The organism is Streptomyces himastatinicus ATCC 53653 (assembly GCF_000158915.1).
Taxonomy (GTDB): domain Bacteria; phylum Actinomycetota; class Actinomycetes; order Streptomycetales; family Streptomycetaceae; genus Streptomyces; species Streptomyces himastatinicus.
The window spans coordinates 3,083,110-3,131,198 of sequence record NZ_GG657754.1; the positions used below are offsets into that span (position 1 = coordinate 3,083,110).

General features: G+C 71.5%; 40 protein-coding genes. 16 read left to right on the forward strand and 24 right to left on the reverse strand.

What is annotated here, in order from left to right:
- Window positions 1-610 (reverse strand): histidine phosphatase family protein (locus SSOG_RS53500; RefSeq protein ID WP_208867350.1); only part of this gene is annotated, 610 nt, incomplete at its 3' end.
- 10 nt (window positions 611-620) lie between these two features.
- The gene (locus SSOG_RS12485) at window positions 621-2,285 is read right to left on the reverse strand and encodes an ABC-F family ATP-binding cassette domain-containing protein (protein ID WP_009714580.1); all 1,665 of its coding nucleotides are present in this window, start codon (window positions 2,283-2,285) and stop codon (window positions 621-623) included.
- 91 nt (window positions 2,286-2,376) lie between these two features.
- Between SSOG_RS12485 and SSOG_RS12490 the strand changes: the two genes are divergently transcribed.
- Window positions 2,377-3,003 (forward strand): TetR/AcrR family transcriptional regulator, encoded by a 627-nt coding sequence (locus SSOG_RS12490; RefSeq protein WP_009714581.1) that lies wholly within the window; start codon window positions 2,377-2,379, stop codon window positions 3,001-3,003.
- Between the two features lie 47 nt (window positions 3,004-3,050).
- On the opposite strand, the gene SSOG_RS12495 is transcribed toward SSOG_RS12490, so the two are convergent.
- From SSOG_RS12495 to nrdR, 4 genes are all read right to left on the reverse strand, one after another.
- Window positions 3,051-3,656: a YdbC family protein gene (locus SSOG_RS12495; RefSeq protein WP_009714582.1), complete on the reverse strand. Its 606-nt coding sequence runs from the start codon at window positions 3,654-3,656 to the stop codon at window positions 3,051-3,053.
- A gap of 124 nt (window positions 3,657-3,780) precedes the next feature.
- Window positions 3,781-5,187, reverse strand: coding sequence for a pyridoxal phosphate-dependent aminotransferase (locus SSOG_RS12500; RefSeq protein ID WP_425385414.1), 1,407 nt, complete (start codon window positions 5,185-5,187; stop codon window positions 3,781-3,783).
- Window positions 5,188-5,360: 173 nt separating this feature from the next.
- Window positions 5,361-8,225, reverse strand: a complete 2,865-nt coding sequence (locus SSOG_RS12505; RefSeq protein ID WP_009714584.1) for a vitamin B12-dependent ribonucleotide reductase — start codon at window positions 8,223-8,225, stop codon at window positions 5,361-5,363.
- Between the two features lie 115 nt (window positions 8,226-8,340).
- A complete protein-coding gene (gene nrdR / locus SSOG_RS12510; RefSeq protein WP_009714585.1) occupies window positions 8,341-8,859 on the reverse strand; it encodes a transcriptional regulator NrdR in 519 nt (172 codons plus the stop codon).
- Between the two features lie 523 nt (window positions 8,860-9,382).
- Here nrdR and lexA point away from each other — a divergent pair.
- Window positions 9,383-10,186: a transcriptional repressor LexA gene (gene lexA / locus SSOG_RS12515; RefSeq protein ID WP_009714586.1), complete on the forward strand. Its 804-nt coding sequence runs from the start codon at window positions 9,383-9,385 to the stop codon at window positions 10,184-10,186.
- Between the two features lie 96 nt (window positions 10,187-10,282).
- On the opposite strand, the gene SSOG_RS12520 is transcribed toward lexA, so the two are convergent.
- The 4 genes from SSOG_RS12520 to SSOG_RS12535 all read right to left on the reverse strand — a co-directional run bounded on the left by SSOG_RS12520 (window position 10,283) and on the right by SSOG_RS12535 (window position 17,270).
- Window positions 10,283-12,283 carry an ATP-dependent DNA helicase gene (locus SSOG_RS12520; RefSeq protein WP_009714587.1) on the reverse strand — a complete coding sequence of 667 codons (2,001 nt, stop codon included), beginning with the start codon at window positions 12,281-12,283 and terminating at the stop codon, window positions 10,283-10,285.
- A 167-nt stretch (window positions 12,284-12,450) separates the two neighbouring features.
- Window positions 12,451-13,137 carry a GNAT family N-acetyltransferase gene (locus SSOG_RS12525; protein WP_009714588.1) on the reverse strand — a complete coding sequence of 229 codons (687 nt, stop codon included), beginning with the start codon at window positions 13,135-13,137 and terminating at the stop codon, window positions 12,451-12,453.
- Between the two features lie 67 nt (window positions 13,138-13,204).
- Window positions 13,205-15,142 carry an IucA/IucC family protein gene (locus tag SSOG_RS12530; protein WP_009714589.1) on the reverse strand — a complete coding sequence of 646 codons (1,938 nt, stop codon included), beginning with the start codon at window positions 15,140-15,142 and terminating at the stop codon, window positions 13,205-13,207.
- Between the two features lie 589 nt (window positions 15,143-15,731).
- Window positions 15,732-17,270 (reverse strand): diaminobutyrate--2-oxoglutarate transaminase family protein, encoded by a 1,539-nt coding sequence (locus SSOG_RS12535; protein WP_009714590.1) that lies wholly within the window; start codon window positions 17,268-17,270, stop codon window positions 15,732-15,734.
- 260 nt (window positions 17,271-17,530) lie between these two features.
- On the opposite strand from SSOG_RS12535, the gene SSOG_RS12540 reads away from it, so the two are divergent.
- Window positions 17,531-18,706 (forward strand): trypsin-like serine peptidase, encoded by a 1,176-nt coding sequence (locus tag SSOG_RS12540; protein ID WP_039937358.1) that lies wholly within the window; start codon window positions 17,531-17,533, stop codon window positions 18,704-18,706.
- Window positions 18,707-18,784: 78 nt separating this feature from the next.
- On the opposite strand, the gene hflX is transcribed toward SSOG_RS12540, so the two are convergent.
- From hflX to miaA, 6 genes are all read right to left on the reverse strand, one after another.
- Entirely contained in the window at window positions 18,785-20,287 is a 1,503-nt protein-coding gene (gene hflX / locus SSOG_RS12545; RefSeq protein WP_009714592.1) for a GTPase HflX, read from the reverse strand.
- 119 nt (window positions 20,288-20,406) lie between these two features.
- Window positions 20,407-21,966 carry a M1 family metallopeptidase gene (locus SSOG_RS12550; protein ID WP_342634294.1) on the reverse strand — a complete coding sequence of 520 codons (1,560 nt, stop codon included), beginning with the start codon at window positions 21,964-21,966 and terminating at the stop codon, window positions 20,407-20,409.
- A gap of 150 nt (window positions 21,967-22,116) precedes the next feature.
- Entirely contained in the window at window positions 22,117-24,363 is a 2,247-nt protein-coding gene (locus tag SSOG_RS12555) for a RelA/SpoT family protein (protein WP_009714594.1), read from the reverse strand.
- Between the two features lie 136 nt (window positions 24,364-24,499).
- The gene (gene dapF / locus SSOG_RS12560; RefSeq protein ID WP_009714595.1) at window positions 24,500-25,411 is read right to left on the reverse strand and encodes a diaminopimelate epimerase; all 912 of its coding nucleotides are present in this window, start codon (window positions 25,409-25,411) and stop codon (window positions 24,500-24,502) included.
- Window positions 25,412-25,478: 67 nt separating this feature from the next.
- Window positions 25,479-25,988 carry a hypothetical protein gene (locus SSOG_RS12565; protein ID WP_039937360.1) on the reverse strand — a complete coding sequence of 170 codons (510 nt, stop codon included), beginning with the start codon at window positions 25,986-25,988 and terminating at the stop codon, window positions 25,479-25,481.
- Between the two features lie 108 nt (window positions 25,989-26,096).
- Window positions 26,097-27,035: a tRNA (adenosine(37)-N6)-dimethylallyltransferase MiaA gene (gene miaA, locus SSOG_RS12570; RefSeq protein ID WP_009714597.1), complete on the reverse strand. Its 939-nt coding sequence runs from the start codon at window positions 27,033-27,035 to the stop codon at window positions 26,097-26,099.
- Between the two features lie 210 nt (window positions 27,036-27,245).
- On the opposite strand from miaA, the gene SSOG_RS12575 reads away from it, so the two are divergent.
- Both SSOG_RS12575 and SSOG_RS12580 read left to right on the forward strand, forming a co-directional pair.
- Window positions 27,246-27,461: a gliding motility protein gene (locus tag SSOG_RS12575; protein WP_234365425.1), complete on the forward strand. Its 216-nt coding sequence runs from the start codon at window positions 27,246-27,248 to the stop codon at window positions 27,459-27,461.
- A 25-nt stretch (window positions 27,462-27,486) separates the two neighbouring features.
- The gene (locus SSOG_RS12580) at window positions 27,487-27,759 is read left to right on the forward strand and encodes an antitoxin (protein ID WP_009714598.1); all 273 of its coding nucleotides are present in this window, start codon (window positions 27,487-27,489) and stop codon (window positions 27,757-27,759) included.
- A gap of 144 nt (window positions 27,760-27,903) precedes the next feature.
- On the opposite strand, the gene SSOG_RS12585 is transcribed toward SSOG_RS12580, so the two are convergent.
- Entirely contained in the window at window positions 27,904-28,638 is a 735-nt protein-coding gene (locus SSOG_RS12585; RefSeq protein ID WP_039937364.1) for a class III extradiol dioxygenase subunit B-like domain-containing protein, read from the reverse strand.
- 45 nt (window positions 28,639-28,683) lie between these two features.
- Window positions 28,684-30,174, reverse strand: coding sequence for a tRNA (N6-isopentenyl adenosine(37)-C2)-methylthiotransferase MiaB (miaB, locus tag SSOG_RS12590; RefSeq protein WP_009714600.1), 1,491 nt, complete (start codon window positions 30,172-30,174; stop codon window positions 28,684-28,686).
- Between the two features lie 78 nt (window positions 30,175-30,252).
- On the opposite strand from miaB, the gene SSOG_RS12595 reads away from it, so the two are divergent.
- Entirely contained in the window at window positions 30,253-31,242 is a 990-nt protein-coding gene (locus tag SSOG_RS12595; protein WP_009714601.1) for a TAXI family TRAP transporter solute-binding subunit, read from the forward strand.
- A gap of 30 nt (window positions 31,243-31,272) precedes the next feature.
- On the opposite strand, the gene SSOG_RS12600 is transcribed toward SSOG_RS12595, so the two are convergent.
- Window positions 31,273-32,685 carry an ATP-binding protein gene (locus SSOG_RS12600; RefSeq protein WP_009714602.1) on the reverse strand — a complete coding sequence of 471 codons (1,413 nt, stop codon included), beginning with the start codon at window positions 32,683-32,685 and terminating at the stop codon, window positions 31,273-31,275.
- Window positions 32,686-32,703: 18 nt separating this feature from the next.
- Complete coding sequence (locus SSOG_RS12605; RefSeq protein ID WP_009714603.1) at window positions 32,704-33,420, reverse strand: response regulator transcription factor; 717 nt, start codon at window positions 33,418-33,420, stop codon at window positions 32,704-32,706.
- A gap of 297 nt (window positions 33,421-33,717) precedes the next feature.
- Here SSOG_RS12605 and SSOG_RS12610 point away from each other — a divergent pair, with 297 nt between their 5' ends.
- The 8 genes from SSOG_RS12610 to SSOG_RS12640 all read left to right on the forward strand — a co-directional run bounded on the left by SSOG_RS12610 (window position 33,718) and on the right by SSOG_RS12640 (window position 40,293).
- Entirely contained in the window at window positions 33,718-34,494 is a 777-nt protein-coding gene (locus SSOG_RS12610; protein WP_009714604.1) for an amino acid ABC transporter ATP-binding protein, read from the forward strand.
- A 76-nt stretch (window positions 34,495-34,570) separates the two neighbouring features.
- On the forward strand, window positions 34,571-35,479 hold the full coding sequence (locus tag SSOG_RS12615; RefSeq protein ID WP_009714605.1) for a glutamate ABC transporter substrate-binding protein: 909 nt from the start codon (window positions 34,571-34,573) through the stop codon (window positions 35,477-35,479).
- A 78-nt stretch (window positions 35,480-35,557) separates the two neighbouring features.
- Window positions 35,558-36,205 carry an amino acid ABC transporter permease gene (locus tag SSOG_RS12620; RefSeq protein WP_009714606.1) on the forward strand — a complete coding sequence of 216 codons (648 nt, stop codon included), beginning with the start codon at window positions 35,558-35,560 and terminating at the stop codon, window positions 36,203-36,205.
- Window positions 36,202-37,137, forward strand: coding sequence for an amino acid ABC transporter permease (locus SSOG_RS12625; protein ID WP_009714607.1), 936 nt, complete (start codon window positions 36,202-36,204; stop codon window positions 37,135-37,137). The genes SSOG_RS12620 and SSOG_RS12625 overlap by 4 nt, the downstream gene beginning before the upstream one ends.
- Window positions 37,138-37,298: 161 nt before the next feature.
- Complete coding sequence (locus SSOG_RS12630) at window positions 37,299-39,071, forward strand: FAD-dependent monooxygenase (RefSeq protein WP_039937368.1); 1,773 nt, start codon at window positions 37,299-37,301, stop codon at window positions 39,069-39,071.
- A gap of 125 nt (window positions 39,072-39,196) precedes the next feature.
- The gene (locus SSOG_RS57890) at window positions 39,197-39,286 is read left to right on the forward strand and encodes a putative leader peptide (protein ID WP_324618140.1); all 90 of its coding nucleotides are present in this window, start codon (window positions 39,197-39,199) and stop codon (window positions 39,284-39,286) included.
- Between the two features lie 61 nt (window positions 39,287-39,347).
- Window positions 39,348-39,893: a cupin domain-containing protein gene (locus tag SSOG_RS12635; RefSeq protein ID WP_009714609.1), complete on the forward strand. Its 546-nt coding sequence runs from the start codon at window positions 39,348-39,350 to the stop codon at window positions 39,891-39,893.
- 4 nt (window positions 39,894-39,897) lie between these two features.
- On the forward strand, window positions 39,898-40,293 hold the full coding sequence (locus SSOG_RS12640) for a rhodanese-like domain-containing protein (protein WP_009714610.1): 396 nt from the start codon (window positions 39,898-39,900) through the stop codon (window positions 40,291-40,293).
- Window positions 40,294-40,421: 128 nt separating this feature from the next.
- On the opposite strand, the gene recX is transcribed toward SSOG_RS12640, so the two are convergent.
- From recX to SSOG_RS12660, 4 genes are all read right to left on the reverse strand, one after another.
- Entirely contained in the window at window positions 40,422-41,033 is a 612-nt protein-coding gene (gene recX / locus SSOG_RS12645) for a recombination regulator RecX (RefSeq protein WP_009714611.1), read from the reverse strand.
- A 3-nt stretch (window positions 41,034-41,036) separates the two neighbouring features.
- Entirely contained in the window at window positions 41,037-42,167 is a 1,131-nt protein-coding gene (recA, locus tag SSOG_RS12650) for a recombinase RecA (RefSeq protein WP_009714612.1), read from the reverse strand.
- A 137-nt stretch (window positions 42,168-42,304) separates the two neighbouring features.
- On the reverse strand, window positions 42,305-43,528 hold the full coding sequence (locus tag SSOG_RS12655; RefSeq protein ID WP_009714613.1) for an AI-2E family transporter: 1,224 nt from the start codon (window positions 43,526-43,528) through the stop codon (window positions 42,305-42,307).
- Between the two features lie 89 nt (window positions 43,529-43,617).
- Window positions 43,618-43,812, reverse strand: a complete 195-nt coding sequence (locus tag SSOG_RS12660) for a DUF3046 domain-containing protein (protein ID WP_009714614.1) — start codon at window positions 43,810-43,812, stop codon at window positions 43,618-43,620.
- A 79-nt stretch (window positions 43,813-43,891) separates the two neighbouring features.
- On the opposite strand from SSOG_RS12660, the gene SSOG_RS12665 reads away from it, so the two are divergent.
- Both SSOG_RS12665 and SSOG_RS12670 read left to right on the forward strand, forming a co-directional pair.
- Window positions 43,892-44,848 (forward strand): hypothetical protein, encoded by a 957-nt coding sequence (locus tag SSOG_RS12665; RefSeq protein WP_009714615.1) that lies wholly within the window; start codon window positions 43,892-43,894, stop codon window positions 44,846-44,848.
- A 64-nt stretch (window positions 44,849-44,912) separates the two neighbouring features.
- Window positions 44,913-48,089: DEAD/DEAH box helicase (locus SSOG_RS12670; protein ID WP_086015788.1), on the forward strand; the 3,177-nt coding region annotated here is incomplete at its 3' end.

The following is a 48,089-nucleotide window of genomic DNA, read 5'->3' on the forward strand; positions in this document are numbered from 1 at the left end:
TCGAGGTGGTAGCGGCCGTCGGAGCCCAGCAAGCAAGCATCCGCGTCTCGGCATTGTCCGGGTTGGACAGGGACTCGAATTCGGCCACGCTCCAGTGCAGCCAGCGCATGCAGAACAGCCTCATGGTCAGCCCATGGGTGACCAGCAGGACGTTCGGCGGGTGCGCCGGATCCTCGAAACTGCGCCACAGGCTCTCCAGGAACGCGTCCACCCGGTCGTAGACATCGGCCCCGGACTCGCCCTGCGCGAAGCGGTAGAAGAAGTGCCCGTAGGCGTCGCGGTATGCCTTCTGCTTCCGCACATCCTCGCGGTCCTGCCAGTTTCCCCAGTCCTGCTCCCGCAGCCGCGGCTCCTCCCTGACCCGGGTGCGGGAGGGATCCAGGCCGAGCAGTTCCAGGGTCTGGTGGGTACGCCGGTACGGCGACACATAGACCGAAACGCGCTCGTCGGCGAAGGTGGCACGCAGCCCGACACCCGCCTCTTGCGCCTGCTGCCGCCCGGTCTCGGTCAGTCTCAGGGCATGGTCGGGCACACGTTCGTACACCGAGTCATCGGCATTCCCCTCCGATTCTCCGTGCCGTATGAGGATGATGCGCCGGGGTCGTGCCATGCCGCCCACCCTAGATCGGGCGTCCGGCAGGCGCCTCGCTCCCCTCCTCCGTCACCAGGCGGCCGTCGCGGATCTCGCAGAGACGGCCGGTGAACCGGCGGCGCAGCAGCCGGTCGTGCGAGACCACCACCAGCGCGCCTTCCCACCGGTCCAGTGCCTGCTCCAGCTGCTCCACGAGGCCGAGGGCGAGATGGTTGGCGGGCTCGTCGAGCAGCAGGAGATCGGCGGGGCGGGCCAGCAGCCGGGCGAGGGCCAGGCGGCGGCGCTGGCCCGCGGAGAGCGCCCCCACCGGCACATGGAGATCACGCTCATGGAACAGGCCGTACGACAGCAGCAAGGCGGCGTGCTCCTCCGCCGCCCCCGGCAGCCCGAGTCCGAAGGCCGATAACAACCGCTCCCTCGGGCGGGCGACCGGGATCTCCTGCGCGAGGTAGCCGATGCGGCCCCGACGCACCACATGGCCCTCGTCCGGCCGCTCCACACCGGCCATCACGCGCAGCAGCGTGGACTTGCCCGCGCCGTTCGCACCGTGGACGAGCAGCCTCTCGCCCGCGGCCACCGTGAGCGCGTCCACCGCCAGCCGGTCACCCACCCGGACCCCGTCCAGGCCGACGAGCGCCCCTTGCTCGTCGCCCGCCGCGGGGCGCCCGGCGAACCGCAGCGGCTCCGGCGGGCGCGGCACCGGGTCCTCCTGGAGCCTGCGCAGCCGCTCCCGGGCGTTGCGCACACGGCTGGAGACCGAGGACTGCACCCGCCCCCTGTCGCGGTCGTAGGCCAGCTTGTTGCCGTCTTTCATGCCCCGGCCCGGCGCGACCCGCCGCGCCACCGTCGTGGCGGACTCGGCCAGCGCGGCCGTCTCCGCGCACCACTCCTCGTAGGCCTGCTCCCAGCGGCGGCGCGCGGCGGCCTGTTCGGCGAGGAATCCGCGATAGCCCCCGCCGTACCGCACCAAGGTGTGCCGGTCGGCGTCCACCTCGACGATCGCGGTCGCCACCCGCTCCAAGAACATGCGGTCGTGGGAGACCGCCACCAGCGTGCCCGGATGGGCCCGCAGCGCGTCCTCGAGCCAGGTGAGCGCCGCGCCGTCGAGATGGTTCGTGGGCTCGTCGAGAAGCATCACCTCGGGAGCCGCGGCGATCAGACAGGCCAGCCCGAGCCGCGCCTGCTCGCCCCCGGAGAGGCTGCCGAGCCGTCGCCCCCTCCCAATAGACCCCAGCCCCAGACCGTGCAGGGCCTTGTCGACCCGGCTGTCCGCGGCATAGCCCCCGCGCGCCTCGAAGGCCGTGAGCACCTCGCCGTACTCGGCGAGCGCCTCCGGAGCGGAGCCGGTGAGGTCGGCCTCCAGTTCGCGCAGTCTGCGCTCCATGGCGCGGACCTCGGCCAAAGCCGCGTCGATGGCGTCGCGGACCGTGTGGTCAGGGGGCAGCTCGGGCGTCTGGCCGAGGTGCCCCAGACCGCCCTCGGCCAGGGTGACCACGACGCCGTCGTCCGGCGGTTCGGTACCGGCCAGGGCGCGCAGAAGCGTGGACTTGCCCGCGCCGTTCTCCCCGACGACGCCCACGCGCTCACCGGGCCGCACCGCGAACGACACGTCGTCGAGCAGGGTCCGGTCACCTCGGGACAGCGTCACACCGCGCAGTGAGATCTGAGTCGGCAAGGGCACACCTCCGCGCATCCGAGCGGTCCGTCATCGACGGAGCCTGTAAACACAACCATAGTTGCATTACCCTCAGGGTGGCACAGGAAAACCACTAACACAACCGGAGTTGCAATTGTCGGAGAGTGCGTCCCACACGCCCGGCACCGTCCGCCCCGGCGGGCGCACCGCGCGCACCCGTGCCGCAGTGCGCGACGCCGTACTCACCGGCCTCGCCGAGCACGGCTATCCGGGCCTGACGGTCGAGTACGTCGCCGAGCACTCGGGCGTCCACAAGACGACGGTCTACCGGCGCTGGGGCAGCGTCGAGGGGCTGGTGGCCGACGCGCTCCAGCTCGCCGGGGAGGACTCCTGGACACCCCCCGACACCGGCAGCCTCGAAGGCGATCTGCGGACCCTGGCCCGCGAGGTGACCGAGACGTTCGGCGACGCACCGGCCGCGGCCGCACCGACCGCCTTCGTCGCCGCCGCGTTCCAGTCCCGGCGCGCGGCAGAGGCGCTCCATGACTTCTACGCCGAGCGGTTCGCCCGGTGCGAACCCGTGGTGACGCGGGCTGTCGAGCGCGGTGAGGCGCCCGTCGGCACCGACGCCGCGGCGGTCGTCCGGGCCGTATCCGCCCCACTGTTCTTCCGTGTGCTGATCACCCGCGAACCCATCGGCACACCGCTCGCCGACCAGTCTGCGGCAGCGGTCGCCGCCGCCGTCCGGGCCGGGGCGTACCTCCCGGCCGGGTGACGGTCAGAAGCGCGCCCTCAAAGCCGAGGCCGGGCGCGGTCGCGTCCTCAGACCGTCCAGGCGGACTCCACACCCACCACGTCGCCGGCTATCGCGGCCACATCCGCCTCCGTCTGCGCGCGCAACCCCAGCCGCTCCACGCGCTCCACCCGGTACTTCCCGTGTTCGGCGGCCGAGTCCCACATCGACAGCACGAGGAACTCGTTTCCCGGCGCCTCGCCGAAGACCCCGCGCAGCATGCCGGGCGACCCGGCCATCGCCGGATTCCACACCTTCTCCTGCACCAGCGTGAAGTGGTCCACCCGGTCGGCGTGCACCCGGCAGTGCGCGACCCGCAGCACGTCCGCGTCGTTGAACCGGGGCTGGAAGCCGACCTTCACATCGAAGCGATGCTCGAAGAGCCGGACCTGCATGTTCCGGTACGTGCCCGACTGCGCGGCCGCCAACCGATTGTGCGACCGCGCCATGAAGGAGTCGTAGAACGCCCGGCTCTCCCAGAACGCGAAGATGTGCGCCACGTTCGGCCGCCCCCGGCTCCAGCCACCGCCCTGCCCCCGGAATCCCGGCTCGCCGGGCATCCCCGCCCACTTCCGCTGCCCCCGCTCGAACCCCGGGCGGTCCACCACGGTGCAGCGAATCCACTTGACCAGCACCGCGCCATCCTACGGCCCCGACGGTGGCCCGCATCACACAGCGAACCGTCCACCCCGGGCATCGGTGGGTGGACGGGCGGTGCTGCGACGGAGGCCGTATCCGGTCGCCCCCATGGGCCTCCGGTCAGCGCCGCCTGCGTCCCGACCCCGGTCCCGGCCCCGGAAGCCCCGCACCGGCACCCGGCATTCCGGCGCCGGGGGCCGTCAGCCGCATGCCCGGACTCGGCGCGTACGCGGCCGCCTGCAACTGCTGCCCGCCGGGCAGAGGCGCGTACCAGGCGCTTCCGTACAGGACGCTGCTGAGCCCGGACAACAGCCGTTGCACATCGGGTTCCGATCGCACCACCAGCCGCATGAACTGGCTGCTGCTGCCGAGCTTGTTGCCGCACTCGCGCACCAGCACGCCGTGTTCGGACAGCAGCCGGTCCCGCACCTGCACGCCGTCCGCCCCCTCCGGCAGTTTGACGAACACGAAGTTGCCCTGTGAGGGGTAGACGGTCATTCCCGGCAGACATCCCAGCTGCGAAATCATTTCCTGCCGGTCGCGGGCGAGCATCCGCAGGCTCATCTCGTAATCCTGCTGATGGTCCTTGAGCATGAAGACGATGATCTCGGCGAAGGAATTGAGGTTCCACTTCGGCAGCCTGGAGCGGACCTTCCGGGCGAGCGAGGGATTCGCCACCAGGTAGCCGAAGCGCACGCCGTGAAGGCCGAAGTTCTTTCCCAGACTGCGCAGGACGACGACGTTCGGGCGCACCACGGCCTCGTCGACGACGCTCGGCCACGGACCGGAATCAGGGTCGACGAACTCCAGGAAGGACTCGTCGATGACGACCAGATCGAGGTCCGCGAGGGAGTCCATGAACGATATGACGGCGTCACGGGAGAGGAGACCGCCGTCGGGATTGTTCGGATTGCAGATGACGGCGGTGCGTGATCCCCGCTGCCGAATGAACGACACGAAGGCATCGGGATCGAGGGCGAAGCCATGCCGTTCCGGCAGCCGGAACATGTCCACGCGCTTGCCGGTTTCGTCCGGCTGATCCGTCCACCGGCCGAAGGTGGGGATCGGCACGGCCAGGCTGTCCTTGACCAGCAAATGGTCGATCCAGGTGATGAGTTCCGTCGAACCGTTGCCCATCGCCATGGTCTGGGGCTGGAGATCGAGCAGATGCGCCAGTTCGGCTGTGATCGTATCGGCGGAGCTGGGGTAATAGGTGAGAATGTCGCGCAGCATGGCCGACAGCTCGTCGAACATGCCGGGGGTGGGGAAGTAGGGATTACAGGGGATACAGAAATCCACGATGTCCTGTCCGCCGCCCGCTACCCCCGCGCGGTTCAGCATGAAGTACGACGGACTGTGGTTGGTGCCCCGGAAAAGCTGTGCGGCATTACCCGTGTTGCCGATGGCGGCGACAGTCACAGCAAGACCTCCTCGGTCACATGGGCCGTGCTGGGCACGACGTTCGGCTCCGCTTGCACAGAGCGTCGCGCACGAGCCACCGCCAGTCGGGGCGTTGCCGAATTTCATGGTGCGTGTGAGAAGTCGAGTGACAGGAGATACCGGAACCGCTACAGTCCCCCCGGCTTCTGCCTGCCTCCCGGGCGACCACGGCACCGGCGCCACACACACGAGACCTACGCGAGCGGGGCGCGGCCCGAAGGCCACGCCCCGCGTCGAAGGTCACCCGTCAGGGCGGACGATCAGCTGCAACCGCTGGTCGAGCCGCAGCCCTCGCACAGGTAGCAGCTGCCCGCGCGGCGCATCTTGGTGCCGCAGGAGAAGCACAGCGGTGCGTCGGCGTTCAGGCCCAGTTGGATCTCGACCAGTTCGGTCGAGCTGTGGGCCTCCTTCGGGGCGGACGTCTCGGACTGGGCCGCGGTCGTGGTGGCCTTCGGGGCCTCCAGCCGCCGCGGCGCCGACTGGGCCAGGCCCTCGACGTCGACATCGTCCTCGGACGCCTCGTACGAACCGGTCTCCAGGTGACGCTGGCGCTCCTCGGCGGAGTGGATGCCGAGCGCCGACCGGGTCTCGAACGGCAGGAAGTCCAGCGCCAGCCGGCGGAAGATGTAGTCGACGATCGACTGGGCCATCCGCACGTCCGGGTCGTCCGTCATACCGGCTGGCTCGAAGCGCATGTTGGTGAACTTCGAGACGTACGTCTCCAGCGGCACCCCGTACTGGAGACCGACCGAGACGGCGATGGAGAAGGCGTCCATCATGCCCGCGAGGGTCGAGCCCTGCTTGGACATCTTCAGGAAGACCTCACCGAGGCCGTCGTCGGGGTAGGAGTTCGCCGTCATGTAGCCCTCGGCGCCACCGACCGTGAAGGAGGTGGTGATGCCGGGACGGCCCTTGGGCAGGCGCTTGCGGACCGGGCGGTACTCGACGACCTTCTCGACCTCCGGCTCGGCCTGCTCAGCCGCCTTCTCCTCCTTCTTCTTGGCGGAGAGCGGCTGGCCGACCTTGCAGTTGTCGCGGTAGATCGCCAGCGCCTTGAGGCCCAGCTTCCAGCCCTCGAAGTAGATCTCCTCGATCTCCTCGACGGTGGCCGACTCCGACATGTTGACCGTCTTGGAGATCGCGCCGGACAGGAACGGCTGGGCGGCGGCCATCATCCGCACATGGCCCATCGGCGAGATGGAGCGCTCGCCCATCGCGCAGTCGAAGACCTCGTAGTGCTCGAGCTTCAGCCCCGGCGCGTCGATCACATTGCCGTGCTCGGCGATGTGGGCGACGATCGCCTCGACCTGCTCCGGCTGGTAGCCGAGCCGCTTGAGCGCCTTGGGGACCGTGTTGTTCACGATCTGCATCGAGCCGCCGCCGACCAGCTTCTTGAACTTCACCAGGGCCAGGTCCGGCTCGACGCCCGTGGTGTCGCAGTCCATCATCAGGCCGATGGTGCCGGTGGGGGCGAGCACCGACGCCTGGGCGTTGCGGAAGCCGCTCTTCTCACCGAGGCGCAGCACGTCCTGCCATGCCTCGGTGGCCGCCGCCCAGACCGGGGAGTCCAGGTCGTCCACGCGCTTGGCGATGGCGTTGGCGTCCGAGTGCTGCTTCATGACGCGGTTGTGGGCGTCCGCGTTGCGGGCGTAGCCGTCGTACGGGCCGACGACGCCCGCCAGCTCGGCGGAGCGCTTGTACGAGGTGCCGGTCATCAGGGAGGTGATGGCTCCGGCCAGGGCCCGGCCGCCGTCGCTGTCGTAGGCGTGGCCGGTGGCCATCAGCAGGGCGCCGAGGTTGGCGTAGCCGATGCCCAGCTGGCGGAAGGCGCGGGTCGTCTCGCCGATCTTCTGGGTCGGGAAGTCCGCGAAGCAGATGGAGATGTCCATCGCGGTGATGACCAGCTCGACGACCTTGGCGAAGCGCTCGGCGTCGAAGCGCTGGTTGCCGGCGTCGTCGTCCTCGAGGAACTTCATGAGGTTGAGCGAGGCCAGGTTGCACGAGGAGTTGTCCAGGTGCATGTACTCGCTGCACGGGTTGGAGGCGGTGATCCGGCCCGTCTCCGGCGAGGTGTGCCAGTGGTTGATCGTGTCGTCGTACTGGATGCCCGGGTCGGCGCAGGCCCAGGCCGCCTCGGCCATCTTGCGGAAGAGGGACTTGGCGTCGATCTCCTCGATGGGCTCACCGGTCATGCGGCTGCGCAGGCCGAACTGCGAGCCGGACTCCACGGCCTTCATGAACGTGTCGTTCACACGGACCGAGTTGTTGGCGTTCTGGTACTGGACGGACGTGATGTCGTCGCCGCCCAGGTCCATGTCGAAGCCCGCGTCGCGCAGGGCGCGGACCTTCTCCTCTTCCTTGACCTTGGTCTCGATGAACGCCTCGACGTCCGGGTGGTCGACGTCGAGCACGACCATCTTGGCGGCCCGGCGGGTCGCACCGCCCGACTTGATCGTTCCGGCGGAGGCGTCGGCGCCGCGCATGAAGGAGACGGGCCCGGAGGCGTTGCCGCCGGAGGAGAGCAGCTCCTTGGAGGAGCGGATGCGGGAGAGGTTCAGGCCGGCGCCGGAGCCGCCCTTGAAGATCATCCCCTCTTCCTTGTACCAGTCCAGGATCGACTCCATGGAGTCGTCCACGGAGAGGATGAAGCAGGCGCTGACCTGCTGCGGCTGCTTGGTGCCGACGTTGAACCACACGGGCGAGTTGAAGCTGAAGACCTGGTGCAGCAACGCGTACGTGAGCTCGTGATCGAAGATCTCGGCGTCTGCGGGGGAGGCGAAGTAGCCGTTGGCCTCGCCGGACTTGCGGTACGTGCCCACCACCCGGTCGATGAGCTGCTTCAGGCTCGCCTCACGGGTCGGGGAGCCGACCGCGCCGCGGAAGTACTTGCTCGTGACGATGTTGACCGCGTTCACCGACCAGAAGTCGGGGAACTCCACGCCGCGCTGCTCGAAATTGACCGACCCGTCACGCCAGTTGGTCATGACGACGTCACGACGCTCCCAGACCACCTCGTCGTACGGATGCACGCCAGGGGTGGTGTGGACGCGCTCGATACGCAGACCCTTGTTCTTGCTTCCCTTGGAGCGGGAGCCTCGTGCGGGGCCGCTCGTCGTCTCTGTCATTCCGCCTCCCTGTACGGGCGAAAACGCCCTGATGTGCCCATTTCTTCCCGGGCACGGTGTCTCTTGTCTTTCACCCGGAGGCGCGATGCGCCCCGGGCAGGTCTTTGGCCGCCGGTCAGTCGGCGGCAGTGGGCGCGGGGGCCTCCGCGGCCCCGTCGGCGCCGGGCCCGCGGTCGTGCGCGGGAGGCCGTTGCTGGTCACGCAGCTCCGCGACCGCGGCCTCGAAATCCTCGAGCGAGTCGAAGGCGCGGTAGACGGAGGCGAAGCGGAGGTAGGCGACGAGGTCGAGCTCCTGGAGCGGACCGAGTATGGCGAGCCCCACGTCATGGGTGGACAGCTCGGCGCTCCCGGTGGCCCGTACGGCCTCCTCCACGCGCTGACCGAGCTTGGCGAGGGCGTCCTCGGTGACGGGACGGCCCTGGCATGCCTTGCGGACCCCGGAGATGACCTTGTCGCGACTGAAGGGCTCGGTGACCCCGCTCCGCTTGATCACCATCAGTGACGCGGTCTCCACGGTCGTGAAGCGGCGCGCACAGTCGGGGCACTGGCGGCGCCTGCGGATCGAGCAGCCGTCGTCCGTGGTCCGGCTGTCGACGACGCGGCTGTCGGGGTGCCTGCAGAAGGGGCAGTGCATGACTCCGTACCCTCCCTCACCCTCAAGAACGGCGCATGACTGACAAGCTCCGACCGGCAGCGCAGGCCCGTCGAAGCGACCACAAGCATAGGCGAAGATCTCGGCAACGAATCACCGGGGACCACAAGCTGTGGGTGGCTGACATCCATCAAACCACTAGATCTGGGGTCTGGCACCCAATCGCACCGCGCGGCGTGTCATGACTCGGGAGCAGGCACGAGACTACGCGAACCCCACGGGTCCCGGATCCACAGGGGCCGGGGTGCAAGACTGAGGCCCAGCGCCGGGCACGGCCGAAACCCGCCACCGGAAACGACCGAAGCCTGCCGCAGGACACGACCGAGACCCGCGACCGGGCACGGTCGGAGCCCGCTTCTCAGCCCGTACCGGAACCGCCTTATACACCCAAGCCTGTGATCACGTCAGCTCATCTGGGATATTTCACTCGAACGTGTGTTTGGCGCAACCTTTCGAAAGCAACTACCGTTGTCCAACTAGGGAGAACATCTCGAGAGGGGCCGTCGTGACCACCACCGCAGAGAGCGCCACTGTTACCGCCCAGGAGCGCTCCCAGAGCCGACTCGAACAGACACACGCGATGAATCAGACTCACGCGATCAACGACGCGAGCACGAACCCGGAGGGGCAGAAGGCGACCCGATCACTACCAGGGCGACCTCCAGGCATCCGGGCGGACAGTTCAGGGCTGACCGACCGGCAGCGTCGCGTCATCGAAGTCATCCGCGACTCTGTGCAGCGGCGCGGCTACCCGCCGTCCATGCGGGAGATCGGTCAGGCGGTGGGCCTCTCCAGCACCTCGTCCGTCGCCCATCAGCTCATGGCCCTGGAGCGCAAGGGCTTCCTGCGGCGTGACCCCCACCGGCCCCGGGCGTACGAGGTCCGTGGCTCGGACCAGCCCAGCGCGCAGCCGACGGACACCACCGGCAAGCCCGCCGCTTCCTACGTGCCGCTGGTCGGCCGGATCGCGGCCGGCGGGCCGATCCTCGCCGAGGAGTCGGTCGAGGATGTCTTCCCCCTCCCCCGCCAGCTGGTCGGCGACGGTGAGCTGTTCGTCCTGAAGGTGGTCGGCGACTCCATGATCGAGGCCGCCATCTGCGACGGGGACTGGGTCACGGTGCGCCGCCAGCCCGTCGCCGAGAACGGTGACATCGTCGCCGCGATGCTCGACGGGGAGGCGACGGTGAAGCGGTTCAAGCGCGAGGACGGCCATGTCTGGCTGCTCCCGCACAACGCCGCGTACCAGCCGATCCCCGGTGACGAGGCGACCATTCTGGGCAAGGTCGTCGCGGTGCTGCGGCGCGTCTGAGCCGACGGACCGAGGTGCGCCTCCAGCAGGCGTGCCCAGCGACCGGGCCCCGGGACCACTGCGCCGGTTCCGGGGCCCTGCTGTATGCCCGCGCCCCTACGCGCCCTCGGCCTTGGCCGCCGCGTCGATCGCGGCCAGGGAACGGCGTACCTGGTTGCGGTCGGTCGTGTACCAGAAGTCCGGCATGGTCTTGCGCAGGAACGAGCCGTAGCGGGCGCGCTCGACCCGCGGGTCCAGAACGGCGACGATGCCGCGGTCCCCGGAGGCCCGCACCAGCCGGCCCGCGCCCTGCGCCATCAGAAGGGCGGCGTGCGTGGCCGCGACCGCCATGAAGCCATTGCCACCGGCCTCCTCCACCGCCTTCTGGCGAGCGCTCATCAGCGGGTCGTCGGGGCGCGGGAAGGGCACCCGGTCCATGACCACCAGCTGACAGCTCGGGCCCGGCACATCCACGCCCTGCCACAGCGACAGCGTCCCGAACAGGCAGGTCCTGGCATCGGCGGCGAAGGTCCGGATCAGCTCGCCGAGGGTCTCCTCGCCCTGGAGGAGGATGGGCATGTCGAGCCGTCCGCGCAGCTCCTCCGCGGCGGCCTGCGCGCCGCGCATGGACGAGAACAGCCCGAGCGTGCGCCCGCCCGCGGCTTCCACCAACTCGGCCAGCTCATCGAGCATGTCGCTGCGGCTGCCCTCGCGGCCGGGCTGGGCGAGATGCTTGGCGACGTAGAGGATCCCCTGCTTCGCGTAGTCGAAGGGCGAGCCGACATCGAGGCCCTGCCAGCGCGGAGCGGACTCCTCGCCGCCCTCGGGGTCCTGCGGGCTCTCGGGAGCGAGACCGAGCGACGCGGCCACCCCGTTGAAGTCCCCGCCGATCTTGAGGGTGGCGGAGGTGAGGATCACCGAGCGGTCCTCGAACAGCTTCTCGCGCAGCAGACCGGACACGGACAGCGGGGCGACGCGCAGCGAGGCACCGAAACGGTCGTGCCGCTCGTACCAGACCACGTCGAACTCGGAGCCCTCCACGATCCGCTCCGCCACCTGGTGGATGTTCTCCACCGCGCCCAGGGCCTGCTTACGGACAGCGTCCTCGTCCTGAACCGAGGCATCACGGGTGGCGCCGAGCGCGGAGATCACCGTGCGGGCCGCGTCGCGCAACGCCATCAGGGCATAGCTCAGGTCCTCGGGGATGGTCTCGAGGCGGCCGGGCAGAGCCAGCTCCATGATCCGCTCGAAGGTCTCCGAGGCGGTCTGGAGATCGTCGGCCGCCTTCTCGTTGACCAGCTTGGCGGCGCGCCGCACGGCCCGGTTGACCTGGCCGGGGGTGAGCTCGCCGCTGGCGACGCCAGTGACGCGGGAGACCAGCTCATGAGCCTCGTCGACGATCAGCACCTCGTGGCCGGGCAGGACCGGGGCACCCTCGATGGCGTCGATGGCGAGCAGCGCGTGGTTGGTGACGATCACCTCGGCGAGCTTGGCGCGCTCGCGGGCGGCCTCGGCGAAGCACTCCGCGCCATAGGCGCACTTGGACGCGCCGAGGCACTCCCGGGAGGTGACCGACACCTGGGACCAGGCACGGTCGGAGACGCCGGGCGTCAGGTCGTCGCGGTCGCCCGTCTCGGTCTCGTCGGACCAGTCACGCAGCCGCATCAGGTCCTTGCCCAGCTTGCTGGTGGGCGCGGCCGCCTCGAAGGGGTCGAACAGCCCGGCCTCGTCGGCGTCGTCCTGCGGCACGCCTTCGTGGAGGCGGTGCAGGCACAGGTAGTTGGACCGCCCCTTGAGCATGGCGAACTCGGGGCGGCGGCGCAGCAGCGGATGCAGAGCGTCGACGGTACGCGGCAGGTCGCGCTCGACGAGCTGTCGCTGAAGGGCGAGGGTCGCCGTGGCGACGACGACGGGCTCGCCGTGGGCGAGGGCGGGCACCAGATAGCCGAGCGACTTTCCGGTGCCGGTGCCGGCCTGGACCAGCAGATGGGAGTTGTCGTCGATCGCCTCGGCCACGGCTTCGGCCATGGCTGTCTGACCAGGGCGTTCGGTGCCGCCGACGGCGGTGACGGCGGCGTGCAGCAGATCTGCGAGTGGAGGCGAGGACGTGTCAGTCATAGGGCTGCCAGCCTACGCGGCGGCACCGACATCACTCTCGCTGGCGGTCGCATCACCCTCCGTGGAGGGAACGCGTGGCAGAGGCGGAACCCGGACGGGCCGAGCGGTGTATCACAGGCAAAGGCGGCGATCGGATGCCGTCGAAGATCGCAGGGGGTCACGATGGCTCACAGCAGATGGCGCAGGGCGCGGTCGCGCAGCATCAGTGCCGCGCGTTTGCCGGGGAGGTCCACCTCGGCGGAGAAGCGGAAACCGGCGCCGAGGAAGGCCGCGACGCAGGGGGTGTTGCGCAGGTCGGGTTCGGCCACGACGCGCGCGCAGGACGGGCGGTGTTCGAGTACGAGATCGGCCGCGGCGCGGAGCAGGGTTGTGCCCAGACCCTGGCCACGGTCGCCGATGCGGCCGATGAGCAGGTGGATGCCGGTGTCGTGCGGCCGGGCGGGGTAGTGCCGGGCGAGTGGGTCGAGGTCGGCCCGGTACACCTCCCAGTAGCTCATCGGGACTCCGTCCAGCACTCCCAGACAGGGCACGCTCCGCCCATCGCCGTCGAGCTGGCCGCCCAGGTGGCTCGCCGTGACGTCGTCCGGGCCGCCGAGTTCCCAGAAGGCGGCCACGGCGGGGTCGTTCATCCATCGGGCGATGAGCCGCAGATCGCGCCCGATGCGGACCGGGACCAGTTGGAAGGCCCCCGCCGGGGTGCTGGTGGGCCCCCATTCGGCGATGCGGTCGAGGAGGTCGGGGCGGCTGTCGAACTCCGGGCCGGTCAGCTGGCTCTCGGGGATTCGCGCGGTGTGTTCTTCCTGGCGCATCCGCATGTCGATGGTGTCGTCGGTGCTGGAGTCGGAGTGCGACACGGCGACGCTCTCCTCTCATGGATGTCAGACGCGCCGTGAGGGGCGTGATCGGCGGGGTGGACGGACGTCAGGCCGTGGAAGCGGCGGAAGTGACAAGGGGGTTGGCGATGGTGACGTAGACGGACTGGGTGTCGACCGGCCCGACGAGTTCGTCCAGGCCGCGCAGGCGGGTGAGCAGATTGGCCTTGCAGCGCAGGGTGGGCGTCTCGAGGAGGCGGGCGGGCAACCGCGAGCGGAGCTTGCCGGGGCCGGACGCGGCGTCGGCGAGGAAGCGGCGGAACGCGGCCAGCAGCACCCGCTCGTCGGCGAGCCGCTGCGCCCCGAACGCCCCGATCACGCCGAGGACGTTGTTGACCCCGAGGTAGTAGGCGAAGCGCTCATCGGTGACCTCGTCGGACACGAAGGTGTCGCTGGGCCCGCCGATCCCGGGCAGCCGCCGCTGGAGATCGTCATAGCGGGACTCACGGAAGTAGTAGCCCTGGTTGTCCCGGTAGCGGCCCCCGACCGGCCAGCCGTCCGGGTCCAGCAGCACCAGGGTGTTCTGCTGGTGCGCCTCCAAGGCGATGCCTGCCTCCCCGTCCAGCCAGAGCACGGGGCGTACGACCGTGTGCAGATAGCGCAGGAACCACTCGGCGCTGACGGCCGCGGAGGAGCGGCCGGTGCGGGCGGCGAGCCGGGCGACGAGGTGGGCCAGGCGTGAGCGCATCGCGGGCTGCCCCGGCCAGGTCCGGAGGGAGAGGAGCCCGGCGACGCAGACGGCGTCGTCGCCCGGGCCGAACGGGTTGTGCCGGATGACGACGTCGAGGCCGGTCAGGGGGTCGCCATCCGGCCCGTCCACCGCGAGCCAGGCCGGGTCACGGACGATGTCGAAGCCGGATCCGGGGAAGGCGGACCGCCACTGCTCCGCCAGCCCGCTGCGCAGCAGCCGGTGCACCTCGACGCCGCGGCGAAGCTCCTTGCGGAGGTTCTCGCGGCGGGAGTTGGTGATCCGCAGGCCGAGGGAGAGTTTGAGCATCGCGGGCGCACCGGGCCGGTAGACGGTGCGGACCGAGGAAGTGGGGTGCCAGTGTCCGCCGGCCGGGCCGAGGTCGTGCAGCAGGCCCGCGTCGAACAGCGCGGCGGCGGCCGGGCGGTGCCGGACCTCGTGGGCCTGCCAGGGGTGGAGAGGCAAGGGCACGGATCCGGGCGGCAGTTGCAGACCACTGCCCGCGAGCGAGAGGGCCAGCCTCTCGGCGGGCACCGTTCTGCCACGTTCGGTCCAGGCCGACTCGCAGGCGAGCACGGAACGGTCAACGGCGAACCAGTGCAGGGGGAAGGAGCCACGCGATTCGGGTGAGCACACAGGCGAGGCAGCGTCGGAGAGACCTTCGCGGCTCTTCGGTGTGGGATGAAGGGGGTGACCGAGGAGGAGGGACTGTTCCGCGCTGAGAAAGGGGGTTCCGGCGTCGGGGTCGGCGGGCACGGCCCGGCGGTGGGCCAGGAATTGGGCGGTACGTCGTACGGAGTCCGCAACGCGGCCGATGAGTTCGGAGGCCTCCGCGTCGGTCTCGTCCTGCCGGGCTGCGTACGCCGCCTCCCGGGTGAGCAGCGCCGCGAGGGCCACCGCGCCGACGGCGGGGGCGTCCCAGGGGCCGTGTTCCAGCACCGGCGCCCCGAAGCGGTGCCAGCCGGTGGCCGACCAGTAGCGCACGGGCACCTGGAGAGACGTGCCGCTCGCGGCAAGGGGGATGCGCAGGGTGTCCCCGTCCGGGGGCCCTGCGGCGGTCTCCCGTACCCAGCAGCGCAGCAGGTTCTCGACCCCCGCGGCTTCGGCGGCGAGCTGCGGATCGGGATGGTCGAGCGGGTCCTGCCCGGCGGTGGGAGCGGGCCCCTCGGGTGCGTCATGACCGCTGTGGTCCTGCCGCGGTACCGGGGCCGTCCCGACGAGGGGCGGCTCGGCAGAGGCTGCCGGCGGTGCGAGTGCCGTGGCCCGCGTCGGCGCGCTCTGCGCGGGCCCAGCCGACACGGGCTCAGCCGACGCAGGTGGGGACGGTGCGGGCTGGGGCACCGTGACCTGGGTCGACGCGAGCCGGGTCGGCGCGGCCTTGGGCGGTGCTGGGTGGGGCGGCACGGCCTTGGGTGGCGTGGGCGGGAGTCCGGTTGGCTCCGCGGCGGTCATGGCTGCGGGCGGCTGGGGCGCGAACGGCTCGGGACTGGTGGGCTCGACGGTGGAGGGCTCCGTAGTCGGCGGCCCGGCTGGGGGCGTTGCCGACTTGGGCGGCGGGGCGGTGGGCTGAGGCTGTGCCGTCGCGGAGTGCAGCACCCGACGCTGTGGTGCCGTCGGCGCGACCGCGGGCGGGAACCCCGTCGTCGTCTCCGCGGAGGGCGAGGGAGGGGGTGCCTCGCCTCCGGGTTGGGGGTGCCCGGGAGCGGTGCGGGCCGTCCGGTCGCTCATGGCGCCGTCCTCCGGGTCCGGCTGGGGATACAAGGGGGCTCGCCCAGGGGAGTGCGGCATGGTCGGTGCGGCGCTCGCGTCACGGCCTTCACGCCGGGAGCCTGGCGCCTGCCTCCTTCGATGGTGCGGTGGTGGTGCGGTCCTACGGCCGCGGGGCGCGTCACCGGTGGCCTCCGGTGAAGGGCGGGCCGGGTGGCGGGAGTTCATGGGCGGCGCGGTCGCCGAGAGCGCGGATCGCGGCGTCCAGGGCGTCGGCGAGCCGGTCCAGAACGGCTTCGGCCTGCTCGTCGGTGATGGTCAGCGGAGGAAGGAGACGGATCACGGCGGAGTGGCGGCCGCCGAGTTCGACGATCAGGCCGCGATGCAGGCACTCCCGCTGTACGGCAGCCGCCAGCATCGGGGCGGCGCGACGGGCGGTGGCACCGGTGTCCGTACCACCGTCTGCACGGCGGGCTGCGCGGCCGTCCGCGCGTCCCTCCACACCGGCGAAGGTGCCGGTCGTCGGGGTGGTCCCGGTCGTGGCCTCTGGGCATTCCGGGCCGGGGTCCGGCCGCGCCGGGTCGACCAGTTCCAGGCCGATCATGAGGCCGCGGCCGCGGACGTCCCCGATGTGGGGGCACTGCGCGGCGAGGGCGCGCAGCCGGGTCAGCATCCGCTCACCGACGACCGCGGCCCGCTGCGCGAGGCCGTTCTCGCGGACGTACGCGAGGGTGGCCGCGCCCGCCGCCATCGCCAGCTGGTTGCCCCGGAAGGTGCCCGCGTGGGCGCCGGGCCGCCAGGTGTCCAGCTCCTCCCGGTAGACCACGACGGCCAGCGGCAGGCTGCCACCGATGGCTTTCGACAGCACCATCACATCGGGCACCACGCCGCTGTGTCCGACCGCCCAGAAGGAACCGGTGCGCCCCACGCCGGTCTGCACCTCGTCCGCGATGAGGGGGATGCCGCGGGCCGCGGTGATCTCCCGCGTCCGGCGCAGCCAGCCGTCCGGTGCGGGGATCACCCCGCCCTCGCCCTGTACCGGTTCGAGGATCATCCCGGCGGGTGCGGCCGTCCCGCCCTTCGGGTCGTCCAGCAGCCGCTCGGTCCAGCGCGCCGCGAGGTCCGCGCCGCGTTCACCGCCCACCCCGAACGGGCAGCGGTAGTCGTAGGGGAAGGGCAACCGGGTCACGCTCACCGCGGGGGCGCCGCCGGAGGCGGCGAGCGCCCCGGCCGTCATCCCGTGGTAGGCCCCGGAGAAGGCCAGCAGGCCGTCCCGCCCCGTGGCGGTCCGTACCAGCTTGAGTGCGGCCTCGACCGCGTCCGTGCCCGCGGGGCCGCAGAACTGGACCCGTGCGTGGGCGGCGAGTTCGGGCGGCAGCGTGGCGAACAGTTCGTCCGTGAAGGCGTCCTTGACCGGCGTGGCCAGGTCCAGGACCTGGAGCGGGGCGCCCGAGTCCAGGACGGCGCGGATCGCTTCCAGCACCACCGGGTGGTTGTGCCCGAGCGCCAGCGCCCCGGCTCCGGAGAGGCAGTCGAGGTAGCGGCGGCCGTCGGCGCCCTCGATCGTCAGCCCGCGGGCGCGCACCGGGACGATGGGCAGCGCCCGGGCGTAGGTGCGGGCGGCCGACTCCCGCAGCGACTGGCGCCGCAGGATGGCCGGAGCGTCCTCGCCGGACCCTTCGCCGTCCGGCACGACGGGCGGCGAAGGGTCCGGCGTCATCGGCGGGAGCTGGGGTCATGGCCACGGCTCACGGTCCTCTCGCTGCTGAACGCCCTCCGACTGTCCCCCGTACGTACCAACGACGTGTCAGGCCCGGGATCACGGGCTGACCGAAGATCCTTGCCGCCGGGAACCGAGGACCCGCCTGTAGCCGTCGTAGGCGGCACCGGCATAGTGGGGGATCACCCCACTGTCGGGGGGAGCATGACAATTCCAGACAGGCCGTGAAGCAGTTCAGAACATCAGGGGGAGTTCCGCCCATGCCTTTCAAACGCCGACCCGCGCTCGCCTCGGCGGCCATCGCCGCGGTGCTGGCGCTCACCGCCACCGCGTGCGGATCGTCGGACGACTCGGCCGATGCCAAGGCGTCCGCATCGTCGGCGCAGCAGGGCGCGGACGACATCAAGCTGCCCGACAACATCAACGACAAGCTGAAGAACCTCGGCGTCGATCTGGACGAGTGGAAGAACGGCGCCTGGAACAAGTGGGACCGGGACGACTGGCTCCGCGAGGCGGGCGACTTCATCAACCCGATCATCAAGGGGCTGTGGAAGCCGGACCGGATGCGGGATGCCCAGGAGCCGGAGGAGCAGGTCGACGACAGCGACATCGCTGACGACCAGGGTGTGACCGACCCTGATCCGCAGCCGGTGAAGGCGCAGGAGGTCGACAGCCCGTACAGCTCCCGCGTTCCCTACGCGGGCAAGGTCTTCTTCGACGGCCCCGAGGGGTCGATGGTCTGCTCCGCGACCGTGGTCGAGGACCCCGCCCACCCCGGCAAGTCCAACATGGTCTGGACCGCGGGCCACTGCGTCCATGCGGGCAAGGGCGGCGGCTGGTACAAGAACCTGATGTTCGTGCCCTCGTACAACGACTCCGGCAAGTCGGCGGCCGAGCTGGAGAACGCCACCCGGGAAGAGCTCGCCCCCAAGGGCGTCTGGTGGGCCGACTGGGCGCAGACCTCCTCCCAGTGGATCGACAGCGGCGCGGCCACCGGTGGCAAGGGCGCACCGTACGACTTCGCGGTCATGCACGTGAAGCCTGAGGTCAGCGGCGGCAAGTCGCTGGAGGAGACGGTCGGCGGCGCGCTGCCGGTCGACTTCAACGCACCGGCCGTGAAGTCCATCGACGAGATCACGGCCACCGGCTACCCTGCGGCCCCGCCGTTCGACGGCCAGAAGATGAACCAGTGCGCCGACAAGTCGGGCAGGCTGTCGCTGGATGCCAAGCAGCCGACCATGTACCGCATCGGCTGCACGATGACCGCCGGTTCGTCCGGTGGCGGCTGGGTCGCGAACGGTGCGAACGGCAAGCCCTCACTGGTGTCCAACACCTCGATAGGCCCGTCCAACGCCACCTGGCTGGCGGGCCCCCATCTGGGTCCCGAGGCCAAGGGCGTCTACAACGCGGTCAGCAAGAAGTTCGCGGGTCAGTAGTCACCCGCGGTCAGCAGCGGCGAAGGCCCGCCCCCCGGAATGGAGGGGGCGGGCCTTCGCCGTGAGCCGTTCGGTGCTCTACTGCCGCGCACCTGCCGCGGCCGGTACGAACCGGCGCAGCTCGGCGGCCAGCTCCTCGTGCACCCGTGCCTTGAGCAGCGTGCCCTCCGGGGTGTGCTCCTCGGAGATCACCTCGCCGTCGGCGTGCGTACGCGAGACCAGCTTGCCCTCGGTGTACGGCACCAGTGCCTCGATCTCGACCTGCGGCCTGGGCAGCTCGTGATCGATCACCTCGAGCAGTTCGTCGATGCCCTGCCCGGAGCGGGCCGAGACGGCCATCGCGCTCCGCTCCATGCGCAGCAGCCGCTGTAGCACGAGCGGATCGGCCTTGTCCGCCTTGTTGATGACCACGATCTCGGGCACGTCGACGGCGCCCACGTCACGGATCACCTCGCGCACCGCGGCCAGCTGCTCCTCCGGCGCCGGATGCGAGCCGTCCACCACATGGAGGATCAGATCGGCGTCGCCGACCTCCTCCATGGTGGAACGGAACGCCTCGACCAGGTGGTGCGGCAGATGGCGGACGAAGCCGACGGTGTCCGCCAGCGTGTACAGCCGCCCGCTGGGCGTCTCGGCCCGGCGCACGGTCGGGTCCAGGGTGGCGAACAGCGCGTTCTCCACCAGCACGCCCGCGCCGGTGAGCCGGTTGAGCAGCGAGGACTTGCCCGCGTTGGTGTATCCCGCGATGGCGACCGAGGGGACCTTGTGACGCCTGCGCTCCTGCCGCTTGATGTCACGGCCGGTCTTCATCTCGGCGATCTCGCGGCGCATCTTCGCCATCTTCTCGCGGATGCGGCGCCGGTCCGTCTCGATCTTGGTCTCACCGGGACCACGGGTGGCCATACCGCCGCCCGACGATCCGGAGCCACCGCCACCCATCTGCCGGGACAGCGACTGACCCCAGCCGCGCAGCCGCGGCAGCATGTACTGCATCTGCGCGAGCGAGACCTGGGCCTTGCCCTCGCGGGACTTGGCGTGCTGGGCGAAGATGTCGAGGATCAGGGCGGTGCGGTCGACCACCTTGACCTTGACGACGTCCTCGAGATGGATCAGCTGGCCGGGGCTCAGCTCACCGTCGCACACGACGGTGTCGGCACCGGATTCGATCACGATCTCGCGCAGTTCCTCGGCCTTGCCGGAGCCGATGTACGTCGCGGGGTCCGGCTTGTTGCGGCGCTGGATGACGCCGTCGAGCACCACGGCGCCCGCGGTCTCCGCGAGCGCGGCCAGCTCGGCGAGGGAGTTGTCCGCGTCCTGCGCCGTGCCGGACGTCCAGACGCCGACCAGCACCACGCGCTCCAGGCGCAGCTGCCGGTACTCGACCTCGGTGACGTCCTCGAGCTCGGTGGAGAGTCCCGCCACGCGCCGCAGAGCGGCACGGTCCGAGCGGTCGTACTGGTCGCCGTCACGCTCCCCGTCGATCTCGTGACTCCAGGCGACGTCCTCTTCCATCAGGGCGTCGGCCCGAAGGCTCTCGGCGAGGCTCTGCCGGTCCTGCGGAAGGGAAGAGGAGTGGGTCAAAGGAATCCTTACGTCGAGGGACATCGTCATTGTGGACAACGCACGACCGGCCCGTGGGATTCCCCACCGCTCCGGCCGCGACGCCGACCCCTCGATGGTCGCACGCGGCGGCGGGGCAGTCACTCGGGTTTCACGGTATGGCGCGCCGCCGAGCCGTGCGGGGCGGAGGAGGCCGCGGGCTTGGCCCCCGGCTTCGCGCCCGGCTTGGCCCCCGGCTTCGCGTCCGGCTTCGGGGTGGGCCTCCAGTCGGGGTGCCCGGGCATCTTCGGCGTCTTCTTGCCGTACAGCCAGGGGCGCAGGAAGCCGTTCAGATCCTTGCCCGCCACCTCCGAGGCGAGCCGGACGAAGTCGGCGGTCGAGGCCACCCCGTCCCGGTGGCGGACCACCCACTGCCGCTCCAGCCGCTCGAAGTCCGCCCGGCCGATCCGCTCCCGCAGCGCGTACAGGACCAGGGCGCTGCCGTCGTAGACGATCGGGCGGAAGAGCCCGATCTGCTTGCCGGGTTCGGCGGGCCGGGGCGCGGCGGGCGGCCCTCCGGCGGCGCGCCAGGCGTCGGACTGCTCGTAGGCCAGCCGCATCCGGCGCTCCAGGCTCTCCTTGCCGTACTGCTCCGCGTACAGCGCCTCGTACCAGGTGGCATGGCCTTCGTTGAGCCACAGATCGGACCAGCGACGCGGGCTGACGCTGTCACCGAACCACTGGTGCGCCAGTTCGTGCAGCATGATCGACTCCACGTACCAGCGCGGGAACTCGTCGCCGGTGAAGAGGCCCCGTTCGAAGAGCGAGAGCGTCTGGGTCTCCAGCTCGAAGCCCGTGGTGGCGTGGGAGATCAGCACTCCGTAGTCCTCGAACGGGTACGGACCGACCTTCTTCTCCATCCAGCTCAGCTGCCCCGGAGTGCGCGCGAGCCACTTCGCGAGCTTCTTGCGGTCCGCGGCGGGCACCACGTCACGCACCGGCAGCCCGTGCGGGCCGGTGCGGTGGAGCACGGCGGACCGGCCGATGGAGACCTGGGCCAGCTCGGTGGCCATGGGGTGGGCGAGGCGGTACGACCAGGTGGTGCGCGCCCCCTCGCGGACGCGCCCGGCCGGAAGACCGCCAGCGACGACCGTGAGGTTCTTCGGCGCGGTGACCCGGAAGGTGAAGCGCGCCTTGTCGGACGGATGGTCGTTGCACGGGAAGACCCGGTGGGCGGCGTCGGCCTGATTGGCCATGGCCAGTCCGTCCCGGGTGCGGACCCAGCCGCCGCTCGCGCCGTCCCCAGGGTCGCTGGTGTGCCGGACGGTGATCCGGAAGTCCGCGCCCCGCTCGATCCTGGTGCGCGGGGTGATGACCAGGTCCTCGCCCGCGGTGGCGAACGCGGTGGGCGCGCCGTCGACCCGTACGGAGCGCACGGTGCCCTGGGTGAAGTCCAGGTTGAGGGTGCGTAATCCGGCGGTGGCACGGGCGTCGATGGTGGTGACGGCGTCCAGCGGCCGGTCCGCGCGGCGGTAGTCCAGGGCGATGTCGTACGCCGTGACGTCGTAGCCGGGGTTGCCGAGCCGCGGATAGAGCGGGTCACCGATGCCGAGCGGGCGCGGGCCCGCGGGGCTCACCGGCCCGGCGGCGGAGGACGGGCCGACCGAGGCGAGAACGGCGGCCAGGGCGACGGCCACGAGGGCGGTCCTGCGGCGCCCCATCCGAGGAAGGGGACCGGCCATCCGCGGAAGGGGACCGTCCGACCGCGGAAGGGGGCCGGGGCGGGGGCCCGGAGTTTGCGTCATGCCTTACGGCTATCAGCGCCCGGACGGGGGCGCATTCCCACCCGGGCCCGATCCACCCGAAGGAGTTCAGGAACGGGCGGTCGCCACCCGTCGGCCCTCCCTGGTCACGTCGTAGACGCCGGGGACGTCGCGCATGGCCCGCATCAGCGTCGGCAGTCGGCCCGCGTCGGACAGCTGGAGCGTGTACGTATGACGAACCCGCTGCTCACGCGGCGGTTCGACGGCGGCGGCGACCACCTCGGCGCCCTCCGCGGCGATGGCCTCGGTGAGGTCCGCGAGCAGATGGGGCCTGCTGAACGCCTCCGCGAAGAGGGTGACCCGGTAGTCGCCCCCGTCCCCGTCGTCCTCCTCCGACCAGCGCACCCCCACTCGGGTCCGCCCGGCGGCGGTCATCCGCGCCACGGCGGGGCACCGCTCGCGGTGGACGGTGACGGCGCCGCCGCGCACCGCGAAGCCGGTGATGGCGTCGGGCGGTACGGGGGTGCAGCACCGGGCCAGCCGTACGATCACACCGGGCAGGTCGACGACGATGCCCGCCTCGGGGCGGCCCGCGGGGGCCACGGGGAGCACGTCCCCGGCGTCTTCCCCGGCGTCCTCCTCGGCCTCTTCCAGGTCGGCCCCATCCGGATCGATACCGTCCGGATCGATCCCTTCCAGCTCGGCCTCTTCCGGCTCCACGGGGGCGTGCAGATGCTCGGCGCCGGGCGCCTCGCCCTGCGGCGGCTCGTGCGCCGGGTCGGCCGGGTGGGCGGCCAGCCAGCGGTTGATGGCGATGCGCGCGGCCGGGGTACGGGCGTGGTCGAGCCATTCCGGCGAGGGCCCGGACGAGGCCGCGTCCCCCGTCATCAGCAGCTGGAGCGTGTCCCCGTCGCACAGCACGGTGCTGAGCGTCGCGATCCGCCCGTTGACCCTGGCCCCGATGCAGGAGTGGGCGTCCTCGCCGTACTGGGCGTACGCGGCGTCCACACAGCTCGCGCCCGCGGGCAGGCCCAGGGTGCCGCCGTCGGACCGGAAGACCGTGATCTCCCGGTCCTGGGCGAGGTCGTCGCGCAGCGCGGTCCAGAAGATGTCGGGGTCGGGGGTGGCGCTCTGCCATTCGAGCAGCCGGGACAGCCAGCCGGGACGGGTCGGGTCGGCCCGCTCGCCCTCGGGCGCGGCGGCCGCCTCGGTCGGGGCGTACGGATTGCCGAGGGCGATCACCCCGGCCTCGGCGACCCGGTGCATCTGGTGCGTGCGGATGAGGACTTCGGCGACCTCGCCGCTGCGCCCGGCCACGGCCGTGTGCAGCGACTGGTAGAGGTTGAACTTGGGGACGGCGATGAAGTCCTTGAACTCCGAGATCACCGGGGTGAAACAGGTGTGCAGCTCGCCTAGGACCGCGTAACAGTCAGCGTCGTCGGCGACGAGGACCAGAAGCCGCCCGAGGTCGGATCCGGTCAGCTCGCCGCGCTTGATCCCGACACGGTGGACGGAGACGAAGTGCCGCGGGCGGACCAGGACTTCGGCGGTGATGCCCGCCTCCTGGAGCACGGCCCGTACGTCCCCGGCGGCGCGGGCGAGCGGGTCGGGCCGGTCCGCATGGGACTGGAGCAGCTCCCGGGTGCGGGCGTACTCCTCGGGGTGGAGGATCGCGAAGACCAGGTCCTCCAGCTCGGTCTTGAGCGCCTGCACGCCGAGCCGTTCGGCCAGCGGGATCAGTACGTCGCGGGTGACCTTGGCGATGCGGGCCTGTTTCTCGGGGCGCATCACGCCGAGGGTGCGCATGTTGTGCAGCCGGTCGGCGAGCTTGATCGACATCACCCGGACGTCGTTGCCGGTGGCGACGAGCATCTTGCGGAACGTCTCGGGCTCGGCCGCCGCCCCGTAGTCGACCTTCTCCAACTTGGTGACGCCGTCGACGAGATAGCGCACCTCCTCGCCGAACTCCTCCCCCACCTGGTCGAGCGTCACCTCGGTGTCCTCGACCGTGTCGTGGAGCAGGGACGCCGTCAACGTGGTGGTCTCGGCGCCCAGTTCGGCGAGGATGAGCGTGACGGCCAGCGGATGGGTGATGTACGGCTCACCGCTCTTGCGCATCTGACCGCGGTGGGATGACTCGGCGAGGACGTACGCCTTGCGCAGCACGTCCAGATCCGCGCCCGGGTGGTACGCGCGGTGCACCTTCGCGACGTGTTCGATCGCGTCCGGCAGCCGGTCCCGGGATGCCGGTCCCTGCAGCGCGGCCCGGCCGAATCTGCGGATATTGCGCAGATCGATACGGGGGAGGCCGCGCCTGCGGCCGAGAGCGGCTTGATCTGGGGCCTCTGCGCTCATGGGCACCTCCGGCGGCGTCGAGCGTCAACCGGCGTGGGCACTCCCCCGGGGCCGGTGCTTGATGCTATCGAGCCCACCACGCACGGCCGACCGGCTCTCGCCCAGAGTGAAACGGATCACCCATGAGAGGGACGAGTCAGTCGAGCACCGCGTCCAGCCATACGGGATCCAGCTCCCCCTCGGCGACGATCACGGCAGGGCCCGTCATCTCCACCGTACCGTCAGGCTGCTCGCTGATCACAAGTCGCCCACCCGGTACGTCCACCGTGTATGTGACGGGGCGCCCGGTGACCGCCGGATCGGCGCCGTCGCGGCGCGCGGCGGCCACCATGACGGCGCAGGCGCCGGTGCCGCAGGAACGGGTTTCGCCGGAGCCGCGCTCGTGCACGCGCATCGCGACGTGCTGCGGGCCGCGGTCGACGACGAACTCGACGTTGGTGCCGTCCGGGTACGCGGAGGCGGGGTGGACGGCGGGAGCCGTGAACAGGTTCCCGGCCTGGTCGAGGTCGTCGACGAAGGCGACCGCGTGCGGGTTGCCCATGTTGATGTTGCGAGCGGACCAGGTCCGGTCGCCGACCTCGACGGTGACATCGCCGTCGGGGCCGGGCTCGGGCAGTACGGCCTTGCCCATGCCGACGGTGACCGCGCCGCTGTCCGGGGCGCCCTCCGGGGCGGCCTTGGCGATGTGGATGTGCCGCAGCCCGGCCCGGGTCGCGATCGTCAGATCGCCCTCCTCGGCGAGCCCCGCCCGCTGGAGGTACCGGGCGAATACCCGAACGCCGTTCCCGCACATCTCGGCGATGCTGCCGTCGCTGTTGCGGTAGTCCATGAACCACTCGGCCTCGGCGGCCATGCCCCGCGCCTCGGGGTGCGCCGACGACCGTACGACGCGGATCAGCCCGTCGCCGCCGACACCGGCGCGGCGGTCGCAGATCCGGGCGACGGCGGCCGCGGACAGCTCCAGCCGACCGTCCAGGTCCGGGACGATGACGAAGTCGTTCTCAGTGCCGTGGCCCTTCAGGAACCGCAGCCGGGGCGCGTTGCTCATCCCTCGATCCTACGGGGCGCCTCGCGGGCCGTCGCCCTGGCCGGACAGGCCCCGGAGCGCGCCAGCCCTAGCGCAGGCGGGCCACGCGCCAGAAGGTGAGGGTCGCGAGCAGCACCACGATCACCACGTAGAGCACCACGAAGCGCCAGTCGGGGCGGCGGCCGGACCCACGGGGCGGCAGGCCGGGCCAGGTGTAGCCCACCCGGCGGGCGGCCATCAGGCCCCAGCCCGCCGCGCAGCAGCTGAGCAGCAGGCCCAGCATCGCCACGACCGCGCCGCCGTCGCCGAACTCGAAGGCGAGCGGGAAGGCGAACATCAGCGAGCCGAGGATGGCGAGGCCGACGATCGGCGCGATCTGCCAGATCCGCAGGCGACGCGGCGGGCGCAGCTCGCGGAAGGACTCCCCGGAGCCCGATCCGCCCGGCTCACCCGGCTCGCCCGCCTCGTCGAGATCCGGGCCGCCCAGCTCGGGCAGCGCGGGGACCTCGTCGGGGCCGTCCGGGGTCAGCGGCCCGTGGTCGCCCTGCGGCGAGTCCCGCGCTGCTTGCTGCGATGCGTTGCGAGGGCCGGCCTCCATCGCCACACGCCCTCCCCACTCCAGACACCACGGCACGATCGGAGCTTGATGATGGCATGCTCGCGGGGGCCTCCATGACGAGCGGAGCGTCCCGATGCCATCACGTGATCAGGCTGTGACCGCCCGTTCAGCCAACGAGAGCGCGTTCGCCAGGAGTTCTTCCCGGTCCGCCGCCGCTCCGCTGAGCCAGTGGACCCTCGGATCCCGGCGGAACCAGGAGTCCTGGCGGCGCGCGAACCGCTTGGTGGCGCGCACGGTCTCGGCCCGTGCCTCGTCCTCCGTGCACGCTCCGGCGAGGGCGGCGAGCACCTGCTGATAGCCGAGGGCCCGGGAGGCGGTACGCCCCTCCCGCAGCCCGGCCGCTTCAAGCCTGCTGACCTCGTCCACCAGCCCGGCCTCCCACATCCGGTCCACGCGCACGGTGATCCGCTCGTCCAGCTCGGGCCGCTCGACGTCCACGCCGATCTGGAGGGTGTCGTAGACGGCCTCGTGACCGGGGAGGTTGGCGGTGAAGGGACGGCCGGTGATCTCGATGACCTCCAGCGCCCGCACCACCCGCCGGCCGTTGCTGGGCAGGATCGCCCGGCCCGCCTCGGGGTCGGCGGCCGCCAGCCGGGCGTGCAGGGCCCCCGGGCCCAGCTCCTCCAGCTCGGCCTCGAGCCTGGCCCGCACGGCGGGGTCGGTGCCCGGGAAGTCGAGCGCGTCGATGGCCCCGCGGATGTACAGGCCCGAGCCGCCGACCAGGACCGGCGTACGCCCCTCGGCGAGCAGCCGGTCCATCTCGGCGCGGGCCAGTCGCTGGTACTCGGCGACGCTGGCCGTCTGCGTGACGTCCCAGATGTCGAGCAGACGGTGCGGCACGCCCTGCCGCTCGTCCTCCGTCAGTTTGGCGGTGCCGATGTCCATGCCCCGGTAGAGCTGCATGGAGTCGGCGTTGACGACCTCGCCGTCGAGGTGCCGGGCGAGGGCGACGCCCAGATCGGACTTACCGGCCGCAGTGGGGCCGACGACGGCGATGACTCGCGGCGGATGGCCTGCTGTATTCACCCGCCCAGTCTCGCAAACCCCGGGGGGCCTCCTCGAACGAGCGACGTGACGGGGGACGGCCGTGGTCGTTGCCTGTTGCGAGGTTCCGAGGACCGGTTCGGGAAGCCGGCCCCCGCGAGCGGCGCAATGGGACGCTCCGAGCGGCACGGGATTTCGCCCACACGAGTAGGCTATGGAGTAGATATGGGCGTGTTTTCCAGGTTTCGTCGAGTGTCGAAGGAGGAGAGCCGTTCGTCCGCAGAGGCGCCCTCCGAGCAGTCCGCGGCCGACGCCGTGACGGCGGCACCGGCCCCCGGGGCCTCCGCCGAGGCGGAGCCGGAGCGGAGCGAGGAGGAGCCCGTGGCGGGCGAGGGGGCGGCGATCCCGAAGCAGCAGTCCGCGGCCGAGACGGCCGACAGCGAGGCCGGTGAGGGCGCCCGCACATAAGGGATCCGATGAGGGAAGGTGGCCCATGGGCCTGCTGGACAATCTCAAGGCCAAGGCCGGTGTCATGAAGGACCGGGCAGGCAACTTCGCGCAGCAGCACGAGGACAGGATCGAGCGGGGTCTCGACAAGGCCGCCAAGAGGGTCGACACCACGACCAAGGGCAAGTACAGCGCAAAGATCGAGACTGGCACGGGCAAGGCGAAGGACGCCCTCAACCGCTTCTCCCACCGGAACGAGGATCGCAACGAGGACCGCAGCGGGAGCGAGCGCAAGGACCAGGGCGGCGACAGCGCCTGACCCCCGCCGTTACGCGGCCGCGAAGCGGATGCCTCGCGGTCGCGGCGGTCCTGTGCTCGTACGCTGCGGCGGTCCTGTGCTCGTACGCTGCGGCGCCCTACCCGGGACGCCGTCCTTCGGCGCCCGCGGTCGGCGATGCCCCCACTACGCCCAGCGGGCCACGAAATACCCCACGCCGTATGGCGCCTCGTCATACCGCAACTCCCCCTTCAGCCCCGCCCCTTCGCCCGCCCCCGCGAGCACCTGGAGCGGGGCGCGCCCCGCTGCCTTCAGCTCGTAGGCCAGCGCCTCGTCGAGCGAGGCGAGGGCCGCGGTGTCGGCCGACGCCAACGCCCGCGCCACCTCGGCGTCGAACGCGGCGGCGCGCTCGTCGAGATAGCCCGGCGCCTTCAGCGTCCGGCACGCGCTGCCGTCGCCCATCACCAGCAGCGCGACCCGCTCCGCCGACGCGGCGAGCTTCCTTCCGACCTGAATACACCGCTCGGGCGCGAGAGGTTCCCCCACGCCCAGCCCCTCGACGGGCGCCACGTCCCACCCCGCGCGCTCCAGCAGCCAGGCGCCGACCGCCAGCGACGGCGGCAGCGGCCGCCCGGGCGCCCCGCCCGCGGCCTCGCTGCCTGCGACCTCACTACCCCCGAGCCGTACCTCCACGTCCACGCCGAAACCGCGGAACGATCCGGTCGCGCCCTGCGGATGCGGTCCTCGCCCCGAGTGCTCCGCCGGACCCGCCACGATCAGCCGCTCGGGCCGGGCCGCCGCCAGCGCCGCGACCGCGTCCAGGCATGCCGCGCGCAGCGCGTCCAGCTCGGAGGCCGCTCCGGCGGCCACCTCGGGCACCAGCAGCGGTGGACAAGGACAGACGGCGGCGGCGATCAGCATGATCGCCAGCTTATCCGGCGGGCCGGGCCCCGCGGTCGTGGCCGGTCAGTCGCAGCCGCAGCCGTTCGCGGGCGCCGGGACGGGGGCCGGAGCGCCGATGGTGGGCAGCCCGAGCATCACGCCCGCAGGCTTCTTCTCCTCGGCCGCGTTCCGCCGCTCCCAGGCGTCGCCCGCGCGCGTGCGCCGGACGCCCCGGGCCGGGCCCTCGGCCAGCAGGTGGTGCGGCGCGGCGTAGGTGATGTCGACGGTGACGACGTCACCGGGGCGCACCGGCTCGTCGGGCCGGGTGAAGTGCACCAGACGGTTGTCGGGGGCGCGGCCGGACAGCCGCCGGGTGGCGTCGTCCTTGCGGCCCTCGCCCTCGGCGACGAGCACCTCCAGCGTCCGGCCCACCTGCTTCTTGTTCTCCTCCCAGGAGATCTCCTCCTGGAGGGCGACCAGCCGCTCGTACCGCTCCTGGACGACCGCCTTCGGCAGCTGCCCGTCCATCTCGGCGGCGGGCGTGCCGGGCCGCTTGGAGTACTGGAAGGTGAACGCCTGGGCGAACCGCGCCTCGCGCACCACGTGCAGCGTCTGCTCGAAGTCCTCGTCCGTCTCGCCGGGGAAGCCGACGATGATGTCGGTCGAGATGGCGGCGTCCGGCATCGCGGCGCGCACCTTCTCGATGATGCCGAGGTAGCGCTCCTGCCGGTACGAGCGGCGCATCGCCTTCAGCACGGTGTCCGAGCCGGACTGGAGCGGCATGTGCAGCTGCGGCATCACGTTCTCCGTCTCCGCCATGGCGGCGATGACGTCGTCCGTGAAGTCGCGCGGATGCGGCGAGGTGAACCGGACCCGCTCCAGCCCCTCCACGTTTCCGCAGGCGCGCAGCAGCTTGCTGAACGCCTCGCGGTCGCCGATGTCGGAGCCGTACGCGTTCACGTTCTGGCCGAGCAGGGTGATCTCGGTGACGCCCTCGGCGACCAGCGCCTCCACCTCGGCGAGGATGTCGCCGGGACGGCGGTCCTTCTCCTTGCCTCGCAGCGCCGGGACGATGCAGAACGTGCAGGTGTTGTTGCAGCCGACGGAGATGGAGACCCACGCGGCGTACGCGGACTCGCGCCGGGTCGGCAGCGTGGAGGGGAAGGCTTCGAGCGACTCGGCGATCTCGACCTGGGCCTCCTCCTGGACCCGGGCGCGCTCCAGCAGCACCGGCAGACTGCCGATGTTGTGGGTGCCGAAGACCACGTCGACCCAGGGGGCCTTCTTGACGATGGTGTCGCGGTCCTTCTGGGCCAGGCATCCGCCCACGGCGATCTGCATGCCGGGGCGCCGCGCCTTGACCGGCGCGAGCCGGCCGAGATTGCCGTACAGCCGGTTGTCGGCGTTCTCCCGCACCGCGCAGGTGTTGAAGACGACGATGTCGGCCTCACCCTCACCGGTGCCTTCGGGCGCACGGACATAACCGGCACCTTCCAGCAGGCCGGACAGGCGCTCGGAGTCGTGGACGTTCATCTGGCACCCGTAGGTGCGCACCTCGTAAGTCTTCGCACTCATCTCAATCGACCAGGGTACGTGTTCGTCCCGCTCCCCCGCCCCTCCCTTCCCCGCGTCGGTACTGGCAGGATCCTGCCCATGGCCGTCACTCTTCCGCGCCCGGACCGGCGCCGCGCCCTCCAGTCCGCGGCGGCGGGCGTGGTCGTCCTCGCGCTGCTGCTGTGGTGGCTGCTGCCGGTCGGCGACGGGGAGAAGCCCGAGGGGAAGGTGACCTTCGCGACGGGGGTGTCCACCGGCGTCTACCAGACCTACGGCGAGATGCTGAAGCGCGACCTGTCCCGGGACCTCCCCGATGTGGACGTCACGCTCCTGGAGACCCGGGGATCGCCCGACAACGTGGAGCGGCTGGCCCGCGGCCGGGCCACCTTCGCCATCGCCGCCACCGACGCCGTCGCCGCCTACCACGGCCGGGACGCCGGGCGGCTGCGTGCCTGCGCGCGGCTGTACGACGACTACATGCAGCTGATCGTGCCGCGCGGCTCCAAGGTCCGCTCGGCGCGGGATCTGCGGGGGCTGCGGGTCGGCGTCGGGGACGACGGCTCGGGCGTACAGCTGATCACGCGAGGGCTGATCAAGGCCGCCGGGCTCGACTTCGACAAGGACATCAAGGCCGTGCGCTCCGGTATCGACACGATGCCGGCGCTGCTGCGGAAGGGGAAGCTGGACGCCTTCTTCTGGTCGGGCGGGCTGCCGACCACCGCGGTGCGCACCCTGGCCCAGGAGTATCCGATCCGGCTCGTCCAGCTCGGCGACCTCACCGGGCCGCTGCACCGGCAGGGCGGGGTGACGCGCTACTACCGGGCGGCCACCGTGCCCGCTGACGCGTATCTGGAGATACGTCAGCCTGACGACGTCAAAACGATCGCGGTACCGAATCTCCTGGTCACTACGGACCGGGTGGACCCTGAGCTGGCGAAGGGTGTCACCCGCACGGTGATAGAGAACCGGGACCGCATCGGGGCGAAGGTGCACGCCGCGCAGAAAGTGGACCTGCGGACGGCCGTATTCACCGATCCGCTGCCGCTGCACAAGGGCGCCGCGCGCTATTACCGCTCGGAGAAGCCGTAAAGCCCCCTGATGCGTGAGCCGCCGACAGGGCTACGGCTTGCTGCGCGGCACGGTGATGGTCACGCACAGTCCGCGGGGCTCGTTGGGGGCGTACGCGATGGTGGCGCCGCCCGCCGTGAGCAGCGCGCGGGAGATGGACAGGCCCAGTCCGGAGCCCGAGACGTTCTGGTGCCGGTTGCTGCGCCAGAAGCGGTCGCCGATCCGGGCCAGCTCGTCCTCGGTGAGGCCGGGGCCGCCGTCGGCGACGGTCAAGGCGATGGTCTCGCCGTCGGCCCGTGCCGAGACCTCCACATGTGACCCCTGGGGCGTGAACTTCAGCGCGTTGTCGACGACCGCGTCCAGAGCGCTGGACAGGGCGACCGGATCGGCCCAGCCGGTGATGGCCGAGGGGCCCGTGTAGGCGAGGCCGACCTCCTCGCGCCCGGCGACCGGAAGCCAGGCGTCCACCCGGTCGGCGGCCAGTTCGGCGATATCGGTGAGGCGCAGGTCGGCCGCGGTGTGCTCGGCCAGGGCGAGGTCGAGGAGGTCGTCCAGGACGCGGGCCAGGCGTTTGCCCTCGGTGCGCACCGAGGCGATCTCCTCATGGCCCTCGGGCAGCTCAAGACCCAGCAGCTCGATGCGCAGCAGCAGCGCGGAGAGCGGGTTGCGCAGCTGGTGGGAGGCGTCGGCGACGAACGCCCGCTGCTGTTCCAGGACTTCCTCGACGTTGTCGGCCATCTCGTTGAACGAGCGGGCCAGCCGCCGCAGTTCCGGCGGGCCCGAGGCGGCCGCGACCCGCGACTGCATGCGGCCGGTCGCGATGTCGTGCGTGGCGTGGTCCAGGATGCGTACGGGCCGCAGCACCCAGCCGGTCAGCCGGAACGCGGCCCCCACCGCGAGCAGCATCGCGGCGCTCTCCCCGCCCGCGATGACCAGCCAGCCGTGCAGGATCCGCGAGCGCATCCGGCCGGTGGGCGAGTCGGTCACGACGACGGCCACCACGTCACCGTCCCGTACGACGGGGGACGCGACGGTGAGCCTGCCCCGCTGCCAGGGCCACACCTGCGGCGGATCGTGGCTGCGGCGCCCGGCCAGGGCCTCGTCGAAGGCCTCGGCGCCGCTCCCGGCCCGGGGCAGCCGCCAGTCGGCGGGCGCCTTGGCCATCCGCAGGCCGTCCCGGAAGAACACCCCGGCCCGAATGCCGTACAGATCGTGGTAGCGCGCGAGTTCCGAACTCAGCGTATTGAGCCGTTCATTGCCTTCGCCGCCCTTCGCACCCGTCACGGCCGCCGGCCCGGCGGTGACGAACTGGGCGAGCGCGGCGAAGCGGGCGGTGTCGTCGATCCGGTCGACGACCACGCGCTGCTGCTCACGGGCGGCCAGGCTCACGGCGAGCGGGAAGCCGAGGGCGAGCAGGACGCCCGCCATGAGGACGATCAGCAGCGGGAGGAGACGAGTGCGCACGCGGGAAGCCCTGGCCGCTCAGCCGGCCGGGGCGACGAGACGGTAGCCCACGCCGCGCACCGTCTCGATCAGGGCGGGCATGTGCAGCTTGGAACGGAGCGAGGCGATGTGTACCTCCAGGGTGCGCCCGGTCCCCTCCCAGCTGGTGCGCCACACCTCGCTGATGATCTGCTCACGGCGGAAGACCACGCCGGGGCGCTGGGCGAGCAGCGCGAGCAGGTCGAACTCCTTGCGGGTGAGCGAGACCGTCGCGCCGTCGACCGAGACCTGGCGGGTGGGCAGTTCGATGGTGACCGGGCCGAGCCGCAGCGGCGGTTGCGGTCCCTCCCCGCTGTCTTCCGTACCGGCCCCGCCACCGGAGTCGGAGGGGAGGGTACGCCTGCTGACGGCGTGGATGCGGGCGAGCAGCTCCATGGTGTCGTACGGCTTGACCACGTAGTCGTCGGCGCCGAGGTTGAGCCCGTGTATGCGGGACCGCACATCGGAGCGCGCGGTCACCATGATCACGGGCGTTGCCGTGAGCTTGCGGATCCGGCCGCACACCTCGAAGCCGTCCTGGTCCGGCAGTCCGAGGTCGAGGAGTACGACGCCGAAGGGCGCGCCCGCACCGGGCAGCAGCGCCTTGAGCGCCTCCTCGCCGCTGCGGGCGTGGGTGATGTCGAAGCCGTGCCGGGACAGCACCGCGGTCAGGGCCGCGGCCACATGGTTGTCATCCTCGACGAGCAGCAGCCTCACCGGCCCCTCCTCCACCTTCCCTCTCATGGATGCGCGCCCTTGTGCCCGCGCGACCCGAAACGTGACCGAAGACACGGCCCCAGGGAATCCACTCCGATACACGCGCATGCGTCAAGACGCATACAGTCACAGGAAGGTTTCCGTTATGCAGCCGGTACGACGCCCCTGAGGCCCTTTACGCAGAGTGCCGCCCCGAAGCCAGATCGTTATCCTCAATTTCCGCTCAGATGTAATGACGCTGATTGTGGCTGCTCATTAATGTCCTCCCAACCAAGGAGGACGGGAGCGGAAAGCCGAATGAGCGAAGTATCGGTGACCAAGGACGCCGCGCCGGTGGCGAACGCGTTGGTCGCGCTGTCCGGAGTCAACAAGCACTTTGGCGCGCTGCATGTCCTCCAGGACATCGACCTGACCATATCCCGCGGCGAGGTGGTCGTCGTCATCGGACCGTCGGGATCCGGTAAGTCCACGCTGTGCCGCACGATCAACCGGCTGGAGACGATCGACGCCGGATCCATCACCATCGACGGCAAGCCGCTGCCCCAGGAGGGCAGGGAGCTGGCCCGCCTGCGGGCGGACGTCGGCATGGTGTTCCAGTCCTTCAACCTCTTCGCGCACAAGACAGTGCTCGAAAACGTGGTGCTGGGCCAGATCAAGGTCCGTAAGGCGGACAAGAAGGCCGCCGAGGACAAGGCCCGGAAGCTGCTCGACCGGGTGGGCGTCGGCGCCCAGGCGGACAAGTACCCCGCGCAGCTCTCCGGCGGTCAGCAGCAGCGCGTGGCGATCGCCCGGGCGCTGGCCATGGACCCGAAGGTGATGCTCTTCGACGAGCCGACCTCGGCGCTCGACCCGGAGATGATCAACGAGGTGCTGGAGGTCATGCAGCAGCTCGCCCGGGACGGCATGACGATGGTCGTCGTCACCCACGAGATGGGCTTCGCACGCTCCGCGGCGAACCGCGTGGTCTTCATGGCCGACGGCCGCATCGTCGAAGAGGCCGAGCCGGACCAGTTCTTCAACAATCCGCGCAGCGACCGGGCCAAGGACTTCCTCTCGAAGATCCTCCACCACTGAGCCCGCGACCGCACACCCAAGTTTGCGATGACGCCAAGTCCGCGAAGACGTACGGAACCAAGGATGGGGCAGCACCATGAGGATGCGTAACACGGCAGCGGCCGCAGCGGTGGCACTGGCTCTGGCAGCGACCGCGACCGCCTGTGGCGGCGAGAAGGGCACCGCCGGCGACAAGCCGAAGGGCGGCGAGGTCTACGACGGCTCGTACACCGTCGCCAAGGACGTGAAGCTGGACTCGCCGACCCTGAAGGCGGCGCAGAAGCGCGGCAAGATCGTCATCGGTGCCAAGGCCGACCAGCCCTTCCTGGGCTTCGTGGACACCGAGGGCAAGCGCTCCGGCTTCGACATCGAGATCGCCAAGATGGTCGCCGCCGACCTCGGCTTCTCCGCGGACAAGATCACCTTCAAGACGGTCGACTCCAACGTCCGCGAGACCTCCATCTCCAAGGGCCAGGTCGACTACTACGTCGGCACCTACACGATCAACGACGAGCGCAAGAAGCAGGTCGGCTTCGCGGGCCCGTACTACCAGGCGGGTGCCGACCTGCTGGTCCGCAAGGACGAGAAGGGCATCACCGGCCCGGACAGCGTCAAGGGCAAGAAGATCTGCTCGATCGTCGGCTCCACTCCGCTCCAGGAGATCAAGAAGCCGAAGTACGGGGCCAAGACCACCGAGCTGAGCAAGTACTCGCTCTGCGTCAAGCAGCTCCTCGACGGCCAGGTCGACGCGGTCACCACCGACGACGCGATCCTCAAGGGCTACGCGGCCCAGCGGCCGTCGAAGCTCAAGCTGGTCGAGAAGCCGTTCACCGAGGAGCCCTACGGCGTCGGGATGAACAAGAACGACAAGGTGCTGCGCGACGCGATCACCGACTCGCTCGAGAAGCACATCAAGAACGGTGACTACAAGAAGGCCTACGTCGGCACGCTCGGCAAGTCCGGCTCCACCTACGTCGCACCGAAGACTCCGCTGCCCCGCTACTGAGCAGGTCCGGTCCCCCGTTCACCCGTGAAGCCGGTGCGCTCCGCACGCCGCTGACCCGACCGCTACCGCGGAGAATCGATGAACGTACTCCTCGATCATTTGCCCCAGTTCCGCGAGGGCTTTCTCGGAACCCTCGCCCTCACGGCGGCCAGTGCGGCGCTCGCCCTCGTCCTGGGCATCATCATGGCCGGCTTCCGGGTGTCCCCCATTCCGCCGCTGCGCGCCTTCGGCACGGCATGGGTCACCCTGCTGCGCAACACTCCGCTGACCCTGCTGTTCCTGGTCGCCTTCTTCGTGGTCCCGCAGATCTTCTTCCCGGGAACGAGTCCGTTCGTTCTCGCGATGGTGGCGCTGGGCTGCTACACGTCGACCTTCGTCTGCGAGGCCGTGCGGTCCGGTATCAACACCGTGCCGCTCGGCCAGGCGGAGGCCGCCCGCAGCCTGGGCATGTCCTTCGCCCAGACGCTGCGGCTGATAGTCCTGCCGCAGGCCACCCGGACCGTGATCCCTCCGATGAGCAGCATCTTCATCGCTCTGACGAAGAACTCGGCCATCGCGGGAGCCTTCAGCAACACCGAACTGTTCAACGTCTCGAAGCTGCTCAGTGACAAGGGCTTCGCGATCGGGTGGATCTTCCTGTGGATCGCCCTGTGCTACCTCGTCATCACCTTCACCATCAGCGGTGCCTTCCGACTGCTGGAGAGCCGTCTGGAGGTGGCCCGATGAGCGCGAGCGTCCTGTACGACGCGCCCGGCCCCAAGGCCCGTATCCGCAACCGCGTCTACTCGGTCCTCGGCACCCTCGCCGTCCTCGGCCTGATCGTCTTCGCCGTCCTGCGGCTGAACGCCAAGGGCCAGTTCGCGCCGGAGATGTGGGAGATCTTCAACAACGCGGGCGTGCGCACCAGCATCCGCGACGGCGTGCTCACCACCCTCCAGGTGTTCGCCGTGGCGTCGGTGCTCTCGCTGGTCCTGGGCGTCCTGCTCGCGGTCGCCCGGCTCTCGGACCACAAGCCCGTGCGCTGGCTCGCGACCGGATTCATCGAGCTGTTCCGGGCCATCCCGCTGCTGATCACCATCTACGTGCTGTGGGTGCTCCTCCTCACCTACCGCACCGACCTGGGCCTCACCGGTGACAGCACCGGCTTCTGGGCACTGGTCGTCGGGCTGACCGTCTACAACGGCTCGGTGCAGGCCGAGGTCCTGCGGGCGGGCATCAACTCGGTGCCCCGCGGACAGCGTGAGGCCGCCTACGCCCTGGGCATGAGCAAGACCCAGGTCATGACGACGGTTCTGATCCCGCAGGCCGTCCGGGCGATGCTGCCGACCATCATCAGCCAGCTCGTGGTGACCCTGAAGGACACCTCGCTCGGCTACGTCATCACCTACCAGGAGCTGCTGTTCCAGCTCCAGCAGCTCGCCGGGAACATCGTCGTCAACGACGACAACCCGTACGTCCCGGTGATCATCGTCGGGGGCACCATCTACATCGCGATGTGTCTGGCCCTCTCCGCCTTGGCGACCTGGATCGAACGGCGCGGCCGGCGCGCCAAGACCGGCATCCCGGTCGCGGACGCCGCCCAGCCGCTCACGGCGGGCGACGCGCTCGAGACGGCGGACCTGTCCGCGCCGGAGCAGCCTGCCGGCAAGACCGGCTGAGGCAAAGCGGGTCCTGACGGGCGGTGGCGCTGCGCCACCGCCCGTCGCCGCTTGACGCGGGCACTCGCAGTCGGTTGCATGCTTTCTGTGATCGCTCACCGGGTTTCAACTGCCAGTTTCCGTACGTCACGTACGCCCCGCAGGGCCATGGGAACCGCGCCGTGGACCCGGTGATCGTCGCCGGGGCGGGCCCCATCGGGCTCACCCTGGCCCTCGCACTCGCCCGTCAGGACGTCCCCGTCGTGCTGTTCGACGAGACGACCGGGGGCGACGAACCGCGCCTGGCCCGCACCGTCGTGCTGCGCCCGGACACCGCTGCCCTGCTGGAGCGGCTCGGCTGCCGGGCCACGGCCGGGGCGCGGCCGTGGACGGGGTGGCGCACCCTGCGCCGCCGCCAGCTCGTACGGCATGTGCCCTTGGTGCCCGGCCCGCTCTTCGGCGCCCCTCCCCCGGCGGCCACCGAAGACGGCGACGGGCGGGAGGGAGCTCCACGGGACGGGGTCGCGCGAGACGGATCCCCTCGGGACGGGGCCACGCGAGACGGATCCCCTCGGGGCGGCGAGCCCGAGGCGCCGGTGTCCTCCCCGCTGCATCTGCCGCAGCACGAGCTGACCCGGGCGCTGCGGGCGACGCTGGCCGCCATCGGCGACGAGGACCTCGTACGGATCATCCCCGGCACCCGCGTCGAGACCGTGGAGCAGGACGCGCGGGGGGTGAGCGTACGGACCCGGGGCGCCCAGGCCACCTGGTGGCGGGGCAGCCATCTGGTCGGCTGCGACGGTCCCCGGTCCACCGTCCGCAAGCAGCTGGGGGTGCGCTTCCCCGGCCGTACGGCGGTGGAACGGCACGCCGTCGCCGCACTGCGCGCCGACCTCCCCTGGCCCGGCGAGGCCGTACTGCACCGCTCGCCGCCGTGGCGCAGCATCGACGCGGAGGTGACCGCCCGTCCGCTGCCGCACGGCGTCTGGCGGATCGACTGGCTGCTCCCGCCCGGCCGCGACCTCGTCACCCCGGACGCCCTGATGGTCCGGGTGCGCGACACCCTCGCGGGGTGGTGCGAGGAGACCGCGATCCCCTACGAGCTTCTGGACACCGGCGTGCACACCGTGCACCACCGGCTCGCCCGGCGCTGGCGCGTGGGCCGCGCCTTCCTCGCCGGGGACGCCGCCCATCTGCACGGCGCCCTCGGCACCCAGGGGCTCGAAGAAGGGCTGCGGGACGTCGGCAATCTGGCCTGGAAGCTCTCGCTCGCCTGGCACCACGGCGCCTCCGACGCCCTGCTCGACAGCTATCAGGCGGAGCGGCGGACGGCCGTCGCCGCGCGGCTGCGCACCGCCGACCAGGCGCTTCCGCTGGTCCGGGCGGCCGGGGGGTGGCGCGCGGTACGGCGCACGGTGCTGCCGGGGGGCACGCGCGGCCATGACGCGCTGCTCACCGACGGTCACCTCGGCCACGGCCCACTCGGCGCGCCCCCCGCCTACGGCCGCTCCCCACTGGCTCCCGCGGCGCCCCCTGAGGGATCCGTCACGGTGGGCACGCCCACCGGAGGGCCGGTGGCCGACGTCCGCGTGACCGCGCCGGACGGTGCGGTGGTACGGCTGTGGGAGCGGCTGGGCCGGGAGCTGCTGGTGGTGCTGGTCGCGCCGGGCACCGGGGTGTGGGACCGCCGCCACTGGATGCGCGCCGGGCTGATGCCCCGGCTGGCGGCGGCCGTCTCGGCCCTGCCGATGCGCACGGAACTGCTGGTCGCCGAGGAGTACCCGGGGGCTCCGGCCCACACCGTGCTGCTGGTGCGGCCGGACGGTCATCTCGCCGCGGCGCTGTCCGGGGTACGCCCCGCCGAGCTGTACGCGTGCGCGGACGCGGCACGGGGCGGGGACACCGCCCGGGGCGCGGAGGAACACCGGGACGCGGAGGCCACGGCACGCCGGTAGTGAGGAGTGCGTCACGCGCCCCCGTGCCCATCATGGCGCTGACGTCGTACGCCGGTGTGTGGGCCCTCCCGGAGCGCACCCGGTGTGATTGACCTCCCCGTCCGGCTCATGCTTCACTGCGGAGCGTGACTGACACCGGCTTGCCTCGCTTCTGGCGGAGGGTCCACCTGGACCTCCTCCGCTACGCGGGCTGCGTGTGTCGTCCGTCCTGTTGATCCGCTTTTCTTCCCGCGCGGCCCGGCCGCGCCCCTTTCGCGATCACCCAGGACGGCTTCTGTGTCTGACGCACCTCTTCTCTCCCCCGCGCGCCCCTCGGCCGGTCCCGCCGCGCCGCCGAGTGCGGCCGATCTGCTGGACTTCGTCCGCCGGACCGCCGCCGACGCCGAACTCGTCGCCTCACTCCCGCTCGATCCCGAGGGCCGCACCTGGCTGCGGCTGGAGGGCCCGGGCGGCAGCGAGGCATGGCTGATCGCCTGGCCCCCCGGCACCGGCACCGGCTGGCACGACCACGGCGGTTCGCACGGGGCGTTCGTGACGGCGGCCGGTGAGCTGAACGAACAGTCGCTGGCCGTCCGCCTGCCCACCGAGGGCTGGAAGACCCTCGAACTGGCCGAGGGCGTGGACCGCGAACGGCGGCTGTCCGCCGGGCTCGGCCGGGCCTTCGGTGCACACCATGTCCACGAGGTCATCAACCCGTCGTCGGAGCAGCACGCGGTGTCGGTGCACGCCTACTACCCGCCGCTGCCGCTGATGCGGCGCTACAGCCGCACCGGCCAGGTGCTGCGGCTGGAGCAGGTCGAGCAGCCGCAGGAATGGGAGTGACGCGATGGGCGCGGCACATGTGACGAAGCGGAGCGTGGACGAGCTGCTGGCCGAGGCACGCCAGGGGCTGGAGCGGGTCGGCCCCGAGGAGGCCGCTGCCGTGCAGTCCGCGGGCGGGCTGCTGGTGGACATCCGGTACGCGGCGCTGCGGGAGCGCGACGGCACCATCCCCGGCGCGCTGATCGTCGAGCGGAACGAGCTGGAGTGGCGGCTCGACCCGCAGTGCGACCACCGGCTGCCCGAGGCCACCCACCACGATCTTCAGGTCGTGGTGATCTGCAACGAGGGCTATGCGTCGAGCTTCGCTGCGGTCTCGCTGCGGCAGCTGGGCCTGACCTGGGCGACCGATCTGACCGGCGGCTTCCAGGCGTGGCGGGCGGCCGGTCTCCCGGTGCGCTGACCTCTCCGGCCCGCGCCCCATGGGCCGGAGAGTCCTGCGTCGGCCAGACATCGGCCGGAGTGCCCGACATCGGCCGGAGCGTCAGACGCCCGCCGGACCGCCGGAGCGGTCAGGCACCAGCCGGAACGTCAGACGTCGGGCAGATGGTGCTCCAGCAGCTCCGGATCCTCGCCCTCCTCCTCCAGCGCGCGCCGCACCACCCGGAGTGCCACCCCCTCGGGATATCCCTTGCGGGCGAGCATTCCGGCGAGGCGGCGCAGCCGCTTCTCCCGGTCCAGCCCGCGAGTGGTGCGCAGCTTGCGCTCGACCAGCTCGCGGGCGGTCCGCTCCTCCTGATCGGCGTCGAGCTGCCCCATGGCATCGGCGATCAACGCGGAGTCGACGCCCTTGGTGCGCAGCTCCCGGGCGAGCGCGCGACGGGCCAGGCCCCGGCTGTGATGCCGGGACTCCACCCATGCCTCCGCAAACGCCGCGTCGTCGATCAGCCCGACGTCCTCGAACCGGGAGAGCACCTCCTCCGCCGCCTCATCGGGGATGCCACGGGTGCGCAGGGCGTCCGCGAGCTGCTGACGGGTGCGCGGGGTCCCGGTGAGCAGGCGCAGGCAGATCGCCCGCGCCTGCTCCTCCGGGCCGAGCGGCGTCCCCTGCTCGGCCCTCGACGAGGAGGGGGCGCCGCGATCCGGACGGTCCGGGGGCTCCGGACGGCCCGGGCCGTCCGGCCAGTCGGTCCGCCGTGTCATGGATCAGCTCTTCGTGGCGGCGCTCTTGGCCGCCTTCGCTCCGGACTTGGCCGCCGGGGCGGGCGCGGCCTTCGCCGGTGCGGCGGCGGGCGCGGCATCCGCCGCGTCCGGGCCGGGCTCGGCCGTGGGGTCCGCGGGCTTCACGCCGATGCCGAGCTTTTCCTTGATCTTCTTCTCGATCTCATTGGCGAGATCGGGGTTGTCCTTCAGGAAGTTACGGGCGTTCTCCTTGCCCTGGCCGAGCTGGTCGCCCTCATAGGTGTACCAGGCACCGGACTTGCGGACGAAGCCGTGCTCGACACCCATGTCGATCAGACCGCCCTCACGGCTGATGCCCTGGCCGTAGAGGATGTCGAACTCGGCCTGCTTGAAGGGCGGCGCGACCTTGTTCTTGACGACCTTGCAACGGGTGCGGTTGCCGACCGCGTCCGTACCGTCCTTGAGCGTCTCGATACGACGGATGTCGATGCGGACCGAGGCGTAGAACTTCAGCGCCCGGCCACCGGTCGTCGTCTCCGGGGAGCCGAACATGACGCCGATCTTCTCGCGCAGCTGGTTGATGAAGATCGCGGTGGTCTTGGACTGGTTGAGCGCACTGGTGATCTTACGGAGCGCCTGGCTCATCAGCCGGGCCTGGAGGCCGACATGGGAGTCGCCCATCTCGCCCTCGATCTCCGCGCGCGGCACCAGCGCGGCGACGGAGTCGATGACGATGAGGTCGAGAGCGCCGGAGCGGACCAGCATGTCGGTGATCTCGAGCGCCTGCTCACCGTTGTCCGGCTGGGACAGGATCAGCGAGTCGGTGTCCACGCCCAGCTTCTGCGCGTAGTCGGGGTCGAGCGCGTGCTCCGCGTCCACGAAGGCCACGGCGCCGCCCGCCCGCTGGGCGTTGGCCACCGCGTGCAGGGTCAGGGTCGTCTTACCGGAGGACTCCGGGCCGTAGACCTCCACCACGCGGCCACGCGGGATCCCGCCCACGCCGAGGGCGACGTCAAGAGCGGTCGACCCGGTGGGGATCACCTCGATGGGGTCGTTCGGCCGGTCGCCCATGCGCATCACGGCGCCTTTGCCGAACTGCCGTTCAATCTGTGCGAGCGCGGCGTCGAGCGCCTTCTCGCGGTCGTTACCTGCCATGGGTTCCACCCGGTTTGCTTGAGTCGATCGCTTCACGTCCATGACGCTAGCGCCTGCCACTGACAAGCGGCCCGGACATGCTCGGCCTGTGGATAACCGGGCCGGGCCTCCATGAGAATGGATGTTCGATTTTTGTGTCAACTGCGCCGGGACAGTGCGTGTCGCATGCGTGCCAGCGCGGAGGCACCGCGCCGCCGTGTCCGCCCGTGCATCCGCGGATCGTCCGTCACGTCGTAGCGCTTGATGTACGCGCCGAGGAACGCCTGGAGCGTCGCGGTCGCCGGAATCGCGATCAGCGCCCCCACCGCGCCCAGCAGCGCCGTGCCCGCGATCACCGATCCGAAGGAGACAGCGGGGTGGATGTCCACGGTTCGCGACGTGATTCTCGGCTGCAACAGGTAGTTCTCGAACTGCTGGTAGACCACGACGAAGACCAGCACCCAGATCGCGTACCAGGGGTTGATCGTGAAGGCGATCAACATCGGCAGGGCACCCGCCAGATACGTGCCGATGGTCGGGATGAACTGCGAGATCAGCCCCACCCAGACGGCCAGCGCCGGGGCGTAGGGCACGCCCAGGCTCTCCAGCAGGATGTAGTGCGCGACACCGGAGATCAGCGCCATCAGCCCGCGCGAGTAGATGTAGCCGCCGGTCTTGGCGACCGCGATCTCCCAGGCCCGCAGCACCTCGGTCTGCCGGTTCGGCGGCAGGACGGAGCACAGCGCGCGGCGCAGCCGGGGGCCGTCGGCGGCGAAGTAGAAGGCGAACAGCGTCACCGTGAGGAGCCTGAACAGCCCGCCGAGCACCTGCGCGGAGACGTCCAGCACATTGTCGGCGCTGTTCTTCACATAGCTCTGTAGCCAGTCGGAGTGGAGCAGGCTGTCCTGGATCTCCAGCCGCGACAGCCGGGTGTGGAACGTGTCGTTCATCCAGCTGACCACCTGATCGAGGTACTTCGGGAAGTCCTCGACCATGGTCATGATCTGGTCGGCCAGCATCGAGCCGAGCAGGGTGAAGAAGCCCGCGGCGGCGACGAGGATGCCGATGAAGACAATTCCGGTGGCCAGGCCCCGGCGGACGCCGCGCGCGGCCATGCGGTCCACGGCCGGTTCGATCGCGAGTGCCAGGAAGAACGCGATCAGGACGTTCAGCAGCAGTCCGGTCAGCTGATCGAAGGCCCAGGTGGCAAGCCGGTAACAGGCCACCAGGGCAAGGGCGAGCACCATGGCGCGGGGCAGCCAGCGCGGCATGCGCGCGGACTGCGCCGAGGCGTCCTCGGGGGCCGGTGCGTCCTTCGGGGCCTGTGCGGGGGTCGGGACGCCGTCGGCGTCGGGGGAGAGGGTCTCTTCGGTCGGGGCCACCCGGCAAGTGTGGCGTACACCCGTCCAGAAAATCCGGCCACCCCGGGAGTGCGCTCCCTCTCACACGTCCCGGCCCCGCCCCGCACTCGTCAGCGCTTCTCGGGAGGGATCTCCATCGCGGTGCACACCCCGCGCCAGACCTCCTTGGCGTCCCATCCCGCGGCGAGCGCCTGGTGGACGGTCCGGCCGCCGAGCTGGGACATCACATGATCGCGCGCGAAGGAGTCGGCGTACGCCTCACCGAAGTGATCCGCCATCCGCTGCCAGAAGACCGTCAACCGCATGCGCCCAGTATCGCGCTCCCGGGGTGCACCGGTGCGTGAGCCCCCTTCCCCAGGCGTTTCCCGCCCTACGGTCTGTCCCATGGATCGATCCGCAGCAGTCCCCTCCTCCCCGTCCGCGCCCTCCGCGCCCGCCTCGCCGCTCGCGCATGCCGCGCGGTTCGTGTGGCTGACCGCACGCGTGCTCGAGCAGCGCCGGTTCGCGTATCACTTCCAGGACGCCGACGCCGAGCCGGTCGAGACCGCGCTCGCCGCGTACCTGGGCGCCGACGGGGGCTACGGCCACGCCCTGGAGCCGGATCTGCGCGGCCCGGTGAGCCAGCCGCAGCACGTCGCGCACGCCCTGCGGGTGCTCGACGGGATCGGCCGCTGCGGCGGGCAGCGGGTGGAGCGGCTGTGCCGCTATCTGACCGCGATCTCCACCCGGGACGGCGCGCTGCCCGCATGCCACCCGTCGCTCCGCGACTACCCCTCCGCCCCCTGGATCCGGCCGTCGGACCATCCGCGCGGCGATCTGCTGACCACCGGGCCGGTGGTGGGGCTGCTGCACCGCAACGAGGTGTGGCACGCCTGGCTGTTCCGGGCCACCGACTTCTGCTGGGCGGCGGTGACGGCGCTGGAAGAGGGCGCCCCGGCACGTCCGTACGAGGTGGCGGCGGCCGTCGCCTTCCTGGACGGCGCACCGGACCGGGCGCGCGCCGAGGAGGTGGCGGAGCGGCTGGGCCGCCGGGTGCGGGAGCGGCGGCTGGTGGTGCTGGACCCCGAGCGCGCCGAGGACGGTCCGCTGCCGCCCGGCCACGGCCCCGGTGAGCACAGCTTCGTGTACGACGTCGCCCTTGCGCCCGGCTCGCTGGCCCGCCGCTGGTTCACCGATGCCGAGGTGGAGCGCTCGCTGGACTTCCTGGCGGCCGCGCAGCGCGAGGACGGCGGCTGGCCGGCCCGGCGGCGGGCCTGGACCCCGGGCGCGGCGCTGGAGTGGCGGCCGGTGGTGACCGTGGAGGCGCTGCTCACCCTGCGCGCCTACGGGCGGGCGCTCTGAGGGAACCTCGGCGCTGACCTGCACGGACGGCCCGTTGTCGGTGGGGCGGTGCACGATGGGGGGCATGGCACGGTCGGCGCTGCACGCATTCTCCCCGGCCACCCGAGGGTGGTTCACGGGCGCCTTCACCGCGCCCACGGCCGCGCAGGAGGGGGCCTGGCAGGCGATCGGCGAAGGCTCGGACGTGCTGGTGGTCGCCCCGACCGGCTCCGGCAAGACGCTGGCGGCGTTCCTGGCGGCGCTGGACCGGCTGGCCGCCGAGCCGCCGCCCGCCGAGCCCCGCAAGCGCTGCCGGGTGTTGTACGTGTCGCCGCTGAAGGCCCTGGCGGTGGATGTGGAGCGCAATCTACGCAGCCCGCTCATCGGCATCCGGCACGAGTCGGTGCGCCTCGGCCTGCCCGAGCCGGAGATCCGGGTGGGCATCCGCTCCGGCGACACCCCGGCCGCCGAGCGCCGCGCCCTGGCCACCCGCCCGCCGGACATCCTCATCACCACGCCCGAGTCGCTGTTCCTGATGCTCACCTCCGCCACCCGGGAGGCGCTGCGCGGCGTGGAGACGGTGATCCTGGACGAGGTGCACGCCGTCGCGGGGACGAAGCGCGGCGCGCATCTCGCGCTGTCCCTGGAGCGGCTGGACGAGCTGCTGGACCGGCCCGCCCGGCGGATCGGTCTGTCGGCGACGGTGCGCCCGGTGGACGAGGTGGCGCGCTATCTGTCGCCGCGGCGCGCGGTGGAGATCGTCCAGCCGCCCTCGGGCAAGGAGTTCGACCTGTCGGTGGTCGTCCCCGTCGAGGACCTGGGAGAGCTGGGCGGCTCCCCGGCCCAGGACGGGCAGCCGGGCGAGAAGCCGTCGATCTGGCCGCATGTGGAGGAGCGGATCGCCGATCTCGTCCAGGCGCACCGGTCCACGATCGTCTTCGCCAACTCCCGCCGCCTGGCCGAGCGGCTGTGCAACCGGCTCAACGAGATCGCCTACGAGCGGGCCACCGGTGAGGCACTTCCCGAGGACCACTCCCCCGCCGAGCTGATGGCCGAGGCCGGTGCGGCCCGCGGCGCGCCTGCGCTGCTCGCCCGCGCACACCACGGCTCGGTGTCCAAGGAGCAGCGGGCGCTGGTCGAGGAGGACTTGAAGGCGGGCCGGCTGCCCGCCGTCGTCGCCACCTCCAGCCTGGAGCTGGGCATCGACATGGGCGCGGTGGACCTGGTCGTCCAGGTCGAATCGCCGCCCTCGGTGGCCTCCGGGCTCCAGCGGGTGGGCCGGGCCGGGCACCAGGTGGGCGCGGTCTCCACCGGTGTGGTGTTCCCCAAGTACCGCGGCGACCTGGTGCAGGCGGCGGTGGTCACCGAGCGGATGCGGGAGGGGGCCATCGAGTCACTGCGGGTGCCCGCGAACCCGCTGGACGTGCTCGCCCAGCAGCTCATCGCCATGACGGCCATGGACAGCTGGGACGTGGAGGAGCTGCTGGCCCTGGTCCGCCGCGCCGCGCCGTTCGCCTCGCTCCCGGAGTCGGCGTACACCTCGGTCCTCGACATGCTCGCGGGCCGCTATCCCTCCGACGCCTTCGCCGAGCTGCGGCCGCGCCTGGTGTGGGACCGGGTCGCGGGGACGGTCACGGGGCGGCCGGGGGCACAGCGGCTCGCGGTGACCTCCGGCGGCACCATCCCCGACCGCGGGCTGTTCGGCGTCTTCCTGGCGGGCGCGGACCCCAAGAAGGGCGGTGGCAGGGTCGGGGAGCTGGACGAGGAGATGGTCTACGAATCGCGGGTGGGCGATGTGTTCACCCTGGGCACCACGTCCTGGCGGATCGAGGACATCACCCGCGACCGCGTCCTGGTCTCCCCCGCTCCCGGCGTCCCCGGCCGACTCCCCTTCTGGAAGGGCGACCAGCTCGGCCGCCCGCTCGAACTGGGCCGGGCGCTGGGCGCGTTCCTGCGGGAGGTCGGCGCCCTCGCCCCCGAGAAGGCCCGGGAGCGGCTGCTGGCCGCCGGGCTCGACGCCTGGGCCGCCGACAATGTGATCGCGTACCTGGGCGAACAGCGCCAGTCCTGCGGCCATGTGCCGGACGACCGGACGATCGTGGTGGAGCGCTTCCGTGACGAGCTGGGCGACTGGCGCGTGGTGGTCCACTCCCCCTTCGGGGCGCAGGTCCACGCCCCCTGGGCGCTCGCTCTCGCCGCGCGGCTGTCCGAGCGGTACGGCATGGACACCCAGGTGATGCACGCGGACGACGGCATCGTGCTGCGGCTGCCCGACGCGGACCTCATGGGCCTGGACCTGCTCGACACCGATCCGATACGGCAGGGCACCGAGTACGACGGCGAGCAGTCCCCCGTCGGTGCGGCCGATGTCGCCTTCGACCGGGGCGAGGTGTCCCAGATCGTCACCGACCAGGTCGGCGGTTCGGCCCTGTTCGCCTCCCGGTTCCGCGAATGCGCCGCCCGCGCCCTGCTGTTGCCCCGCCGCGATCCCGGCAAGCGCACCCCGCTGTGGCAGCAGCGCCAGCGGGCCGCCCAGCTCCTCCAGGTGGCGAGCGAGTTCGGTTCGTTCCCCATCGTGCTGGAGGCCGTCCGCGAATGCCTTCAGGACGTCTTCGACGTTCCCGGCCTCACCGAGCTGATGGGCGACATCGAGGCCCGGCGGGTGCGGCTGGTGGAGGTGACCACCCCGGAGCCGTCCCCCTTCGCCCGCTCGCTGCTCTTCGGCTACGTGGCGCAGTTCCTGTACGAGGGCGACTCGCCGCTGGCCGAGCGGCGCGCCGCGGCCCTCTCCCTCGACTCGCGGCTGCTGGCCGAGCTGCTGGGCCAGGCCGAGCTGCGCGAGCTGCTGGACGCCGATGTCCTGGACGAGCTGGAGCGCGAGCTTCAGTGGCTCACCGAGGACCGCCGGGTCAAGGACGCCGAGGGCGTCGCCGATCTGCTGCGGCTGCTCGGCCCGCTCACCGGCGCCGAGCTGGCGGAGCGCGGCGCCGACCCGGCGTGGGCGGGGGAGCTGGAGCGGGCCCGGCGCGCGATCCGGGTCCGTATCGCGGGTGAGGAGCGCTGGGCGGCGGTCGAGGACGCGGGGCGGCTGCGCGACGCGCTGGGCACGGCGCTGCCGGTGGGCGTCCCCGAGGCGTTCACCGAGCCCGTGGGCGATCCGCTCGGCGATCTGCTGGCGCGCTACGCCCGCACCCACGGCCCGTTCACCTCCGCCGAGGCGGCCACCCGGCTGGGCCTGGGCACGGCCGTCACCGACGGCGCC

What these genes read in the sequence shown, in the direction of transcription:
- SSOG_RS12485 (WP_009714580.1), bottom strand. Translation starts at nt 2,285, where the DNA reads ATGCGCGGAGGTGTGCCCTTGCCGACTCAGATCTCACTGCGCGGTGTG.
- SSOG_RS12500 (WP_425385414.1), bottom strand. Translation starts at nt 5,187, where the DNA reads ATGAAATTCGGCAACGCCCCGACTGGCGGTGGCTCGTGCGCGACGCTC.
- SSOG_RS12505 (WP_009714584.1), bottom strand. Translation starts at nt 8,225, where the DNA reads ATGACAGAGACGACGAGCGGCCCCGCACGAGGCTCCCGCTCCAAGGGA.
- nrdR (WP_009714585.1), bottom strand. Translation starts at nt 8,859, where the DNA reads ATGCACTGCCCCTTCTGCAGGCACCCCGACAGCCGCGTCGTCGACAGC.
- SSOG_RS12520 (WP_009714587.1), bottom strand. Translation starts at nt 12,283, where the DNA reads ATGACTGACACGTCCTCGCCTCCACTCGCAGATCTGCTGCACGCCGCC.
- SSOG_RS12535 (WP_009714590.1), bottom strand. Translation starts at nt 17,270, where the DNA reads ATGACGCCGGACCCTTCGCCGCCCGTCGTGCCGGACGGCGAAGGGTCC.
- SSOG_RS12540 (WP_039937358.1), top strand. Translation starts at nt 17,531, where the DNA reads ATGCCTTTCAAACGCCGACCCGCGCTCGCCTCGGCGGCCATCGCCGCG.
- SSOG_RS12550 (WP_342634294.1), bottom strand. Translation starts at nt 21,966, where the DNA reads ATGGGGCGCCGCAGGACCGCCCTCGTGGCCGTCGCCCTGGCCGCCGTT.
- SSOG_RS12555 (WP_009714594.1), bottom strand. Translation starts at nt 24,363, where the DNA reads ATGAGCGCAGAGGCCCCAGATCAAGCCGCTCTCGGCCGCAGGCGCGGC.
- dapF (WP_009714595.1), bottom strand. Translation starts at nt 25,411, where the DNA reads ATGAGCAACGCGCCCCGGCTGCGGTTCCTGAAGGGCCACGGCACTGAG.
- SSOG_RS12565 (WP_039937360.1), bottom strand. Translation starts at nt 25,988, where the DNA reads ATGGAGGCCGGCCCTCGCAACGCATCGCAGCAAGCAGCGCGGGACTCG.
- SSOG_RS12580 (WP_009714598.1), top strand. Translation starts at nt 27,487, where the DNA reads ATGGGCCTGCTGGACAATCTCAAGGCCAAGGCCGGTGTCATGAAGGAC.
- SSOG_RS12585 (WP_039937364.1), bottom strand. Translation starts at nt 28,638, where the DNA reads ATGCTGATCGCCGCCGCCGTCTGTCCTTGTCCACCGCTGCTGGTGCCC.
- miaB (WP_009714600.1), bottom strand. Translation starts at nt 30,174, where the DNA reads ATGAGTGCGAAGACTTACGAGGTGCGCACCTACGGGTGCCAGATGAAC.
- SSOG_RS12595 (WP_009714601.1), top strand. Translation starts at nt 30,253, where the DNA reads ATGGCCGTCACTCTTCCGCGCCCGGACCGGCGCCGCGCCCTCCAGTCC.
- SSOG_RS12610 (WP_009714604.1), top strand. Translation starts at nt 33,718, where the DNA reads ATGAGCGAAGTATCGGTGACCAAGGACGCCGCGCCGGTGGCGAACGCG.
- SSOG_RS12615 (WP_009714605.1), top strand. Translation starts at nt 34,571, where the DNA reads ATGAGGATGCGTAACACGGCAGCGGCCGCAGCGGTGGCACTGGCTCTG.
- SSOG_RS12620 (WP_009714606.1), top strand. Translation starts at nt 35,558, where the DNA reads ATGAACGTACTCCTCGATCATTTGCCCCAGTTCCGCGAGGGCTTTCTC.
- SSOG_RS12625 (WP_009714607.1), top strand. Translation starts at nt 36,202, where the DNA reads ATGAGCGCGAGCGTCCTGTACGACGCGCCCGGCCCCAAGGCCCGTATC.
- SSOG_RS12640 (WP_009714610.1), top strand. Translation starts at nt 39,898, where the DNA reads ATGGGCGCGGCACATGTGACGAAGCGGAGCGTGGACGAGCTGCTGGCC.
- recX (WP_009714611.1), bottom strand. Translation starts at nt 41,033, where the DNA reads ATGACACGGCGGACCGACTGGCCGGACGGCCCGGGCCGTCCGGAGCCC.
- recA (WP_009714612.1), bottom strand. Translation starts at nt 42,167, where the DNA reads ATGGCAGGTAACGACCGCGAGAAGGCGCTCGACGCCGCGCTCGCACAG.
- SSOG_RS12660 (WP_009714614.1), bottom strand. Translation starts at nt 43,812, where the DNA reads ATGCGGTTGACGGTCTTCTGGCAGCGGATGGCGGATCACTTCGGTGAG.
- SSOG_RS12665 (WP_009714615.1), top strand. Translation starts at nt 43,892, where the DNA reads ATGGATCGATCCGCAGCAGTCCCCTCCTCCCCGTCCGCGCCCTCCGCG.